Source organism: Shinella zoogloeoides, from assembly GCF_022682305.1.
Taxonomy (GTDB): Bacteria; Pseudomonadota; Alphaproteobacteria; order Rhizobiales; family Rhizobiaceae; genus Shinella; species Shinella zoogloeoides_B.
In genome coordinates this window covers 4080172-4134874 of sequence record NZ_CP093528.1, presented here as the reverse complement: position 1 = coordinate 4134874, position 54703 = coordinate 4080172, and the positions used below count along the sequence as shown (strand labels likewise).

The 54703-nt window shown below is 66.1% G+C and carries 55 protein-coding genes (2 of these 55 running past the window's edge); 24 read left to right on the top strand and 31 right to left on the bottom strand.

Annotated elements, in window-relative coordinates; all coding sequences use genetic code 11:
* From MOE34_RS20425 to MOE34_RS20415, 3 genes are all read right to left on the bottom strand, one after another.
* Positions 1 to 133: the beginning of an EamA family transporter gene (locus MOE34_RS20425; protein ID WP_242219307.1), read on the bottom strand. It extends 743 nt beyond the left edge of the window; the window shows 133 of its 876 coding nt (coding positions 1–133); its start codon is at positions 131 to 133; the stop codon falls past the left edge of the window.
* 100 nt (positions 134 to 233) lie between these two features.
* Positions 234 to 1259 (bottom strand): histone deacetylase family protein, encoded by a 1026-nt coding sequence (locus tag MOE34_RS20420; RefSeq protein ID WP_242219305.1) that lies wholly within the window; start codon positions 1257 to 1259, stop codon positions 234 to 236.
* Between the two features lie 96 nt (positions 1260 to 1355).
* Positions 1356 to 1766 carry a hypothetical protein gene (locus MOE34_RS20415; RefSeq protein WP_242219303.1) on the bottom strand — a complete coding sequence of 137 codons (411 nt, stop codon included), beginning with the start codon at positions 1764 to 1766 and terminating at the stop codon, positions 1356 to 1358.
* A 127-nt stretch (positions 1767 to 1893) separates the two neighbouring features.
* On the opposite strand from MOE34_RS20415, the gene MOE34_RS20410 reads away from it, so the two are divergent.
* Complete coding sequence (locus MOE34_RS20410; protein ID WP_242219301.1) at positions 1894 to 2694, top strand: helix-turn-helix domain-containing protein; 801 nt, start codon at positions 1894 to 1896, stop codon at positions 2692 to 2694.
* Here the strand turns inward: MOE34_RS20410 and MOE34_RS20405 are convergent.
* Together MOE34_RS20405 and MOE34_RS20400 are read right to left on the bottom strand one after the other, a co-directional pair.
* Positions 2652 to 3041, bottom strand: coding sequence for a GtrA family protein (locus MOE34_RS20405; RefSeq protein WP_242219299.1), 390 nt, complete (start codon positions 3039 to 3041; stop codon positions 2652 to 2654). The two genes, MOE34_RS20410 and MOE34_RS20405, sit on opposite strands and share 43 nt — an antisense overlap.
* The gene (locus MOE34_RS20400) at positions 3038 to 4036 is read right to left on the bottom strand and encodes a glycosyltransferase (RefSeq protein ID WP_242219297.1); all 999 of its coding nucleotides are present in this window, start codon (positions 4034 to 4036) and stop codon (positions 3038 to 3040) included. The genes MOE34_RS20405 and MOE34_RS20400 overlap by 4 nt, the downstream gene beginning before the upstream one ends.
* Before the next feature lie 115 nt (positions 4037 to 4151).
* On the opposite strand from MOE34_RS20400, the gene MOE34_RS20395 reads away from it, so the two are divergent.
* The 3 genes from MOE34_RS20395 to MOE34_RS20385 all read left to right on the top strand — a co-directional run bounded on the left by MOE34_RS20395 (position 4152) and on the right by MOE34_RS20385 (position 8230).
* The gene (locus MOE34_RS20395; RefSeq protein ID WP_242219295.1) at positions 4152 to 5984 is read left to right on the top strand and encodes a hypothetical protein; all 1833 of its coding nucleotides are present in this window, start codon (positions 4152 to 4154) and stop codon (positions 5982 to 5984) included.
* 67 nt (positions 5985 to 6051) lie between these two features.
* Positions 6052 to 7632 (top strand): exodeoxyribonuclease VII large subunit, encoded by a 1581-nt coding sequence (gene xseA, locus MOE34_RS20390; protein ID WP_242219293.1) that lies wholly within the window; start codon positions 6052 to 6054, stop codon positions 7630 to 7632.
* 7 nt (positions 7633 to 7639) lie between these two features.
* A complete protein-coding gene (locus tag MOE34_RS20385) occupies positions 7640 to 8230 on the top strand; it encodes an NAD(P)H-dependent oxidoreductase (protein WP_242219291.1) in 591 nt (196 codons plus the stop codon).
* 6 nt (positions 8231 to 8236) lie between these two features.
* Here the strand turns inward: MOE34_RS20385 and MOE34_RS20380 are convergent, their stop codons facing one another.
* The 7 genes from MOE34_RS20380 to MOE34_RS20350 form a co-directional block, all read right to left on the bottom strand.
* Complete coding sequence (locus tag MOE34_RS20380) at positions 8237 to 9475, bottom strand: aminopeptidase (RefSeq protein ID WP_242219289.1); 1239 nt, start codon at positions 9473 to 9475, stop codon at positions 8237 to 8239.
* A 61-nt stretch (positions 9476 to 9536) separates the two neighbouring features.
* Positions 9537 to 10010: a Cys-tRNA(Pro) deacylase gene (gene ybaK / locus MOE34_RS20375; protein WP_242219287.1), complete on the bottom strand. Its 474-nt coding sequence runs from the start codon at positions 10008 to 10010 to the stop codon at positions 9537 to 9539.
* A gap of 3 nt (positions 10011 to 10013) precedes the next feature.
* Positions 10014 to 10973 (bottom strand): 2-hydroxyacid dehydrogenase, encoded by a 960-nt coding sequence (locus MOE34_RS20370; protein WP_242219285.1) that lies wholly within the window; start codon positions 10971 to 10973, stop codon positions 10014 to 10016.
* Between the two features lie 11 nt (positions 10974 to 10984).
* Positions 10985 to 12619, bottom strand: coding sequence for an ABC transporter ATP-binding protein (locus MOE34_RS20365; protein WP_242219283.1), 1635 nt, complete (start codon positions 12617 to 12619; stop codon positions 10985 to 10987).
* Positions 12616 to 13755, bottom strand: coding sequence for an ABC transporter permease (locus tag MOE34_RS20360; protein ID WP_242219281.1), 1140 nt, complete (start codon positions 13753 to 13755; stop codon positions 12616 to 12618). The genes MOE34_RS20365 and MOE34_RS20360 overlap by 4 nt, the downstream gene beginning before the upstream one ends.
* Positions 13755 to 14831, bottom strand: coding sequence for a microcin C ABC transporter permease YejB (locus MOE34_RS20355; protein ID WP_242219279.1), 1077 nt, complete (start codon positions 14829 to 14831; stop codon positions 13755 to 13757). Before MOE34_RS20355 ends, MOE34_RS20360 begins: the two co-directional genes overlap by 1 nt.
* A 149-nt stretch (positions 14832 to 14980) precedes the next feature.
* On the bottom strand, positions 14981 to 16831 hold the full coding sequence (locus MOE34_RS20350) for an extracellular solute-binding protein (protein ID WP_242219277.1): 1851 nt from the start codon (positions 16829 to 16831) through the stop codon (positions 14981 to 14983).
* A gap of 195 nt (positions 16832 to 17026) precedes the next feature.
* Between MOE34_RS20350 and mepA the strand changes: the two genes are divergently transcribed.
* The 6 genes from mepA to MOE34_RS20320 all read left to right on the top strand — a co-directional run bounded on the left by mepA (position 17027) and on the right by MOE34_RS20320 (position 23048).
* A complete protein-coding gene (gene mepA / locus MOE34_RS20345) occupies positions 17027 to 18091 on the top strand; it encodes a penicillin-insensitive murein endopeptidase (RefSeq protein ID WP_431522449.1) in 1065 nt (354 codons plus the stop codon).
* 83 nt (positions 18092 to 18174) lie between these two features.
* Positions 18175 to 18555, top strand: coding sequence for a methylglyoxal synthase (locus tag MOE34_RS20340; RefSeq protein WP_160786768.1), 381 nt, complete (start codon positions 18175 to 18177; stop codon positions 18553 to 18555).
* A 53-nt stretch (positions 18556 to 18608) separates the two neighbouring features.
* Positions 18609 to 19634 (top strand): glucokinase, encoded by a 1026-nt coding sequence (locus MOE34_RS20335; RefSeq protein ID WP_242219273.1) that lies wholly within the window; start codon positions 18609 to 18611, stop codon positions 19632 to 19634.
* A gap of 120 nt (positions 19635 to 19754) precedes the next feature.
* A complete protein-coding gene (locus MOE34_RS20330) occupies positions 19755 to 21548 on the top strand; it encodes an ABC transporter ATP-binding protein (RefSeq protein ID WP_242219271.1) in 1794 nt (597 codons plus the stop codon).
* Positions 21549 to 21570: 22 nt separating this feature from the next.
* On the top strand, positions 21571 to 22389 hold the full coding sequence (gene dapB / locus MOE34_RS20325; protein ID WP_242219268.1) for a 4-hydroxy-tetrahydrodipicolinate reductase: 819 nt from the start codon (positions 21571 to 21573) through the stop codon (positions 22387 to 22389).
* 23 nt (positions 22390 to 22412) lie between these two features.
* Positions 22413 to 23048 carry a 2,3-bisphosphoglycerate-dependent phosphoglycerate mutase gene (locus tag MOE34_RS20320; protein ID WP_242219267.1) on the top strand — a complete coding sequence of 212 codons (636 nt, stop codon included), beginning with the start codon at positions 22413 to 22415 and terminating at the stop codon, positions 23046 to 23048.
* Positions 23049 to 23105: 57 nt separating this feature from the next.
* Here MOE34_RS20320 and MOE34_RS20315 read toward each other — a convergent pair whose 3' ends face one another.
* Both MOE34_RS20315 and MOE34_RS20310 read right to left on the bottom strand, forming a co-directional pair.
* Positions 23106 to 23978: a methylated-DNA--[protein]-cysteine S-methyltransferase gene (locus tag MOE34_RS20315; RefSeq protein ID WP_242219264.1), complete on the bottom strand. Its 873-nt coding sequence runs from the start codon at positions 23976 to 23978 to the stop codon at positions 23106 to 23108.
* A gap of 68 nt (positions 23979 to 24046) precedes the next feature.
* A complete protein-coding gene (locus tag MOE34_RS20310) occupies positions 24047 to 24547 on the bottom strand; it encodes a DUF2244 domain-containing protein (RefSeq protein WP_242219262.1) in 501 nt (166 codons plus the stop codon).
* A 66-nt stretch (positions 24548 to 24613) separates the two neighbouring features.
* On the opposite strand from MOE34_RS20310, the gene nth reads away from it, so the two are divergent.
* Positions 24614 to 25378, top strand: a complete 765-nt coding sequence (gene nth / locus MOE34_RS20305) for an endonuclease III (protein WP_242219261.1) — start codon at positions 24614 to 24616, stop codon at positions 25376 to 25378.
* Here nth and MOE34_RS20300 read toward each other — a convergent pair.
* Positions 25368 to 25940 carry a TetR family transcriptional regulator gene (locus MOE34_RS20300; protein ID WP_242219259.1) on the bottom strand — a complete coding sequence of 191 codons (573 nt, stop codon included), beginning with the start codon at positions 25938 to 25940 and terminating at the stop codon, positions 25368 to 25370. The two genes, nth and MOE34_RS20300, sit on opposite strands and share 11 nt — an antisense overlap.
* A gap of 138 nt (positions 25941 to 26078) precedes the next feature.
* On the opposite strand from MOE34_RS20300, the gene MOE34_RS20295 reads away from it, so the two are divergent.
* Positions 26079 to 26507 carry a VOC family protein gene (locus MOE34_RS20295; RefSeq protein ID WP_242219257.1) on the top strand — a complete coding sequence of 143 codons (429 nt, stop codon included), beginning with the start codon at positions 26079 to 26081 and terminating at the stop codon, positions 26505 to 26507.
* Here MOE34_RS20295 and MOE34_RS20290 read toward each other — a convergent pair.
* The gene (locus MOE34_RS20290; RefSeq protein WP_242219255.1) at positions 26490 to 27215 is read right to left on the bottom strand and encodes a sulfate transporter family protein; all 726 of its coding nucleotides are present in this window, start codon (positions 27213 to 27215) and stop codon (positions 26490 to 26492) included. The genes MOE34_RS20295 and MOE34_RS20290 overlap by 18 nt on opposite strands.
* 148 nt (positions 27216 to 27363) lie before the next feature.
* On the opposite strand from MOE34_RS20290, the gene MOE34_RS20285 reads away from it, so the two are divergent.
* Entirely contained in the window at positions 27364 to 28917 is a 1554-nt protein-coding gene (locus MOE34_RS20285; protein ID WP_347342743.1) for a methyl-accepting chemotaxis protein, read from the top strand.
* Positions 28918 to 28932: 15 nt separating this feature from the next.
* On the opposite strand, the gene MOE34_RS20280 is transcribed toward MOE34_RS20285, so the two are convergent.
* Together MOE34_RS20280 and epmA are read right to left on the bottom strand one after the other, a co-directional pair.
* On the bottom strand, positions 28933 to 29970 hold the full coding sequence (locus MOE34_RS20280) for a lysine-2,3-aminomutase-like protein (RefSeq protein ID WP_431522448.1): 1038 nt from the start codon (positions 29968 to 29970) through the stop codon (positions 28933 to 28935).
* Between the two features lie 8 nt (positions 29971 to 29978).
* Positions 29979 to 31043 carry an EF-P lysine aminoacylase EpmA gene (gene epmA / locus MOE34_RS20275; RefSeq protein WP_242219254.1) on the bottom strand — a complete coding sequence of 355 codons (1065 nt, stop codon included), beginning with the start codon at positions 31041 to 31043 and terminating at the stop codon, positions 29979 to 29981.
* A gap of 151 nt (positions 31044 to 31194) precedes the next feature.
* Between epmA and efp the strand changes: the two genes are divergently transcribed.
* The gene (efp, locus tag MOE34_RS20270) at positions 31195 to 31764 is read left to right on the top strand and encodes an elongation factor P (protein ID WP_242219252.1); all 570 of its coding nucleotides are present in this window, start codon (positions 31195 to 31197) and stop codon (positions 31762 to 31764) included.
* 124 nt (positions 31765 to 31888) lie between these two features.
* The gene (locus MOE34_RS20265; protein WP_242219250.1) at positions 31889 to 32881 is read left to right on the top strand and encodes an adenosine kinase; all 993 of its coding nucleotides are present in this window, start codon (positions 31889 to 31891) and stop codon (positions 32879 to 32881) included.
* Here the strand turns inward: MOE34_RS20265 and MOE34_RS20260 are convergent.
* On the bottom strand, positions 32874 to 33413 hold the full coding sequence (locus MOE34_RS20260; RefSeq protein ID WP_242219248.1) for an SH3 domain-containing protein: 540 nt from the start codon (positions 33411 to 33413) through the stop codon (positions 32874 to 32876). The genes MOE34_RS20265 and MOE34_RS20260 overlap by 8 nt on opposite strands.
* Before the next feature lie 181 nt (positions 33414 to 33594).
* On the opposite strand from MOE34_RS20260, the gene MOE34_RS20255 reads away from it, so the two are divergent.
* On the top strand, positions 33595 to 34599 hold the full coding sequence (locus MOE34_RS20255; protein WP_242219246.1) for a 2-hydroxyacid dehydrogenase: 1005 nt from the start codon (positions 33595 to 33597) through the stop codon (positions 34597 to 34599).
* 15 nt (positions 34600 to 34614) lie between these two features.
* On the opposite strand, the gene moeB is transcribed toward MOE34_RS20255, so the two are convergent.
* The gene (moeB, locus tag MOE34_RS20250; RefSeq protein ID WP_242219244.1) at positions 34615 to 35379 is read right to left on the bottom strand and encodes a molybdopterin-synthase adenylyltransferase MoeB; all 765 of its coding nucleotides are present in this window, start codon (positions 35377 to 35379) and stop codon (positions 34615 to 34617) included.
* Entirely contained in the window at positions 35376 to 36500 is a 1125-nt protein-coding gene (recF, locus tag MOE34_RS20245; RefSeq protein WP_242219241.1) for a DNA replication/repair protein RecF, read from the bottom strand. Before recF ends, moeB begins: the two co-directional genes overlap by 4 nt.
* Positions 36501 to 36745: 245 nt before the next feature.
* Here recF and MOE34_RS20240 point away from each other — a divergent pair, with 245 nt between their 5' ends.
* Positions 36746 to 37366, top strand: coding sequence for an HAD-IA family hydrolase (locus tag MOE34_RS20240; protein ID WP_242224158.1), 621 nt, complete (start codon positions 36746 to 36748; stop codon positions 37364 to 37366).
* Between the two features lie 4 nt (positions 37367 to 37370).
* Here MOE34_RS20240 and MOE34_RS20235 read toward each other — a convergent pair whose 3' ends face one another.
* Positions 37371 to 37979, bottom strand: coding sequence for a TetR/AcrR family transcriptional regulator (locus tag MOE34_RS20235; RefSeq protein ID WP_242219239.1), 609 nt, complete (start codon positions 37977 to 37979; stop codon positions 37371 to 37373).
* Positions 37980 to 38077: 98 nt separating this feature from the next.
* Here MOE34_RS20235 and MOE34_RS20230 point away from each other — a divergent pair, with 98 nt between their 5' ends.
* A complete protein-coding gene (locus MOE34_RS20230; RefSeq protein ID WP_242219237.1) occupies positions 38078 to 38314 on the top strand; it encodes a hypothetical protein in 237 nt (78 codons plus the stop codon).
* 50 nt (positions 38315 to 38364) lie between these two features.
* Here the strand turns inward: MOE34_RS20230 and MOE34_RS20225 are convergent, their stop codons facing one another.
* Together MOE34_RS20225 and MOE34_RS20220 are read right to left on the bottom strand one after the other, a co-directional pair.
* Positions 38365 to 39024 (bottom strand): peroxiredoxin, encoded by a 660-nt coding sequence (locus tag MOE34_RS20225; RefSeq protein ID WP_242219235.1) that lies wholly within the window; start codon positions 39022 to 39024, stop codon positions 38365 to 38367.
* Positions 39025 to 39272: 248 nt separating this feature from the next.
* Entirely contained in the window at positions 39273 to 39854 is a 582-nt protein-coding gene (locus MOE34_RS20220; RefSeq protein ID WP_242219233.1) for an IMPACT family protein, read from the bottom strand.
* A 161-nt stretch (positions 39855 to 40015) separates the two neighbouring features.
* On the opposite strand from MOE34_RS20220, the gene MOE34_RS20215 reads away from it, so the two are divergent.
* A complete protein-coding gene (locus tag MOE34_RS20215) occupies positions 40016 to 40204 on the top strand; it encodes a hypothetical protein (protein WP_242219231.1) in 189 nt (62 codons plus the stop codon).
* 20 nt (positions 40205 to 40224) lie between these two features.
* Here the strand turns inward: MOE34_RS20215 and MOE34_RS20210 are convergent, their stop codons facing one another.
* The 7 genes from MOE34_RS20210 to polA form a co-directional block, all read right to left on the bottom strand.
* Positions 40225 to 42723 carry a glycosyl hydrolase 2 galactose-binding domain-containing protein gene (locus MOE34_RS20210; RefSeq protein ID WP_431522395.1) on the bottom strand — a complete coding sequence of 833 codons (2499 nt, stop codon included), beginning with the start codon at positions 42721 to 42723 and terminating at the stop codon, positions 40225 to 40227.
* The gene (locus MOE34_RS20205) at positions 42681 to 43649 is read right to left on the bottom strand and encodes a DUF1839 family protein (RefSeq protein ID WP_242219230.1); all 969 of its coding nucleotides are present in this window, start codon (positions 43647 to 43649) and stop codon (positions 42681 to 42683) included. Before MOE34_RS20205 ends, MOE34_RS20210 begins: the two co-directional genes overlap by 43 nt.
* A gap of 1 nt (position 43650) precedes the next feature.
* Positions 43651 to 44565 carry an amino acid--[acyl-carrier-protein] ligase gene (locus MOE34_RS20200; protein WP_242219229.1) on the bottom strand — a complete coding sequence of 305 codons (915 nt, stop codon included), beginning with the start codon at positions 44563 to 44565 and terminating at the stop codon, positions 43651 to 43653.
* A 4-nt stretch (positions 44566 to 44569) separates the two neighbouring features.
* Positions 44570 to 45742: an acyl-CoA dehydrogenase family protein gene (locus MOE34_RS20195; RefSeq protein WP_242219228.1), complete on the bottom strand. Its 1173-nt coding sequence runs from the start codon at positions 45740 to 45742 to the stop codon at positions 44570 to 44572.
* Positions 45739 to 45993 carry an acyl carrier protein gene (locus MOE34_RS20190; RefSeq protein WP_242219227.1) on the bottom strand — a complete coding sequence of 85 codons (255 nt, stop codon included), beginning with the start codon at positions 45991 to 45993 and terminating at the stop codon, positions 45739 to 45741. Before MOE34_RS20190 ends, MOE34_RS20195 begins: the two co-directional genes overlap by 4 nt.
* 332 nt (positions 45994 to 46325) lie before the next feature.
* The gene (locus MOE34_RS20185; protein ID WP_242219226.1) at positions 46326 to 47354 is read right to left on the bottom strand and encodes a glycoside hydrolase family 5 protein; all 1029 of its coding nucleotides are present in this window, start codon (positions 47352 to 47354) and stop codon (positions 46326 to 46328) included.
* Between the two features lie 27 nt (positions 47355 to 47381).
* Positions 47382 to 50360 carry a DNA polymerase I gene (gene polA, locus MOE34_RS20180; RefSeq protein ID WP_242219225.1) on the bottom strand — a complete coding sequence of 993 codons (2979 nt, stop codon included), beginning with the start codon at positions 50358 to 50360 and terminating at the stop codon, positions 47382 to 47384.
* A 402-nt stretch (positions 50361 to 50762) separates the two neighbouring features.
* Between polA and MOE34_RS20175 the strand changes: the two genes are divergently transcribed.
* From MOE34_RS20175 to MOE34_RS20155, 5 genes are all read left to right on the top strand, one after another.
* A complete protein-coding gene (locus MOE34_RS20175) occupies positions 50763 to 51203 on the top strand; it encodes a MarR family winged helix-turn-helix transcriptional regulator (RefSeq protein WP_160786799.1) in 441 nt (146 codons plus the stop codon).
* 81 nt (positions 51204 to 51284) lie between these two features.
* Positions 51285 to 52676 carry a M20/M25/M40 family metallo-hydrolase gene (locus MOE34_RS20170; RefSeq protein ID WP_242219223.1) on the top strand — a complete coding sequence of 464 codons (1392 nt, stop codon included), beginning with the start codon at positions 51285 to 51287 and terminating at the stop codon, positions 52674 to 52676.
* Positions 52677 to 52871: 195 nt separating this feature from the next.
* Positions 52872 to 53819: a lysylphosphatidylglycerol synthase transmembrane domain-containing protein gene (locus tag MOE34_RS20165; RefSeq protein WP_242219221.1), complete on the top strand. Its 948-nt coding sequence runs from the start codon at positions 52872 to 52874 to the stop codon at positions 53817 to 53819.
* A 102-nt stretch (positions 53820 to 53921) separates the two neighbouring features.
* The gene (locus MOE34_RS20160) at positions 53922 to 54365 is read left to right on the top strand and encodes a BA14K family protein (RefSeq protein WP_242219219.1); all 444 of its coding nucleotides are present in this window, start codon (positions 53922 to 53924) and stop codon (positions 54363 to 54365) included.
* Positions 54366 to 54503: 138 nt separating this feature from the next.
* A protein-coding gene (locus MOE34_RS20155; protein ID WP_242219217.1) for a transglycosylase domain-containing protein crosses the window boundary here: on the top strand, positions 54504 to 54703 show its 5' portion. Its footprint extends 2041 nt past the window's final position; only the first 200 of its 2241 coding nucleotides appear in the window; its start codon is at positions 54504 to 54506; the stop codon falls past the right edge of the window.

The following is a 54703-nucleotide window of genomic DNA, read 5'->3' as shown; positions in this document are numbered from 1 at the left end:
GCCCGTAGGCATCGATCGCCGTCGCGGAGAAAGCCGCGCCGAACTGGATGCACGACATGGAGGCGAAACAGAGCAGGATGCCGGAGGCGAGGCCCGCATTGTTCTGCTGCGATAAAACCTGTTGCTCTGCCATTGGACCCTCCTCCGGCGCCCAGTCCTAGAGGAGGGTCAGCCACCCGGCAAATGGATAATCGTGACGCCTTGCTTCAATGAAATTGATGCTGGGAGCCGGGTCAGCCCGCAACGCCCTTCAGCGTGTTGGCGACGTTGAGGCCGATTTCCGGCACACCGTAGCCGCCTTCCATGACGACGAGCACGGGAAGGCCGCTCGCCGCGACCGCCCGGCCCATGGTGACGTAGTCCGGCGAGGTCAGCTTGAAGAAGGAGATCGGGTCCTGCTCGAACGTATCGACGCCGAGCGAGAGCACGATGACCTCCGCGCCGAAGGCGGAGATGCGCTTCAGCGCGTCGAGCAGCGCCGCCTCCCAGACGGGATAGGGCGTTCCGGGCGACATGGGATAGTTCTGCGTGGTGCCCGCGCCCGCCCCCTTGCCGGTCTCCTCCGCATAGCCGAGGAAATGCGGGAAGGCTTCGGCCGGGTCCCCGTGCAGCGAGGCGAAATAGACATCGCCGCGCTCGTAGAAGATATCCTGCGTGCCGTTGCCGTGATGGAAATCGACGTCGAGGATCGCGACCTTCTTCGCGCCCTTGTCGAGGAGGCGCTGGGCAGCGACGGCGGCGTTGTTGATGAAGCAGTAGCCGCCGAAGCTGTCGATGCCGGCATGGTGTCCCGGCGGGCGGCAGAGCGCGAAAGAGGCCTTCGCGCCGCCTGCCACGATATCGGCGGCCGTAAGCGCCGTGCGCATGGAGGACAGCGCCGCCTCCCAGGTGCCGGGCGAGATCGCCGTTTCGGCGGCGTTGCAATAGTAACCGAGGAGACCATCGATCTGGGTGGGGATGCGCGGCGAGGTGCGGCGCACGGGGAAGGACGTGGCGATGGCCTCGCCGTTGTAGCCGGCGGCCTTCCACTGGTCCCAGGCCGTTTCGAGGAAGGCGAGATAGCCGGCGTCGTGTACCTTCAGCGCGGTTTCGAGGCCATAGTGATCGGGCGCGGCGACATCGCTGAAACCGGCGTCCTTGACCGCCGCCAGGATCCATTCCGCCCGGAACGGCGCTTCGAAGGGCGGCACCAGCTCGCCGCCGTAAAGCTCGCTGCGGGCGTTCCTGAGCTTGTGGTCCTCGGAAAAGATAACGCGCATGAAAGGCTCCCCATTTCTCGTTCGGCGCGACGGTAGTGCATTTTTGCCGGAAGGGGAATCTCCCCTGCGGGGTAGGAGACAGCCATTCGCGACCGCTCAGGCGATGGCGGCGCGCTGCTGGCGGCCGAGGCCGATCTGCTTGAGGAGCAGTATGTCGGCGACCGCGACGGCGGCGAGCGCGATGAGACCCATGCCCGCCAGCGTCAGCCCGCCGCGGGCAAGGAGGAGAACGGCGACGCTGCCGAGCACCCAGAGCCCATCCCCCGCGATCGCGAAGCGCACCGCGGCTTGCGAGGGCCGCTCCTGCCGGCCGACGGCGAGGTGGAACGCGCCCCAGAGGAGGAAGAAGACGGCGAAGCCGGTAAGAATGGCAGGCGTCGCATGGGGGCCGACAAGATCGCTTAGCGGACCGGCGAAGGCGAAGAGGGCGATGCCCGCGACGAGGGAGAAGACGCCGTCGGCGAGCATGACGGATTTCAGGAGATTGCGGTTGAGGGCTGCGAACATGGTTGGTTCCTTTCGTTGTCGATGGGACCAACCTGCCTCGGCGAAGGAGGCAAACCAATTACCTTGGAGGTAATGGAAATTCCGCCGCCTCTCCTGTCTATTGCGGCGGACACGCAGGGAGGCACGCATGGAATTCGGCGAACATCTCAAGGAATGGCGCAGCCACCGGCGTCTCAGCCAGTTGGAGCTGGCGAGCGAGGCGGGCATTTCCGCCCGGCACCTCTCCTTCCTGGAGACGGGCCGCGCGCGCCCGTCCGAGGGCATGATCCTGCGGCTCTCCGCCGTGCTCGACATTCCCGCGCGCGACCAGGGCCTGCTCTTTTCCGCCGCCGGCTTCCGGCCGCGTTTCGCGACCGCGCCGGCCGCCAGCCTTTCGGCCTTTCCGCCGGCAGTGGCCGAGGCCATCGGCCTGATCCTCGCCCGCCACGATCCCTATCCAGGCGTCGTCTTCGACCACGAATACAACGTGCTGACGGCCAACCAGGCCTTTCTCGGCCTTGCCGGCATGGCAGGCATCGCGGTTGCGCCGGGCGACAATTTCCTCGACGCCTATCTCGGCCCGACGCCCTTGCGCTCCATCGTGGTCAACTGGGCGCAATCGGCCGCCGACCTCGTGCGCCGCATCCGCGCCGAGGCCTGGCTTCAGGGGCCGCGCAGCCCGCTCGTGAAGCGTATCGAGCGGCTGGCGGCAACGGAGGATATCAAGGCCGCGCTCGAGGCTTTCCCGGAAAGCGACCGGCTGCCGATCCTGCCCATCGAGATGAAGATCGGCGCGAAGCGCTTCAACTGGATCACCACGCTCACCTCCTTCGGCTCGGCACAGGATGCGTTGGTGCAGGGCGTGCTGATCGAGAGCTTCTTCCCGGCCGATGCCGGAACGCGTTCTCACTTCGAGGAAGCAGACGCGCCGAAGACGAAGCGGGAATAGCCGAGGAAGGACCAGACCATCGCCACAACGGAGGCGACGGCGACGGCGAGAACCGGCCAGACGGCCGGGAAAACCAGCAGGATGACTGCGTAGACCGCATAGTTGAGGAGCGCGGCGCTGATGCCGACGCCGCCGTAGCGCGTGCCCTCAACCGCAAGGCTCCGGTCGCTGCGGCCGAAGGTGAAGGTACGGTTCAGCCAGAAGGTGACGAGCATGGCCGCCGCGATGGCGACAATCCGCGCGCTGAAGGGGCCGAGCGGCGAGGCATGAAGCAGCAGCGCCAGGACGCCGGCATCGACGAGGAAGCCGGCGCCGCCAACGAGCGCGAAGAGGAGGATGCGCCTCATGCCGCGCGCGAGCGCGCCGGCGTCTCCTCGGCGGCGCGCGCGGGGCGGCGGTGGCCGGCGTGGCCGGCAGGCAGGCTCATATAGTGGATGCGCAATTGCTCGGCCCGGGCGCGGGCGAGCGAATCGAGGATCATGCCGGCGGAGAAGACGAGGAAGGAGATCATCATCAGCACCAGCGAGAAGATCCAGGTCGGCATCCGGTCGACGAGGCCGGTCTGGAAATAGGCCAGGAGGACGGGCGCCATGAAGACGAGGCTCACTCCCATGAAACCGCCGCTGATCGCGCCAAAGAAGGTGAAGGGACGCGTCTCCTTCATCAGCATGGCGAACATCCAGAGGATCTTTCCACCGTCGCGGAAGGTGGAGAGCTTGGAATGCGAGCCTTCCGGGCGGCGGCCGTAGTCGAGTTCGAGTTCGGCGACCGGCAGGCGCAGCCGCGAGGCATGCACCGACATCTCCGTCTCGATCTCGAAGCCGCCGGAGACGGCCGGGAAGCTTTTCGCGAACCGGCGCGAGAAGGCGCGGTAGCCGGAGAAGATATCGGAAAAGTCGTTGCCGAAGAGCGAGCGGTAGAGCGTGTTGAAGAGGCGGTTGCCGAAGGCGTGGCCCTGGCGGCCGGCATCGGCATGCACGCCCCGGCGCGTGCCGACGACCATGTCGGCGCCTTCCGTGACAAGCGTGCGGACCAGTTCCGGCGCATCGGTAGGGGCATAGGTGCCGTCGCCGTCGGCCATGATATAGATATCCGCCTCGATATCGGAGAACATGCGGCGCACCACGTTGCCCTTGCCCTGGCGGCGCTCGCGCACGACGGTCGCGCCGGCAAGCGCGGCGCGTAGCGCCGTGGTGTCGGTGGAATTGTTGTCGTAGACATAGATGCGGGCCGTCGGCAGCGCGGCGCGGAACCCGGTCACGACGTCGCCTATCGTCTGCGCCTCGTTATAGCAGGGCAGCAGCACGGCGATATCCAGGTCTTCCAGCAAGGCTTGCGTCATGACGGCGCGCTCTCCGAGGGGCAGGCCGCCTTATGCGACCCCGGATTTTACTATTTCTTGAGAAGGTTAAGGCTAGGTTTCGGCTGGCTTCCAACGGCGGACGAAAGGGCTGTTCGTGTCGAAATCCACGCCTGCGGCGCTCTCTGATGCCCCCTCGAAGGCCCCGGCGCGCCGCCAGGGGCTGACACCCGGCGTGCTCGCCCTCTACAGCCTCGTCGCCATCGCACTGGTACTCGCCATCTCGCTGCCATTCGCCACCGACTATGTCGGGGCGGACAACGACGATGCGATGCGGCTCGTCGTGGTGCGCGACCTTCTCGCCGGACAGAGCTGGTTCGACACGACGCAATACCGCCTCGGCCTCGACGGCGGCACGCTGATGCACTGGTCGCGCCTGGTCGATCTGCCCATCGCCAATCTCATCAGCTTCTTCTTACTGTTTACCGATCAGGCGCACGCCGAGGCGATCGCGCTCGCGGTCTGGCCGGCGCTGCTCGTCGTGCCTGTGCTGGCCGGCATGGGGCTTGCCGCCTACCGGCTCGGCGGCGCCATGGCGATGCATGCGACGCTGGTGCTGACCGCGGTCTTCGTCGTGGCGCTCAACCGCTTCCAGCCCGGCTCCATCGACCATCACAATGTCCAGCTCGCACTCGTCGCCGGCATCGCCGCCATGCTGCTCGACCCCGGGATGCGGGCGCGCGACCATGCGGTGGCCGGCCTGCTTTCGGGCCTTGCCATCGCCATCGGCGCGGAAACGACACCGCTGACCGGCGCGGTCTGCCTCGTCGTCGCGCTGCGCTGGGTCTGGCATGGGCCGGCCTTCCGCGAGGCGGCGGCCGCCTTCGGCCTTTCGCTGGCGCTGACGATCACGCTTGCCTTCTTCGCCACCGTCGCACCGTCGCGCTATACACAGGTGACCTGCGACAGCCTTTCCTACGGCTTCTACGCACTGGCGACGCTCGGCGGCGGCGCGCTGTTCCTGACGGCCTCGCTGGCGAGCGGCCGGTCTCTCCGCGGCCGGCTCACCGCCCTTGCCGGCGCGGGTGTCGTCATCGCCGCCGCGGTGCTGGTCATCGCACCCGGCTGCCTTGCCAATCCGCTCGACACGCTCGACCCGCTGCTGAAGACCTTCTGGCTTTCGGGCGTCATCGAGGCGCAGTCGGCGGTGGCGCAGTTCAGGCTCGAGCCGGGATCGATCGGCAGCTTCTACGCGCCCGGCCTTCTCGCCATGCTGGTCTGCCTGTGGCGCGTCCGGCGCGGGGAGAAAGCCGAAGCGCATCTCCTTGTGTTCGCCCTCCTTGCCGTCGCCTTCGCCGTCTCGCTCATCCAGATCCGCGGCGCGATCTTCTCCAACATGCTCTCCGCCCTGCCGCTCGGCCTTGCCATCGCGGATATGCGGAAGGCCTCCAACGCCGACCCGAAGAACCTCAAGCTGGGGCTGGCCTTCATCGCCCTGACGCTCGCCTCCGTGCCCGCGAGCTGGGCGCTGGCCGGTGCAATGCTGCCCGGCCGCTCGCAACAGAAACTGTCCGCCGGCCTGTCGACCGCCCCGGCGCCGCGCCTTTCCTGCATCGCCGAAGCCTCCATCGCACCGCTTGCCGCCGAGCCTGTCGGCGTTGTCGCCGGGGCCTCCAATCTCGGGGCGCCGATCCTGCGCTATACGGGCCATCGCGTGCTGTCCGCGCCTTACCACCGGAACCAGGGCGGCATGCTGACGGAGTTGCATATCGGCCTTTCCAATCCGCGGCAGGCGGAAGCCTTCCTGCGCGGGGCGCATGTGACGCTGCTCGCCTTCTGCCCGGATGACACGCAGACCCGCGACCTTGCGAAGGCGGAACCGGGCGGCCTCTATGCCGATCTTCTCAAAGGCAGGGTGCCGGACTATCTGGGGCCGGTCGCCGGAACGGAGAACGCATCGCTGCGGCTCTACCGGGTAAGGCCGGAATAGGCGCGCAGGCTGGGGATGCCGCGCGCGCCGCCCTGTCATCGCGGGCGAAACGCACTACACTTGCCCCATGAGCTTCTTTTCCGAAAACGATTCGCCGTCGAACCTTGCCGAATATTCGGTGTCGGAGCTGTCCGGCTCCATCAAGCGCACCGTCGAGCAGGCGTTCGACCAGGTGCGGGTGCGCGGCGAGATTTCCGGCTATCGCGGCCCGCATTCCTCGGGACATGCCTATTTCTCGCTGAAGGACGACAAGGCCCGCATCGACGCGGTGATCTGGAAGGGCAGCTTCTCGCGCCTGCGCTTCAAGCCGGAAGAAGGCATGGAGGTGATCGCCACGGGCAAGATCACCACCTTCCCCGGTTCCTCGAAATACCAGATCGTCATCGAGACGCTGGAGCCGGCCGGCGCGGGCGCTTTGATGGCGCTGCTGGAAGAGCGCCGCCGCAAGCTTGCCGCCGAGGGACTGTTCGATGCGGACCGCAAGAAGCCGCTGCCCTTCCTGCCGAGGGTGATCGGCGTCGTCACCTCGCCGACCGGCGCGGTCATCCGCGATATCCTCCACCGCATCGCCGACCGTTTCCCGGTCCATGTCGTCGTCTGGCCCGTGAAGGTGCAGGGCGAGGGGTCCGGCCAGGAGGTCGCGGCGGCCATCGAGGGCTTCAACACGCTGGACCCGCTCGGGCCGATCCCGCGGCCGGACGTGCTGATCGTCGCGCGCGGCGGTGGCAGCCTCGAGGACCTCTGGAGCTTCAACGACGAGATCGTGGTGCGCGCCGCCGCCGCCTCGCACATCCCGCTGATCTCCGCCGTGGGCCACGAGACGGACTGGACGCTGATCGATCACGCCGCCGACCGCCGCGCGCCGACGCCGACGGGCGCGGCCGAAATGGCCGTTCCGGTGAAGGCCGATCTCGATGCGGAGATCGCCTCGCTCGCCGCGCGGCTGCGCGGGGCGACGGCCCGCCAGATGGACAACCGCCGGCAGGGCGTGCGCGCGCTCGCCCGGGCGCTCCCCTCGCTCGACCAGCTTCTCGCCCTGCCGCGCCGCCGCTTCGACGAGGCATCGGCCGGTCTCGGGCGCGGCCTCCAGATGAACACGGCGAACAAGCGCCGCGCCTTCGAGCGGACGGCGGCGCATCTGCGGCCCGACATGCTCATCACCCGCATCGCCGAGCGCCGCCAGCGCGTCGCCGACCGGCTGCTCAGGGCCGAGCGTATCGTCGAACGCCGGCTCGATCATTTTCGCGCCCGGCTTTCGGCTTTCGACGTATCGCTGCGCGCCACACCCGCCCGGATCAAGACACAGACGGAACGCGCCCGCGACCGGCTGAGCGGCCTTGCGCTCAGGGCCGAAAGCGCGCTTTCCGGCGATCTTTCCCGGCGGCGCGCCCTGCTTCTGGCACAGGACCGCGTGTTGCAGTCGCTCTCCTACCGCAACGTGCTGAAGCGCGGCTATGCGCTGGTGCGCGACGAGGATGGCGCGCCGGTCAAGGGCGCGGCGGAACTCGGCCCCGGCCGCGCCATCGCCATCGAATTCGCCGACGGCGCGGTGGATGCCGTTACCGGATCGGGCGGCGGCGCGCCGAGGAAGAAGCCGGCGAAGGCGGAGGCGGTAAAGCCCGCGTCGCGCCAGGGTTCGCTGTTCTGAGGCCGCCATGCGCATCCTTGTCGTGCTCGCCCACCCGCTGGAGGAAAGCTTTGCCGCAAGCGTCGCCGAGACGGTGCGCCGGAAGCTGACGGCGAACGGCCATACGGTCGACCTGCTCGACCTCTACCGCGAAGGCTTCGACCCACGGCTCAGCCATTGCGAGCGCGCGCGCTATTTCGAGCCGGCCTACGATCCATCCGAGGCGGAACCCTATGTCTCCCGGCTGAAACAGGCGGACGGGCTGGTGCTGGTGTTTCCGCAATGGTGGTTCAATTTCCCGGCCATCCTGAAGGGCTTCTTCGACCGGGTCTTCGCACCGGGCGTCGCCTTCGAGAACGATCCGGACGGCGGACGCATCCAGCCGCGGCTCGGCAATATCCACCTCTTCTGGGCCTTCACCACGACGGGATCGCCCTGGTGGGTGGTCAACCTCTACATGGGCAATCCGGTAAAACGCCTCTTGAAGCGCGGCATCGCCGCCTTCTGCGCCAAGGGGCTGGATTTCCGGATGGTCACGCTCCACGACATGGACCGCATCGATGCGGCGAGGCGCAAGGCGCACCTCGCCAGGGTCGAAAAGCTCATCGACCGGATTTGACGGGGTTCAGGCCCACTCGCCGGCGCGCATGACCGGGGCGCGGCTTCCGTCCGCGCGGATGCCGTCGATATCCACCTTGTCGGAGCCGATCATCCAGTCGATATGGATGAGGCTTTCATTGCCGCCCTGCGCGCGAATCTCATCCGGCGAAAGGCCCGCGCCGTCGAGGAAGCACTTGGAATAGCACTGGCCGAGCGCGATGTGGCAGGAGGCATTCTCATCGAACAGCGTGTTGTAGAAGAGGATGCCGCTCGCCGAGATCGGCGAGGAATGCGGGACCAGCGCCACTTCGCCGAGCCGGCGCGCGCCCTCGTCCGTGTCCAGCACCTTGTTCAGCACCGCCTCGCCCTTCGACGCTTTCGCCTCGACGATGCGGCCACCCTCGAAGCGGACCTGGATATCGTCGATCAGCGTGCCCTGGTGGGAGAGCGGCTTGGTGGAGGAGACATGGCCTTCCACCCGCAGCGCATGGGGCGTCGTGAAGACCTCTTCCGTCGGGATGTTCGGGTTGCAGGTGATGCCGTTCTTCGCCGTGGAGGCGCCGCCGTGCCATTCGTGCCCGTCGGCGAGGCCGACCGTCAGGTCCGTACCCGGTCCCTTGAAATGCAGGGCCGAGAAACGCTGGCCGTTCAGCCAGGCCGAGCGCTTGGCAAGGTTGGCATTGTGCTCCGCCCAGGCGGCGACCGGATCGGCGACATCGACGCGCGAGGCGGCGAAGATGGCATTGGCGAGCTTTTCGACAGCAACGTTCTCAGGATCGTTCGGGAAGACCTGCCTGGCCCAGGACGGGTTCGGGTAGGAGACGATATTCCAGTTGATGTCGAAATTGGCGATCTTCTCCAGCGCCGGCTTGTAGGCGGTCGAATTGGCCTTGTTGGCGCGAGCGACCTTGGCCGGGTCCTCGGCCGAAAGCAGCATCGGGTTGTCGCCGGCAATCGCAAGGCGCGCCGCGCCGTTGGCGTAAGCCTTGGCCATACCCTCGTAGAGCCAGTCCGTCGCGCGGTCGAAGCTTTCGTCCGGGGCATGGCGGTAGCGGGCGAGCGTCGCCTCCTCATCGGCATAGAAGGTGCTGACGAGGCCCGCGCCGGCCATATAGGCGTGCTTGGTGATGAGGCGGACGAGCGGCAGCGCGGCGATCGGCGCGGTCATCACGAGGTCCTGCCCCTTGCGGAGCTGGAGGCCGACGCGCACGGCGACTTCGGCGAGTTTTTCGAGCTTTTGCGGATCGATGGAGGGATTGGTCATGGCAGCCTGCTTTCTGGAATCGATGCGGGAAACGTAGTGCGCCGAAGCGGCAATGAGAAGATCAGGCGATGACGGACGCGGTTATCGCCTTCAGCGCCGTCACCACATCGCGCGGGGCAAGGCGCACCTGAAGGCCACGCTGGCCGCCGTTCATGTAGACGGCCTCGTGCGCCAGCGCCGCCTCCTCGATGGCGGTCGGCACCTGCTTCTTCTGGCCGAAGGGGCTGATGCCGCCGACAACGAAGCCGGTCAGCCGCTCGGCATCGGCCGGCTTCATCATGTTGGCGGACTTGCCCTTGAAGGCGCTTGCCAGCCTCTTCATGCTGACCTCGCGATCCGAGGGCACGATGACGCAGACCGGCTTGCCGTCCACCTCCGCCATCAGCGTCTTGAGGACGCGCGCGGGATCCTCCCCCAGCGCCTCGGCAGCCTGGATGCCGACACGGTCGGCACCCGGATCGTAGTCGTAGGTGTGGACGGTGAAGACGACGCCGGCTTTCGTCAGGGCCTGTGTCGCGCGGGTGGTCTTCGACATGGCTCAGTAGCCCGCGCCACGATCCACCAGATATTCCAGCGGCTTGCCGCTTTCCAGCCGCCCGATCTGCTGGGCGACATGGCGGAAGAGGGCGGCAACGTCGGAGGCGGCGGAGGCATGCGGGGTCATGAGGACCTTATCCATCGACCAGAAGGGGCTTTCAAGCGGCAGCGGCTCCTGCTGGAACACGTCGAGCGAGGCCCCGTGCAGCGTGCCGTCGTTGACGGAGGCGACGATATCCGCCTCGACCTGGCTGCCGCCGCGGCCGGCATTGATGAAGACCGGCGCGCCGAAGGGACCCTTGCGGCTGAGGCGGGTGAAGAGGCCGGTATTGTAGATGTTCCGTGTATCTGGTGTCAGCGGCAGCAGGCCGACGAGGAAATCCGTCCTGCCGAGGAAGGCGTCGAGACCCTTTTCGTCATAGGTCTCGAAGCCCTCGACCTTGCGGCCGCTCTTCGACCAGCCGATGACGTTGAAGCCGAGCGTCTTCAGCTTGCGCGCCGAATCCTGCCCGAGCACGCCGAAGCCCATGATGCCGACGGTGATCTCCTTCGCCTCCGGTTGGTTGAGTTCACGCCAGATGCGCTTCTGGCGCTGCGCCTCATAGGCCCCGTGCTGGCGAAGGTGCAGGAGGCACTGCATGACCACCCATTCGCTCATGCGCGTCGTCAGCGTCTCGTCGACGAAGCGCACCAGCGGCACGTCCGGCAGGCCGGGCAGCGTAAGGACATGATCGACGCCCGCGCCACCCGAGAAGACGACCTTGAGGTCCTTCGCCCGGGAGAAGAGGTCGGCACCCGGCTTCCAGACGACGGCGTAGTCGATGCCCGAGAGGTCGCGGTTGCGGTTTGCCGGGTGCAGCAGGTTGATCACCTCGCGATCGGGGAAAGCACCCTTGAGCGCGGCGGCGACCTGCTCCTGATCGAATTTCAGATCGATGATGACGGGGCTTTTCGTCGACATGCTGGTTCCTGCTATTGGCTGATGGTCTCGCTGCGCACGGCTTCGAGGTTGAAGGCGGCGGCCATGAGGGCCTTGGTATAGGCCTCGCCCGGCCGCTCGATGATATCCTTCGCCCTGCCCTTTTCCACCACGCGCCCGCCGCGCATGACGATGATGTCGTTGGCGAGCGCCCGCACGACCTTAAGGTCGTGGCTGATGAAGAGATAGGCGAGATTGTGCCTGGCCTGCAGGTCGCGCAGCAGCTCGACCACCTGCGCCTGCACGCTCATGTCGAGCGCCGAGGTCGGCTCGTCCAGCATGACGAATTCGGGCTTCAGCACCATGGCGCGGGCAATGGCGACGCGCTGGCGCTGGCCGCCGGAGAATTCGTGCGGGTAGCGCCAGCGGGTCGAAGGATCGAGGCCGGTTTCCTCAAGCGCGGCGGCGACACGGCGGTCGCGCTCGGCCTCGGAGAGCGACGGTTCGTGGACCTTCAGCCCCTCCGCGACGATATCGGCGACCGACATGCGCGGCGAGAGCGAGCCGAAGGGATCCTGGAAGACGATCTGCATGCGCCGGCGCAGCGGCCGCATCTCGGCGAAGGTGCGGCCGGCGATATCCTGACCGACGAAGGCGATGCGGCCCTTGGACGAGATGAGGCGCGTCAGCGCGAGGCCGAGCGTCGTCTTGCCGGAGCCGGATTCGCCGACGACGCCGAGCGTGTGGCCGGCGCGCAGTTTCAGGTCGATGCCGTCCACGGCCTTCACATGATCGACGACGCGGCGCATGAAGCCGGCCTTGATCGGGAACCAGACTTTCACGTCCTCCGCCTCCACGACGACGGGCTGGCTGTCGTCGGCAGGGCGCGGCTCACCCCTCGGCTCGGAGGCGAGCAGGTGGCGTGTATAGGCGTGCTGCGGATTGGAGAAGATTTCTTCGACCGGGCCGGTCTCGACGATCTTCCCCTTCGTCATCACGCAGACGCGGTCGGCGAATTTTCGCACGATGCCGAGGTCGTGGGTGATGAAGAGCATGGACATGCCGTGCTCTTCCTTGAGGTTTTTCAGGAGTTCGAGGATCTGCGCCTGCACGGTGACGTCGAGCGCGGTGGTCGGCTCGTCGGCGATCAGGAGTTCCGGGCGGTTGGCGAGCGCCATGGCGATCATGACGCGCTGGCGCTGGCCGCCGGACAACTCGTGCGGATAGGCGGCAAGGCGCTTTTCCGGCTCGCGGATACCGACCTGGTTGAGAAGTTCCAGAATGCGGATACGGGCCGCCGCGCCCTCGATGCCCTGGTGCAGCTTCAGGATCTCGCCGATCTGCCGCTCGATGGAATGCAGCGGATTGAGCGAGGTCATCGGCTCCTGGAAGATCATGGTGATGTCGTTGCCGCGCACCTCGCGCAGCGCCGCATCCGAGGCCTTCAGGAGGTCCTTGCCCTTGAAGAGGATCTCGCCGGAGGGATGGCTTGCGGCGGGATAGGGCAGCAGCTTCAGGATCGAGTTCGCCGTTACCGACTTGCCGGAGCCGGATTCGCCGACGAGGGCGACGACCTCGCCGCGATGGATCTCGAAGGAGACGCGGTCGACGGCGAGCGAGGTGTTGCCGCCCTGATGGAAGGCCACCGACAGGTCGCGGACGGAAAGGATAGTTTCGGGAGCGCTCACCGGAAGGTCTTCCTCGGATCGAAGGCGTCGCGCGTCGCTTCGCCGACGAAGATCAAGAGCGACAGCATGACGGACATGACGACGAAGGCAGTGAGGCCGAGCCACGGCGCCTGAAGGTTCTCCTTGCCCTGCGCGATCAGCTCGCCGAGCGAGGGCGAGCCGGGCGGCATGCCGAAGCCGAGGAAGTCGAGCGAGGTGAGCGTGGTGATCGAGCCGGAGAGGATGAAGGGCAGGAAGGTGAGCGTGGCGACCATCGCGTTCGGCAGGAGATGCCTGTACATGATCGTCGCATTGCCGACGCCCAGCGCCCGCGCGGCCCGGACATATTCGAAATTGCGCGCGCGCAGGAACTCGGCGCGCACCACGCCGACGAAGCCGACCCAGGAGAAGAGCAGCATGATGCCGAGCAGGATCCAGAAGCCAGGCGGCAGGATCGCGGCGATGATGAGCAGGATGTAGAGCACCGGCATCGAGGACCAGATCTCGATGAAGCGCTGCATCAGGAGGTCCGTCCAGCCGCCGAAATAGCCCTGCACGGCACCGGCCGTAACGCCGACCACGGCCGAGCAGATCGTCAGCGCGAGGCCGAAGAGCACGGAGATGCGGAAACCGTAGATGACGCGGGCGAGCACGTCGCGCGCCTGGTCGTCCGTGCCGAGCCAGTTGAGGTTGCTGAGATTGCAGTTCGGATCGTCTGCCCCGGCCGGATAGCCGGCGCAGCGCTCCTCCTTCGACATCAACCAGAACGGTGCGGTCGGCGCGGAATGCGGGATGTTGGAATTGGTCGAACTGTAGGAATAGCGGATCGGCGGCCAGATCATCCAGCCATTCGCCTCGATCTCCTCGGTGATGAAGTCGGAGCGGTAGTCCGTCTCGGCGAGGAAGCCACCGAATTTTTCTTCCGGGTAATCGATGACGACGGGGAAGAGCAATTCGCCCCGGTAGGAGGCGAGGATCGGCCGGTCGTTGGCGATGAATTCGGCAAAGAGGCTGAGCACGAAGATGACGAGGAAGATCCAGAGCGACCAGTAGCCGCGCCGGTTCGCCTTGAAGTTCTCCCAGCGCCGCTTGTTGGTCGGCGAGAGCAGGCCCTTTCGTGGCGGGGCGATGGGGGTCGTATGCGTGACGGTGCTCATCAGACGTCCCTCCGCTCGAAATCGATGCGCGGATCGACCCAGGTATAGATGAGGTCGGAGACGAGGCTGACGACGAGGCCCATCAGCGAGAAGATGAAGAGCGTGGCGAAGACGATAGGATAGTCGCGCCGGACGATGGAATCGTAGCCGAGGCGGCCGAGACCGTCGAGCGAGAAGATATATTCGATCAGCAGCGAGCCCGTGAAGAAGGCCGAGATGAAGGCGCCGGGAAAGCCGGCGATGATGATCAGCATGGCATTGCGGAAGACGTGGCCGTAGAGCACCTGGCCCTCGGTCAGGCCCTTGGCGCGGGCGGTGGTGACATACTGCTTCTTGATCTCGTCGATGAAGGAGTTCTTCGTCAGAAGCGTCGTCGTGGCGAAGGCGGAAAGCAGCAAGGTGATCAGCGGCAACGTCATGTGCCACATGTAATCGAGCGGCTTCTGCCACCAGGCGAGGCTGTCAAAATTGTCGGAGACGATGCCGCGCAGCGGGAACCAGTCGAGGAACGAACCGCCGGCGAAGACGACGATGAGCAGGATGCCGAAAAGGAAGCTCGGCACCGCATAGCCGACGATGATGATGCCCGAGGTCCAGACGTCGAAGGCCGAGCCATCCTTGACTGCCTTGTGGATGCCGAGCGGGATGGAGATGGCATAGGAGAAGAGGAGGATCCAGACGCCGAGCGAGATGGAGACCGGCATCTTCTGCGCGATGAGGTCGAGCACCGCCGTGTTGCGGAAGAAGCTCTCGCCGAAATCGAAGCGCATATAGTCCCACATCATCGAGAAGAAGCGTTCGAGCGGGGGCTTGTCGAAGCCGAACTGCTTTTCCAGCTTGGCGATGAATTCGGGATCGAGGCCGCGCGCGCCGCGATAGGCGCTGTCCTGCCCGACCTCCTGCAGCATGTCGCCGCCGCCGGACAGGCGATCGCCGCCGCCCTGGCTCGTCAGGTCGGCGATGACCTGCTCGACCGGACCGCCCGGCGCGAACTGCACGATCGCAAAGGAAATCGCCATGATGCCGAAGATCGTCGGGATCATCAGCAGGATGCGGCGCAGGATATAGGCGCCCATCAGCGAGCACCCGCCCTGATAGCTTGCATGGATGTCCAGCCGGTCAAGCCCAACCCTTCCGTTCTGCCGCCTGCCGCGACGGTGATTCGTTCCCGCTATATGGAGCCGAGGACGCCGGGCGGCGCAAGCCCCGGCTCATTTCCACCAATTCACTTGGCCGCGTTCTTCGACCACCAGACCTCCGGGAAGCCAAGACCGTAATACGGCAGCTCCTGCGGATGGGCGAGGTGGTTCCAGTAGGCGGTCTGCACCGACTTGGAATAGAACATCGGCACCACGTAATGATGGGCGAGAAGAACGCGATCCAGCGCCTTGACGGTCGCCACCAGCTCGGCGCGGTCGGGAGCGAAGATGATCCGGCGGATCAGCTCGTCGACGGCGGGATCGGCGATGCCGGCATAGTTGCGCGAACCCTGCTGGTCGACCGAGGAGGAGCCCCAGTAGTCGACCTGCTCGTTGCCTGGCACGAGCGTCTGCGCCCAGATGCCGTAGATCATGTCGTAGTCGAAGCTGCGGACGCGGTTGGTATATTGCGAGGCGTCGACCGTGCGGATGCGGGCGTCGATGCCGATATCGGTGAGGCTCTTCACATAGGGCAGGACGGTGCGCTCCTGCGAGGGGTTGGACAGCAGTATCTCGATGGCGAAAGGCTCGCCGGTCTTCACGTTCACCAGCTTGCGGTTCTTCAGCTCATAGCCCGCCTCCTTGAAGAGCGTCATGGCCTTGCGAAGGTTCTCACGCGTCTTCTTCGGGTCGCCGGAGACGGGATTGACATAGGGCGTGGTGAAGACGGCGGGCGGAACCTTGTCCTTCAGTTCCTCCAGGATTTCCTTCTCGCGGCCTTCCGGCAGACCGGAAGACGCAAGCTCGGTGCCCCAGAAATAGCTGTCGATGCGGTTGAGCCGGCCAAAGGAGAGATTGCGGTTCAGGCTCTCGAAGTCGTAGGCGTAGTTCAACGCCTCGCGCACCCGCTGGTCCTTGAACTTCTCCCGGCGCATGTTCGGCACGAAGGCCTGCATGATGCCGGTGGCGCGCAGCGGATTGGCGATTTCCTCGCGGATGATGCGACCGTCCTTTGCAGCAGGGAAATCATAGGCCGTTACCCAGTGGCTGGACGAGTTGTCGCGGTAGAAATCGACATTGGCGGCGCGGAAGGCCTCGAACTCCACGTTCCGGTCGCCGAAGAACGTGTAGGTGATCGCGTCGAAATTGTTCTGGCCGACATTCACGTTGAGGTCCTTGCCCCAATAGTCGTCGCGCCGCTCGAAGCGGATGGAGCCACCCGGCTGGAAGGCCGCGATCCTGTAGGGGCCGGATCCCATGACCGGCTCCAGCGTCGTGCGGCCGATATCGCGCTTGTTGCCCTTGGCGTCGGTTCCCTCCCACCAGTGCTTCGGCACGATCTGGAACTGGCCGAGGATGCTCGGAAGCTCGCGGTTGTTCTTCTCGTCGAAGCGGAAGGTGACGTCGCGCTCGCCGGTCTTCTCTGCCGAGACGACATGCTTGTAGTAATTGGCGAGCAGCGGATTGTGCTCCTTCGATTTTTCGAAGGAGAAGATCACGTCCTCGGGCGTCACCGGCTGGCCGTCCGCCCATTTCGCCTCGACCCGAAGACGGAAGGTCGCGGAGGAGATGTCGTCGGGATAGGAAACGCCCTCGGCCAGCAGGCCGTAGGCGGTGGTGATCTCGTCCTCGGCGGATTTCAGCAACGTGTCGAAGACGAGGGACGAGACGCCGGACGCCGCCTCGCCCTTGGAGAGGATCGGGTTGAACGTGTCGTAGGTGCCGGTTTCGGAGAGCTTCAGCTCGCCGCCCTTGGGCGCGTCGGGATTGACGTAGTCGAAATGCGCAAAACCATCCGGGTGCTTCAATTCGCCGATGGTGGAAAGGCCGCCGTGCCAGACCGGCTCCGCGGTCCCCTCAGCCTTCGCACCGGCCGCAAGCGCCAGCGACAAGGCCAGCGCCGTGGTGAACACCATTTTCCCGAAGGCTGCCCGCATTCCGTTTCCCTTTCGTATCTTCTGCCGAAGCATGGGCGAGAGAATAGGCAAAATCCGGGCAAATGACAGGCCCGCCATCAAAGCGGCGGTTTTTGCCGCGCCTATTGCCCTCAGGGATTCACCTTGACGAAAGGATGATCCTTTAATCTTTCGCAACCATTGCGACTTCGAGACCGGATAATGCCAGCCCATTCCATGCTTTCCCGCCTGACCCCCCGCCTGATTTCCGGCCTTCTCGCCGCCGGCCTTGCGCTGACCGCGCTCGCCTCGCCGCTTGCGGCCGAGGAACGGCCGGCCAAGGAACTGTTTGGCGCCAAGCGCCTGCCGGCCAAGATGGTGTCGGCGCCGTACGGCTCTTATGCCAAGGGCTGCATCGCCGGCGCGGTGGCGATCCCGACGGACGGCCCGGCCTGGCAGGCAATGCGCCTGTCACGCAACCGGCGCTGGGGTCATCCCAACATGATCGCGCTGCTGGAGCAGTTCTCGCAGGATGCGCAGCAACTCGGCTGGCCGGGCCTCCTTCTCGGCGACATATCGCAGCCGCGCGGCGGGCCGATGCTCTCGGGCCACGCCTCCCACCAGGTCGGCCTCGACGCGGACATCTGGTTCACACCCATGCCGGACCATCGTATGTCCGCCGAGGAGCGGGAAAAGCTGCCCTTCACCTCCATGCTCGACAAGAGCAGGTTCCTGACGGTCGATTCGCGCCGCTGGACCGCCACCCATGCCCGCCTCGTCATGAAGGCGGCGAGCTATCCGCAGGTCGACCGCGTCTTCGTCAATCCGGCGATCAAGAAGAAACTCTGCGAGACCTGGCAGGGCGACCGCTCGCTGCTCGGCAAGGTGCGGCCGATCTACGGCCACGACGAGCATTTCCACATCCGCATCAAGTGCCCGGAAGGCGCGGCGGGCTGCAAGCCGCAGGCGCGGGTGCCGGCCGGCGACGGCTGCGATAAATCGCTCGCCTGGTGGTTCACCAAGGAGCCGTGGGAAAAGCCGAAGCCGAAGAAGGACGCCAAGCCGGTAAAGCCCTGGTACGTCAAGATGTCGGACCTGCCGAAAGCCTGCGGTACGGTTCTCGCCAGCGCCTCGCCCTCTTCCGAGATGGAAGTGACCTATCAGGGCAATGGCGGCACTTCCACCGCGCTCGCCTTCTCCGGCAATGGCGGGGATGCGGGCAGCAGCATCGAAGCGGTGATCGCCGCCGACACGGCGCTGCCGGCCATCGTGCCGATCCCCCTTCCGCGACCGTTCCGATAGCCGATCCGGCGGCGGGGCTTTTCAAGGCTCCGCCGCTTTTGTATAAGGCGTTCAAATCGATTTAAAATCATCGAGGAACGCCCATGTCGCGCCGGAAATGCATTGCGCTCATCGCGCATGACGAGAAGAAGGACGACATGGCGGCCTTTGCCGCACAGCACGAAAAGGTGCTGTCGCAGGCGAAGATCGTGGCAACCGGCACGACCGGCGGCCGGGTGCTGGAGGCCTGCCCCGGCCTCGACGTGACGCGCCTGAAGAGCGGCCCCCTCGGCGGCGACCAGCAGATCGGCGCGCTGATCGCGACCGGCGAGGTCGATCTCCTCATCTTCTTCGTCGATCCGCTGACCCCCATGCCGCATGACGTGGACGTGAAGGCGCTGATGCGGCTCGCCATCGTCTACGACATTCCGATGGCGCTGAACCGGGCGACGGCCGAACAGCTCCTCGACTTCGCGGCCGATTGACGGCAATTTACGGCGACAACGGATCACCCACCTACAACGAACGGGACAGCTTGATGGCACGGCCGGGCGACAACGACACGAACCTCCCCTTCCCCATCCTCGTCGGCGATATCGGCGGCACCAATGCACGCTTCGCGCTGCTCATCGACGCCTTCGCCGAGCCGAAGCAGTTCCCCATCGTCCAGACGGCGGATTTCCCGAATATCGACGATGCGCTGCAGCGCTGCATCCTCGATACGACCTCGGTGCAGCCGCGCTCGGCGATCCTGGCGCTCGCCGGTCCCATCGAGGGCGACGAGGTGCCGCTGACCAATTGCCCCTGGGTGGTGCGCCCGCGCGACATGATCGCCAATCTCGGCTTCGAGGACGTGGTGCTCGTCAACGATTTCGAGGCGCAGGCGCTCGCCGTCGCCTCGCTCGGCGACGAGGACCGGGAGAAGATCGGCCCCGGCATCGAGCGCCATTCGGCCTCGCGCGCCGTGCTCGGCCCCGGCACCGGCCTCGGCGTCGCCGGTCTCGTCCACGCGCGCCAGAGCTGGATTCCGGTTCCCGGCGAGGGCGGCCATGTCGATGTCGGCCCGCGCAGCGAGCGCGACTACCGGATCTGGCCCTTCCTCGAACCCATCGAGGGGCGCATCTCCGCCGAGCAGCTCCTGTGCGGGCGCGGCATCATGAACATCTACCACGCCATCGCCGCCGCCGACGGCGTCGACGCGACGCTTGAAACGCCCGCCGACGTCACCGCCAAGGCGCTGGCGCAGGAAGACCGCATGGCCATCGAGACCGTCTCGCTGTTCTCGACCTATCTCGGCCGTGTCGCCGGCGACATGGCGATGATCTTCATGGCCAAGGGCGGCGTGTTCCTGGCCGGCGGCATCTCGCAGAAGATCCTTCCCGCGCTGCGCGGGCCGGAATTCCGCGCGGCCTTCGAGGACAAGGCGCCGCACAGCGCGCTCCTCGCCTCGATCCCGACCTATGTCGTCACCCATCCGGTCGCCGCGCTCGCCGGCCTTGCCGCCTTCGCCCGCATGCCGGACCGATTCGGTGTTGCAACCGAGGGACGCCACTGGAAAAGGTGACGGCCGCGGCGCAGCTTCACCGCCGCGCGGACTCGCCAAAGGCGGACCGACCCCCTATAGAGCGGCCAAGGGGCCGGTTTCAGCCGGCCGCCGTCGAGACAGTGCAGGAAAGTCAAGCCATTGGCCGATAAGAGTCGCTCCGAGCGCCATCCCGTCAGCGCCGACACCGTCGCCACCGTGCTCAAGCGCGTCATCGCCGAAAACGGCCGTGAACATGTACGCGGCTACGCCGTGGCCATCGCCTGCCTCATGGTCGTGGCGCTGACGACGGCCTTCACCGCCTGGATCATGGAATCGGTCGTCAACGAGGCTTTCGCCAACAAGCGCGCCGACCTCGTCATGATCATCTGCGGCGCGATCTTCGCCGCCTTCGTGCTGCGCGGCATCGCGACCTATTACGAAGCCGTCATCCTCTCCAAGATCGGCAACAACATCGTCGCGCGCTACCAGCGCCGGCTCTATTCGCATCTCATGGCGCTCAGCGTCAGCTATTACAACGAGTCGCGCTCGGCCTATCTCGCCGCCCAGATCAGCCAGAACGTCACCGGCATCCGCGACGTGCTGAACATGACGGTGACGTCCCTTGCCCGCGACGTGCTGACCCTCGTCGCGCTGATCGGCGTGATGATCTCCAAGGACTGGCTGCTGACGCTGCTTGTCTTCCTGGTCGCGCCGCCGCTGCTGCTGGGCCTGCGCTACGTCTCCAAGCGCCTGCGCAACGCGACGCGCGAGGCGGTGGAGCTGAACAGCCACGTTCTGGGCGCCATGCAGGAGACGATCCAGGGCATCACCATCGTCAAGGCCTTCACCATGGAGGCCGAGCTTAAGAACAAGGTGGAAGCCATCATCGGCGAGGCCGAAAGCCGCTCCAACCGCATCGCGCGGCTGACCGAGCGCACCGCGCCGATGACCGAGACTTTCGCGGGCTTCGCCATCTCGGGCGTGCTCGCCTATGCCGCCTATCGCTCGATCTATGCCGGCGTTATGCCCGGCGCCTTCTTCGCCTTCGTGGCCGCGCTGCTGATGGCCTACGACCCGGCCCGCCGCCTCGCCCGCCTGCAGGTCTCGCTGGAGCGCGCCGCCGTCAACGCCCGCATGATCTACGAGATCCTCGACCTGAAGCCGCGCCAGGCCGACCGGGCCGACGCCGGATCGCTCGCCATTTCCGACGCGACGATCCGCTTCGACAACGTGCGCTTCGGCTATTCGGAAAACGAGACGATCCTCAAGGGCGTTTCCTTCACCGCCGAGGGCGGCAGGACGACGGCGCTCGTCGGCCCGTCCGGCGCGGGCAAGTCCACCGTGATCAGCCTCATCCCGCGCTTCTACGATCCCACGGAAGGCGCGATCCTGATCGACGGGCAGGATATCGCCCATGTGACCAAGCAGTCGCTCCGCAACGGCATCGCCTATGTCTCGCAGCAGCCCTATCTCTTCGAGGGCACGATTCGCGACAACATCCGCTACGGCCGTCCGGATGCGACGGACGCCGAAATCGAGGAAGCCGCGCGCCATGCCTATGCGCATGATTTCATCCTCGCCCAGCCGCTCGGCTACGACACACCCGTCGGCGAGAACGGCGTGACGCTTTCCGGCGGCCAGCGGCAGCGGCTCTCGATTGCCCGCGCACTGGTGCGCAACGCGCCGATCCTCCTGCTCGACGAGGCGACCTCCGCGCTCGACACCGAATCGGAACAGGCCGTGCAGAAGGCGCTGGACGAGGCGATGAGCGGGCGCACCGTCGTCGTCATCGCCCATCGCCTTTCGACCGTCGTGCGCGCCGACAAGATCATCGTCATGCAGGACGGCATGGTCGCCGAGGAGGGCACGCATGCCGCGCTTGCGGCCCGCGAGAACGGCCTTTACGCTCGCCTCAACAACCTTCAGGCGCCCGCCGGCAGCACGGGCACGTAATCACAGGACAGGACGGAAAGACATGAGCGGCAACGCAATGAAGCTGGTCGTCGTAGGCGCCGCGGGCCGCATGGGCCAGACGCTCATCCGCACCATCCACGCCATCGAGGGCGCGGAGGTCTTTGCCGCCATCGAGCGTGAGGGCTCGCCCTTCGTCGGCCGCGACGCCGGGGAACTCGCCGGCCTCGGCCCGATCGGCGTTCCCGTCACCGACAAGCCGCTGGAAGTCTTCGTAGCGGCCGAGGGCGTGCTCGACTTCACGGCCCCCGCCGCCACCATCGAATTCGCCGGCCTTGCCGCGCAGGCGCGCATCGTGCACGTCATCGGCACCACCGGCTGCTCGGCGGCGGACGGCGAGAAGATCAAGGCCGCCGCCCGTCATGCGCGCATCGTGAAGTCAGGAAACATGAGCCTCGGCGTCAATCTGCTCGGCGTGCTGTCCGAGACGGCCGCACGCGCGCTCGACGCCGCCGAATGGGACATCGAGGTGCTGGAAATGCACCACAGGCACAAGGTCGACGCCCCCTCGGGCACCGCGCTGCTGCTCGGCAACGCCGCCGCCAAGGGGCGCGGCATTTCGCTGGCGGAAAATTCGGTACGCGTGCGCGACGGCCATACTGGCCCGCGCCCCGCCGGCACGATCGGCTTCGCCACGCTGCGCGGCGGCTCCGTCATCGGCGAACATTCGGTGCTGCTTGCCGGCGAGGGCGAGACGGTAACGCTGTCGCACAGCGCGACGGATCGCTCGATCTTCGCCCGCGGCGCCGTCAAGGCGGCGCTCTGGGCGCGTGAGAAGAAGCCCGGCCTCTATTCCATGCTCGACGTGCTCGGGCTCAACTAAATCAGCATCAGGAGACAGACCATATGAGCGGAACCCTCGTCCTCGTTCGCCACGGCCAGAGCGAATGGAACCTGAAAAACCTCTTCACCGGCTGGCGCGACCCTGATCTCACCGACCTCGGTGTCGAAGAGGCCAAGACCGGTGGCAAGGCGCTCGCCGACACGGGTATCAAGTTCGACATCGCGTTCACCTCCGACCTCACCCGCGCGCAGAAGACGCTGAAGCTCATCCTCGACCAGATCGGCCAGCCGGGCCTCGAGACGATCCGCGACCAGGCCCTCAACGAGCGCGACTACGGCGACCTCTCCGGTCTCAACAAGGACGATGCCCGTGCCAAGTGGGGCGAGGAGCAGGTCCATATCTGGCGCCGCTCCTACGACATCCCGCCGCCGGGCGGCGAAAGCCTGCGCGACACCGGCGCACGCGTCTGGCCCTACTACCTCACGGAAATCCTGCCCCGCGTGCTGCGCGGCGAAAAGGTGCTGGTCGCCGCCCACGGCAACTCGCTGCGCTCGCTCGTCATGGTGCTCGACAAGCTGACGAAGGACGAGATCCTGAAGCTGAATCTCGCGACCGGCGTGCCGATGGTCTACACGCTGAACGCCGATTCGACGGTGAAGTCGAAGAACGTGCTCGGGGACATGTCGGGCGCGCATTGAGCGCTCTGCCCACCGCCTCCAACGGAAAAGGCCGGCTCTCGCCGGCCTTTTTGCGTTTCAGGCCTTGCCCGATTCCCAGCCCAGCATGGCCCGCTTGCGTGTGAGGCCCCAATGATAGCCGGTCAGCGCGCCGCTCTTGCCCAGCGCACGGTGGCAGGGGACCACGAAGGAAATGGGGTTGCGGCCGACCGCCGCGCCGACGGCACGTGAAGCCGTCGGCTGGCCGAGGCCTTCGGCGATGGAGGAATAGGTGACGGCACATCCCATGGGGATGCGCAGCAGCGCCTGCCAGACGCGGACCTGGAAATCCGAGCCGATCAGCACCACGCGCAGCGGCTCCTTCGGATCCCAGCGCTTCGGATCGAAGACACGCGCGGCATAGGCGGCCGTCGCACCGCTATCCTCGACATAATGGGCATTCGGCCAACGGGAGGACATGTCCTCGAAGGCATCCATGCCGCCCGGCTCGTCGGTGAAGGCGAGGCCGGCAAGGCCCCGGTCGGTGATCATGACCAATGCCCGGCCGAAGGGCGAGGGATGCAGACCGTAGCGGATCGTCAGGCCCGCGCCGCGCGCCTTCCACTCACCCGGCGACATGGCCTCATGCGTGACAAAGAGATCGTGCAGCCGGCCGGGACCGGAAAGGCCCACCTCGAAGCTCGTTTCGAGCAGCGGCAGTTCCTCCTGGCGCAAGAGGCGCTTGGCATGGTCGAGCGTCACGGCCTGCAGGAAGGCTTTCGGCGAAAGCCCGGCCCAGCGGGTGAAGGTCTTCTGCAACTGCGTCGGCGACTGGCCGAGCCGGCTTGCAATGTCTTCAAGGCCCGGCTGGGCGCGATAATCCTCGGTGATCATCTCGATGACCCGGCGGACGGTCGCGTAGTCGTCGCCCTCAGGCGTGATGTCGGTTTGCAAAGTCGCGGCAATGTTCATCGCTTTTCTCCTGTGCCGCCAGAAAAGCACGCCCTTGGCGCGCCCGCCACCCGTTTCCTGCAAGCCTCTCAATAGCCGCGCTTCACCCGCGCCAGCGCGCCGGAGAAGGCGGAAGCGAAGCGCTCGCGGTCGTCGAGCGGCAGGAAGGCGCCGATATCGGTCTCACGGCCATTGCCCCTCAGATGCATGGCGGTGATGCCGATCTTCGGCTTGCGCGAGACGAGGAAGCGCGCCCAGAACGGGTTGAAGGCATATTCCGTCTCCTTGCCGGACGGGGTGACCTTGCGGATCGAGATATTGGTGCGCGAGAGCGAGACGACTTCCTTAGCCCTTGCCGCCCGGTTGTTGAGCCAGAAGGCGCCGAAGAGGATGAGGAAATCCGCGCCGAAGAACATGACCACCGGCCAGGCGCCCGAAATCATGAAGACGGCCATATGAGCGACGCTGAGCGCGCCCGCGATGAGGAAGAAGACGCGATGCCCGTTCCGCCCCAGCGAGCGATAGGGATGCAGCTCGGCGGAGAAGACCGGCCGGTCGTTCATCGTTGTGTCGGCGTTGCCTTGGGTCATGACGCTTGATTATAAGCAAGCCGCGCGGGACTGTGTAGCGGTTTTGCGGCCCGCATCGGAGGCATCATGGATAGCGTGAAGACCCGGAAGAAAACGCCCTCGGCGCCACCGCGCCGCAAGGCGCCCGCAAGGGTAAAAAGCCTCTATTCGCAGGACGAGCTGAAGGAAATCTTCCGGCGTTTCTCCATCCAGCGGCCCGAGCCGAAGGGCGAGTTGGAGCATGTGAACCCGTTCACGCTCGTCGTTGCCGTCGCGCTTTCCGCACAGGCGACGGATGCCGGCGTCAACAAGGCGACGCGCGCCCTCTTCAAGATCGCAGATACGCCGGAGAAGATGCTCGCTCTCGGCGAGGAGAAGGTCCGCGAATATATCAAGACCATCGGTCTCTACCGCAACAAGGCCAAGAACGTCATCGCGCTCAGCCGGATGCTGGTCGAGCGCTTCGGCAGCGAGGTGCCGCGCACCCGGGAGGAACTGGTGATGCTGCCCGGCGTCGGCCGCAAGACGGCCAATGTCGTGCTCTCCATGGCCTTCGGGCACGCGACGATGGCGGTCGACACGCATATCTTCCGCATCGCCAACCGGCTGCTCCTCGCTCCCGGCAAGACGCCGGACGAGGTGGAGGAAAAGCTGATGCGCATCGTCCCCGACGAATATCTCTACCACGCGCATCACTGGCTGATCCTGCACGGGCGGTACTGTTGCAAGGCGCGCAAGCCGGAATGCGAGCGCTGCGTCATCGCCGATCTCTGCAAGTCGCCGGAAAAGACCTGCGACGTGCCCGCCCCGCTGGTAGAGCTTCCGGCGCAAATGTTCGGCCCTACGCCCTAAGTCCGTCCAGCAGGTCGGCAATCGCGGCCTCATAGACCTTTCGGTCGGCACCGGCCTCGATGGCGATGGCCGCACGGTCGAAGGCGGCGGAGAGGAGGCCGGTCAGCGCCGCCAGTTTTTTCGCGCCGACATCCGGCTCCAAAAAAGCAGACAGCCCCGTTTCGAGCGTGCTCTCGGCATTGTCCCGGTCGATTGCCCCTGCCCCCTCGAAGCCGAGTACGGCGGGGGCTTCGAGAAGCAGGAGACGCGTGCGGCCGGGCGCGGCCATGGCGTCGAAATAGGCCGCTGCACCGAGAAGCAGCGCTTCGCGCGGCGAGCCGGCCGGCAGCGATACCGCCTCGATCCGCTCTGCGACGGCTTCCGCCTCGCGCTCCGCCACGGCGCGGAACAGCGCCTTCTTGTCCTCGAAATGATGGTAGAGCGCGCCGCGCGTTACCCCGGCTTCTGCCACGATGTCGGGTGTCGCGGTTTCCGCATACCCCTTCTCCACGAAGAGCCGCCGGGCGGCTTCGATCAGGGCGAGGCGCGTCGCCTCGGTGCGTTCCTTGTTGCTGCGTGCCATCTCGCCTCTTTACATACAAACTGCATGTATGTTATTTGATAGAAACATGCAGACTGTATGTTTTTTCTGACAGCAATTCCAGCAAAAGCGTGCAGCGGGCCTCACGTCCCGGGCTGCACCAGACCGAAAGGGAAAGAGATGAAAACGACCAGCTACTATCCCGTCATCATGACCGACGACGTCGCCGGCACCGCCGCCTTCTACACGGCGCATTTCCGCTTCGAGGCGCTCTTTACCAGCGACTGGTACATCCATCTCCAGTCCCGAGAGGACGAGAAGGTGACGCTCGCCGTGCTCAACCACAACCATGAGACCATTCCGGCCGCCGGCCGGGGTAAAAAGGTCTCCGGCCTGCTCCTCAACTTCGAGGTCGAGGATGTCGACGCCGTCCATGACGCCGCGTGCGCCGCCGGCCTGCCGATCCTCCTTGCCATCCGTGATGAGGATTTCGGCCAGCGCCACTTCATCACCGCAGATCCGAACGGCGTGATGATCGACGTGATCAAGCCGATCCCGCCGAGCGCCGACTATGCGGCCCTCTACGACGCGTCAGTTCTGCCGCAGTGAGAAGCCCGGATCCCTGCGGCTCAGCGCCTTGTGGAGATGCACCATGAGGCCGGCCGCAAAGAGCGGCGTCATCAGGTTGACGATGGGGACCGCCAGGAATGCCGCGATGACGAAGCCGGCAAGGAGGACTGTGGAGGCGTGCTTGGCGCGGAACAGGCGCGCCTCGGCGGGCGTGCGGTAGCGCATGGCGGCAAATTCGAAGAATTCCCGGCCGAGCAGGTAACCGTTGACGAGGAAGAAGGCGACGAGATTCACGCCGGGAATGAACAGCAGGAAGAGGGCGACGAGGTTGCCGAGGATGACCACGCCGAGGAATTTCAGCGACCCCGCGATGGCCTGGCCGAGCGGCAGCGCCGTGCCCGCCGCCTCGCCCGGATAGTCGCGCGTCTCGATCACCTCGGCGATGTCGTCGAGGAAGAAGCCGGCGATGATCGCCGTCACCGGCGCCAGCAGCAAGGCGAGGCCGAGCGCGAGGCCGAGGCTGGCGACGATGCCGAAGACGAAGGTGAGCCAACCCGCCCAATCCGGCAGGTTCGGCATCATCGCGCCTTCGAGCCAGGGCCAGGCGAAGGCGATGAAGCTTTCCCGCAACCCGAACCAGATGCCGATGAGGGCCAGGAGCGTCAGCCCCAGGACCTTCCAGAAGACGCTGCGCGTCTCGGGCGCGAAGAGATTGGCGAGCGAAAGCCGGACGGCGTGGACGATCATCGGAAGCTCCTGTTCGCCCCGCATGTAGGGTGTGGAAAAGCCCCCGGCAAGACGGGCGGCGCCCCCTCCGTTAAGACCTCGTTAAAGGACCGCTCCTAGACTCCCGCGCACCCGCACGGAGCTGTGCGCGCCATATCAGGAAACCGTCATGCGTCATGTCCCGATCAGCAGGCTCCTGCCCGCGCTCTTCGTCCTCGTGGCCGTTCCGGCCGGATTGCAGGGTCTCTTCGGCGGCGCTGCCTTCCCGTCGGGCTGGGCCTTGTCCGCCGCTGCCATCGGCCTCGCGCTTGCCGCCGCCATCCTTGCCAAGCGCCGCGTCGCTACACCGCTCGACGAGCTTGCCGGCGCCGTACGGCGTCTGGCCGCGGGCGATACGGCGGTCGCCATTCCCCATGCCGACCGGGGCGACGAGATCGGCGCTCTGGCGCTTGCCGTGACGGCCCTTCGCGACGATGCCGCCGAGCGCCAGCGCCGCGACCGCCTCAACGAGGATGAGCGCCACCGCGCCGATGGCGAGCGGCAGGCGCGCGAGGCCGAGCACACCCGCGAGAGCGGTCGCGTGCAGGAGGCTGTCGCCGGCCTTGCCGACGCGCTCGGCAGGCTTGCCGGCGGCGACATGTCCTGCCGCATCGAAAAGCCCTTCTCCGGCGATCTCGACCGGCTGCGCGAGGATTTCAACGCTGCCGTCGCGCGGCTCGGCGATGCGCTGCGCGACGTCGGCGAGAACGCGCGCGCCATCGATGCCGGCGCCGGCCAGATCCGCACGGCCGCCGACGACCTGTCGCGCCGCACCGGGCAGCAGGCCGCCTCCATCGAAGAGACCGCCGCCGCGCTGAAGGAGATCACCACCACCGTGAAGGATTCCACCCGCCGGGCGGAAGAGGCAGGCTCCCTCGTCGCCCGTACCCGCACGGGCGCGGAGAAATCCGGCGAGATCGTGCGCCGCGCCGTCGCCGCCATGCAGGAAATCGAGAAATCCTCCAGCGCGATCAACAGCATCATCGGGGTCATCGACGAGATCGCCTTCCAGACGAACCTGCTTGCGCTCAATGCCGGCGTCGAGGCCGCGCGGGCCGGCGAGGCCGGCAAGGGTTTCGCGGTCGTCGCCCAGGAGGTGCGCGAACTTGCCCAGCGCTCGGCCAAGGCCGCCAAGGAGATCAAATCGCTGATCACCACCTCGGGCGAACAGGTGCGCACGGGCGTCGCCCTGGTCGGCGACACCGGCCGCTCGCTCCAGACCATCGTCACCGAGGTCGAGGAGATCAACGGCCACGTGCAGGCGATCGTCGGGTCCGCCCGCGAACAGTCGAACGGCCTTCAGGAGATCAACACCGCCGTCCACGCCATGGACCAGGGCATACAGAAGAACGCCGCCATGGTGGCTGAGACGACCGCGGCCAGCCACGGCCTTTCCTCGGACGTGCAGGCGCTGAACACGCTGCTCGGCCGCTTCGGCATCGGCGGCTCCACAGCCGCCGGCCGCACCGTACGCGCGCCGCACCTGCATGTGGTTCCCTCCACGCCGCCGCCCGCGCCTGAGCCGAAGGTCGCCCGCAAATCGCCCGGCCAGTGGAACATCAAGGCCGTCACGGACAAATCCCGCCCCGTCACCTCCCCCGCCCTCGCGCTCAGCGACAAGCTCGCCGGCGCGCTTGGGGTGCGGCAGGACAAGGGGGATGAGGGAGACTGGGAAGAGTTCTGAGGCGCGCCTTTAAATCTAGCCTTCTTCCGGCGGATAGGCGTGCGTCCGTCCCCGGAAATCGCGCAGGCGGAAACAGCCGTCGTCCGCCTCCTCTACCGCCACCGAATCCGCCCGCACCTTGCCGTGGCCGCCGGGGATGTCGAGGATATAGGCCGGCTGGCAGAGACCGGAAACGCGGCCGCGCAGGCTTTCCACCAGCGCCCGACCTTCGGCGAGCGACAGGCGGAAATGAGCCGTGCCGGGGGCAAGGTCCGGGTGGTGCAGGTAGTAGGGTTTCACGCGGTTCTCGACGAAGGTGCGCATGAGGGCGGCCAGCACCCCGGCATCGTCGTTGACGCCCTTGAGAAGTACCGTCTGGCTGATCATCACGATCCCGGCATCGACGATGCGGGCGACGGCGGCTGAGGCTTCCGTCGTGAATTCGCGCGGATGGTTGGCGTGAAGCGCCACATAGGTCGTCTTGCCGGAGGCCTTCAGCGCCTCGATGAGCGCGGCGTCGATCCGGTCGGGATCGACAACGGGAACGCGCGTATGGAAGCGCACGATCTTCACATGGTCGATGGCGGCAAGCCGCTCCATGATCGCCTGCAGGCGGCGCGGGGAGAGGACGAGCGGATCGCCGCCCGTCAGGATGACCTCCCAGATTTCGGGCCGCTCCGCGATATAGGCGATGGCCGTGTCGAGCGCCTTGGCGGAGAGCGTGCCCAGTCCTTCCGGCCCGACCATTTCACGGCGGAAACAGAAACGGCAATAGACCGGGCAGACATGCACGGCCTTGAGCAGCACCCGATCCGGATAACGATGCACGATGCCCTCGACGGGACTGTGCGCGAGATCGCCGATGGGATCGGCGCGTTCTTCCGGCAGGGTGACAAGCTCAGCAGCATCGGGGATGAACTGGCGGGCGATGGGATCGAGCGGATCGTCCGCATCGATCAGCGCGGCGAGCGCGGGGGTGACGGCGACGGCGTAGCGCTCCGCGACGGCGGCGGCGCCCGCCCGCTTCGCTTCCGACAGGAGACCGGTGGCGGCAAGTTCGGCGACCGTGGTCAGGGTGGCGGTCACGGCGCGGTCTCCGCGACGGGCGCCCAGAGCACCTGGTCGATGCGCGATGCGCCCGTTGCCAGCATGACAAGCCGGTCAAAGCCGAGCGCGATGCCGCTCGCTTCCGGCATCAGGGCGAGCGCGGCTAGGAAATCCTCGTCGAGCGGATAGGTCTCGCCATAGACGCGGGCCTTTTCCGCCATTTCCAGCTCGAAGCGGCGGCGCTGCTCCGCGACATCCGTCAGTTCGCCAAAGGCATTGGCAAGTTCCACCCCGCAGGCATAAAGCTCGAAGCGTTCTGCGACACGCGGATCGTGCGGGGCGGGGCGCGCCAGCGCGGCCTCGGCGCTCGGGTACTCGCACAGGATGGTGGCGCGGCCGAAGCCGAGTTCCGGCTCGATCTTCTCCACCAGCACGCGGCTGAAGAGATCGGCCCAGGTGTCGTCGTCAGCGACGCGCAGCCCCCTGGCCCGCATGGCGGCGGCAAGGGCCTCGCGGTCCGTCGTACCATCGAGGCGGATTGTCGCGAGGAGGTCGATGCCTGCATGGCGCGTGAAGGCATCCGCCACGCTCAGCCGTTCGGGCGATAGCGCGGGATCGCACGTCGCGCCGCGATAAGCGAGTTGGGAGACGCCGGCCACTTCGGCCGCCAAAGCAAGCATCTCGCCACAATCGGCCATCAGCACGTCATAGGTCTCGCCGGCGCGATACCATTCCAGCATGGTGAATTCGGGATGGTGCAGCGGGCCGCGCTCGCGGTTGCGGTAGACATGGGCGAAGCAGGCGATGCGCCGCTCGCCCGCCGCCAGCAGCTTCTTGCAGGCGAATTCCGGCGAGGTGTGCAGGTAGAGCGGCGTCTTTGTGCCTGCATGGCCGATGGCGGCGGTTTCGAAGGCGTGCAGATGCGCCTCGTTGCCGGGCGAGACCTGCAAGGTCGCCGTATCCACCTCGATGAAATCGCGCGCGGAAAACCAGCCGCGTAGCGCTGCCTGGATGCGGTTTCGCGCCATCAGGAACGGCCGGCGGTCGGCATGGACGTCGGGCGTCCACCAGGGCGAGGGCTTCAGGCTTGTGGCGCTCATGTGACAGGTTTCTTCGGCGATGCCGGCGGCAAGACTGGTCTTTTGCCGGAATATAGGGTAGTTGCGGCCCCGAAAACGTATTTTCAGCGTTCGCGGAAGCGTCTTGTGGCGGTCCTCTACGACGCGATCCATCCAGTTACAAGGAAGACTTATGGTAAAGATCATCGCCTCTTCCGTCCGCAAGGGCAATGTCCTCGAGGTCGAAGGCAAGCTCTATGTCGTGCTGACGGCGCAGAACTTCCACCCGGGCAAGGGCACGCCGGTCACGCAGGTCGACATGCGCCGCATCTCCGACGGCGTGAAGGTTTCCGAGCGCTACCGCACGACCGAGCAGGTCGAGCGCGCCTTCGTGGAAGACCGCGAGCACAACTTCCTTTATGACGATGCCGACGGCTTCCACTTCATGAACCCGGAAAGCTACGACCAGCTGACCATGTCGCAGGAAGACATCGGCGACCTCAAGGCCTACCTCCAGGAAGGCATGACGGTCATCCTGTCGGTACACGAAGGCGTCGCCATCGCCATCGACCTGCCGCGCCACGTCACGCTCGAGATCACCGAGACCGAGCCGGTCGTGAAGGGCCAGACGGCTTCCTCCTCCTACAAGCCGGCGATCCTTTCGAACGGCGTCCGCACGCTGGTTCCGCCGCACATCACGGCCGGCACGCGCGTCGTCATCGCGACGGAAGACGGCTCCTACGTCGAGCGCGCCAAGGACTGATCGGTCTTGCACCGATGCATCAAGCCGCCCGCCGGAAACGGCGCGGCGGCTTTTTTCTTTCAACTTGCGCAAAATCCGTTATGAGCAAATCCCGGCTCTTACGAAACCGAGACGGGAATCCCGCATGACCAAATTCGACGTGCTGACGGTCGGCAACGCCATCGTCGACATCATCGCGCGCTGCGACGAGGCCTTCATCACCGACAACGGCATCATCAAGGGTGCGATGAACCTCATCGACGCCGAGCGCGCCGAACTGCTCTATTCCCGCATGGGTCCCGCGCTCGAAGCCTCCGGCGGCAGCGCCGGCAACACCGCCGCGGGCGTCGCCAGTTTCGGCGGCAAGGCCGCCTATTTTGGCAAGGTGGCGAACGACCAGCTCGGCGATATCTTCATCCACGACATCCGCGCCCAAGGCGTGCATTTCGAGACGAAGCCGCTCAAGGGCACGCCGCCGACCGCCCGCTCGATGATCTTCGTGACGCCCGACGGTGAACGCTCGATGAATACCTATCTCGGCGCCTGCGTGGAACTCGGCCCCGAGGACGTGGAAGAAGAGGTCGTGGCGGAAGCCAAGGTCACCTATTTCGAGGGTTATCTGTGGGATCCGCCGCGCGCCAAGGATGCGATCCGCGAATGCGCCCGTATCGCCCACGCGCACGGCCGCGAAGTCTCGATGACGCTGTCGGACAGTTTCTGCGTCCACCGCTACCGCAGCGAATTCCTCGACCTGATGCGCTCCGGCACGATCGACATCGTCTTCGCCAACAAGGCCGAGACGCTGGCGCTGTACGAGACCGAGGATTTCGAGGAGGCATTGAGGCGCATCGCCGAGGATTGCCGGATGGCGGCGGTGACGATGAGCGAGGAAGGCTCCGTCATCCTGACGAAGGGCGAGCGCACGAAGGTGGACGCGATCAGCATTCCGAGCGTGGTCGATACGACGGGCGCGGGCGATCTCTACGCCGCTGGTTTCCTCTACGGCTATACGACCGGACGGTCGCTGGCCGATTGCGGCCGGCTCGGCAGCCTTGCCGCCGGGCTGGTCATCCAGCAGATCGGTCCCCGCCCGCTGCTGTCGCTGGCGGAAGAGGGCCGCAAAGCCGGCCTTATTTGAAGGCTTCGCCCGGATAGGCGCCCCAGATCTCGTTCTGCGAGACCCAACCCGCCGTGCCGTCCACTTCGGCACGGCACCAGTCACCGTTGCATTCGCCGACCTTGACGACGACGCCGGGCTGGATCTTGGCGACGAGCGTGGCGTTGGGCAGCGCCTCGCGGCGCATGTTGACGAAGATGCCGTCGCCCTTGCCGCGCATCCACGGGGCGGTCACGGCCGTGCGTTCGCCGGAGAGCAGCGCCTGGTTGACCCAGCCCTCCGTACCGTCCGCATCGCGGATGCGGCGCCAGTTATCGTATTCCTGGATGATCTCGACCGGCACGCCGGACTTCATGTAGCGCCAGGAAACGGCGTAGTCGACGCTCGGGCCGACGCGCAGGTTCACGCTCTTGGCCTTGAGGCTGACGAAGCGGGGCAGCGGCAGACCGCTCGGCCCCTTGCCCGCCTGGGCATGGGCGAACTGGATGCCCGCGACGGAGACGAGGAGGCCCGCAAGGGCGGCGAGGCTGAAACGCACGACAAGGTTACGCATGGGTGATCCGCACAATTTTTTGAAGGACATCGGGCTGCCGGACCGGTACTGGCAGGCAAATCGCGGGAACGGCCCCTTGGGCGGATTGTCTTCGCGACCGGGTCTGGTAGAAAATGCCCCTGATGAAGCAATCCTTGCCCAACTTGGTTAAGGACCCGTCAACAGGACGCCGGAACACCCCATGACGCAGAAGAAAAAACCGAAGGTCTATATCACCCGCCGCCTGCCCGAGGTGGTGGAGACCCGGATGCGCGAACTGTTCGACGCCGAACTCAACATCGACGACACACCGCGCAGCCAGCCCGAACTCGTCGCCGCCGTGAAGAGCGCGGACGTTCTTGTGCCGACGCTGACGGACCGGATCGACGCCGCGCTGATCGAGCAGGCCGGGCCGCAGCTCAAGCTGATCGCCTGCTTTTCCAACGGCGTCGACAATGTCGACGTGGAAGCGGCCGCGCGAAAGGGCATCACCGTCACCAACACGCCGAACGTGCTTACAGAGGACACAGCGGACATGACAATGGCGCTGATCCTCGCCGCACCCCGTCGCCTTGCGGAAGGCGCGCGCATCCTGACGGACCGCCGGGGCGAGTGGTCGGGCTGGTCGCCGACCTGGATGCTCGGCCGGCGCATCTGGGGCAAGCGCCTCGGTATCGTCGGCATGGGCCGCATCGGCACCGCCGTCGCCAAGCGCGCCCGCGCCTTCGGTCTCTCCATCCACTATCACAACCGCAACCGCGTGCATCCGGACACCGAAGACGCGCTGGAGGCGACCTACTGGGACAGCCTCGACCAGATGCTCGCCCGCGTGGATATCGTCTCGGTCAACTGCCCCTCGACGCCCGCCACCTTCCATCTGCTTTCGGCCCGCCGGCTCGAGCTGATGCAGCCGACGAGCTACATCGTCAACACGGCGCGCGGCGGCATCATCGACGAGACGGCACTGATCAAGTGCCTGCGGGAAGGCAAGATCGCCGGCGCCGGCCTCGACGTCTTCGAGAACGAACCGTCGGTCAATCCGAAGCTCCTGAAGCTTGCCGCCGACGGCAAGGTCGTGCTGCTGCCGCATATGAGTTCGGCCACCATCGAGGGCCGTGTGGACATGGGCGAGAAGGTGGTGATCAACATCCGCACCTTCTTCGACGGCCACCGGCCGCCGGACCGGGTGCTGCCGAGCCGGGTTTAGGTCCAGCCGGGGATATCAGGAGCCGCTCTTGCGCCGCCGGTACTTCAGCGTCTCGAATCGCGCCGCCAGTCCATCGTAGAGCAGCAGGCGGCCGACCAGCGGCTCGCCCGCCCCCGTCACCAGCTTGATCGCCTCCATCGCCATCAGCGTGCCGATGACACCCGTCAGCGCGCCGACGATGCCGGCTTCCGCACAGGCGGGCACGACGCCGGGCGGAGGGGCGGAGGGGAAGAGGTCGCGGTAGGCGGGATTGAGCGCGCCGTCCGGTCCGGCCTCATAGGGCTTCAGTACCGTCACCGAACCATCGAAGCGGCCGACGGCGCCGGTGACGAGCGGAATTTGCGCGGCTTCCGCCGCATCCGCCGAGGCATAGCGGGTGCCGAAATTGTCCGAGCCGTCGATCAGAAGGTCGTAGCCGGAGAGGAGGCGAGCGGCATTGTCCGGCATCAGCCGCTCGGCAATGCCGGTGAAGCGGACATGCGGGTTGAGGCGGGAAACCGCCGCCTCGGCGCTGGCGATCTTCGTCGTACCGAGGCCCGCCGTGTCGTGGATCACCTGGCGCTGGAGATTGGATAGCGAGACCGTGTCGTCGTCGAGGACGCCGATATGGCCAATGCCGGCGGCGGCGAGGTACTGGATGACCGGCGCGCCGAGGCCGCCCGCCCCGACGATCAGCACATTGGCCGCCTTGAGTTTCTGCTGGCCCGCGCCGCCGATCTCGGCAAGCACGATATGGCGGCGGTAGCGGTCGATTTCTTCCGAGGTCAGCGGATCGGTCATGGCAGGATGCCTCCGTTCGAGACGGTGAGGAACTGGGCGCGCTCGCCGAGCGCGTCGAACATGGCCCGGTCCGTGCCGGTCATGAAGGCCTGCCCGCCGAGCGCGTCGACCCGGTCGAACAGCGCGGCGCGGCGCCCCTCGTCGAGATGGGCGGCGATCTCGTCGAGCAACAGCACCGGCGCATGGCCGGTCATGCCCGCGACCAGCCCGGCATGGGCGAGGATGAGGCCGACCAGCAGCGCCTTCTGCTCGCCCGTCGAGCAGCGCTCGGCCTCCATATCCTTCTCGCGGTGGCGGATGAGGAGATCGGCGCGGTGCGGGCCATCCAGCGTGCGGCCGGCGGCGGCGTCGCGGTAGCGGCCTTCCTGCAGCATGCCGAGGTAGATGTCCTCGATCTCGTAGGCCGGGCGCTGCCATTCCCCGTCGAGGAAGCCGGAGAGCCGCATGCTGGCGGAAGGGAACGGCCCGTCATCGCGGGCCGCCTCGACGAGGCCGGAAATGAGGCCGACGAGTTCGTGGCGGGCATGGGCCATGGCGATGCCGAGTTCGGCCATCTGCTTTTCCAGCGCCGTCAGCCAGGCGGGATCGGGCCGGTGCTCGGAGAGCAGGCGGTTGCGGCCGCGCATCGCCTTTTCGAAATCCGCCGCGCGGCGGCCGTGCTCGGGATCGAGCGACAGCACCAGCCGGTCGAGGAAGCGGCGGCGATCGGCGGAGGGACCGGTGAACAGTCCGTCCATGGCGGGGGTCAGCCAGACGACGCGCAGGTGATCGAGAAGCTCGTCCACGGTACGGGCGGGCGTGCCGTTGAGCCGGAGTTTTCGCGACTGCCCGTCCTCACCGCCTTCCGTGCCGGTGCCGATATCCACCTCGCCCTGCATGCCCTCCAGCGTCGCGAAGACGGAGAAGCCGCCATCGCTGCCAGCGCGCGGCACGTCGCCATAGGCGGCGCGGCGCAGGCCGCGGCCGGGCGACAGGAAGGAGACCGCTTCCATGAGATTGGTCTTGCCCGCCCCGTTCTGCCCCGTCAGCACGACATGCCGGCCGTCGAGCGGCAGCGACAGACCCGCATAATTGCGGAAATCCGTGAGCTTGAGGCGGGAAAAGGAAACCTTGTGCGGCATGGCGTGAGAGCTAGAGCATTTTTCGCTTCAGTGGAATCACCCCGCGGCACATTCGTGGGTGAGCAACAGAAAGATGGGGCGTCACGACGCGCGACACAAGCGCGTGAGCGTGGTTGCCTGCGCGGCCGGCAACGGCTAATCCAGAGGCCCGCCCGCACCTTGCATCCTCCCCTCCCAAGCAAGCAGGTTCTTCCTTGTCCGCACGCCCCGTTTTCGACCGCAGCTTCTCCGCCTTCCTGTTCGACATGGACGGCACACTCCTCAATTCCATCCTGGCCACCGAGCGCGTCTGGACGCGCTGGGCGCTCAAGCACGGCCTCGATGTCGCGACCTTCCTGCCGACCATGCACGGCAGGCGCGGCATCGACACGATCACCCAACTCGGACTGCCGGGCGTCGATCCAGCCGCCGAGGTGAAGGAAGTGGAACAGGGCGAGATGGAGGATGTCGACGGCGTCGTGCCGATTGCCGGCGCTATCGCCTTCCTTTCCGCGCTGCCCGCCGACCGCTGGGGCATCGTGACCTCCGCGCCGGCGGCGCTCGCCCGTCGCCGCCTTGCGGCCGCCGGCATTCCGCTGCCGAAAGTCATCGTGACGGCGGAAGACGTGACAAAGGGCAAGCCCGCCCCCGACGGCTACAGGCTCGGAGCCGCGCGCCTCGGCTTCGACCCGGCCGATTGCCTCGTCTTCGAGGACGTACCGGCCGGTATCCTTGCCGGCGAGGGCGCGGGCGCGCATGTGGCCGTGATAACGGCGACGCATCACCATCCCATCGAGACCGGCCATCCGAAACTGGAGAATTACGAGGGCGTCGCCTCCGTGGTGGACGGCGACGGCCGGCTGCGGCTCATACGGACCGCAGGCTGAGCGATCAGCCGGCCGGCTCCGGCATGATGCCGGCCAGAACCGTGTCGATCACGGCGTCGATATCCGCATCGGAAATATCCAGCCGTCCCGTCAGCAGCCGGCCCCAGGCAAAGCTGGAGAGCATTTCCGTGACCAGCTCGGGGCGCACGTCCGCCCGCACCTCGCCGCGCTCCTGCGCCTTTTCGACCAGCCGGCGGCTCTGGACGCGGCGATCGGTCATGTAGGCCGAAAGGGCGGCGAAGGCCTCCGGCTCGCCCTGGGCCTTGGCCACCACGCAGCGGAATATCTCACCGCTCGATCCCTGCCAGGTCGCGAGCAGCCCCTTGAGATAGGCGCGCAGGTCATCGCGAATATTCCCCGTATCGGGATAGTTGAAATCGACCTTCTTGCGGCAATGGTAGACGTCGAGCAGGAGCGCCGCCTGCGAGGGCCACCAGCGATAGATCGTCGGTTTTCCCGCCCGCGCGCGTCGCGCCACCGCCTCGATGGAAAAGCCGGAAAGGCCGTTTTCCAATAGCACCGCCTCCGCCGCCTGGAGGATCGCCTCCTGGCTGGCCGGATTGCGCGTGGCGCCAATCGAGCGACGGGCGGGCTTCGTTTCTGCCTCGGTCATGCCTGTTTCCTTTTTTTCCGCTGTAGCACGAAAGCCACTTGAACGGAACGTTTCGTTTCTATATAAACGAAACGTTCCGTTCTATAAAGGTTTCTCCCATGACCGCTTCCTCCCCCGTCCGCACGCTTTCCAAGCCGCATCTGGCGCTTGCCATGCTCCTGCCCGTCTATCCGCTGATCACCACGATCCTCTACATCGTGCTGCCGCTGACGGAGGGCTGGACGATCTGGCAGCGCACCGCCGTCATCACGCCGATCATGGTTTCCGCCATGGTCTTCGTCGTCTCGCCCTTCGTGCAGAAGCGCTTCGCCGGCTTCATCCTGCGCGCAAAATGAAAAAGCCGGGGTCTTGCGACCCCGGCTTTCCCTTGTCCGATACCACTCGCTCAGGCGGCCGGCTGGCGGGTCTTGCGCAGATAGGGCAGGACCGTGTCGAAGGAGCCGAAGCGCGTGATGGCATCTTCGTTGGAGACGGCAGCGGTGATGATGACGTCGTCGCCCTGCTGCCAGTTGGCCGGCGTCGCGACCTGATGCCTGCTGGTGAGCTGGATCGAGTCGATGGCGCGCAGGATCTCCGCGAAATTGCGGCCCGTCGTCATCGGGTAGGTGAGGATCAGCTTGATCTTCTTGTCCGGGCCGATGACGAAGACCGAGCGCACCGTGGCGTTGTCGGCGGGCGTGCGGCCTTCCGAGCTGTCGCCGGCGGCGGCGGGCAGCATGTCATAGAGCTTTGCGACCTTGAGGTCCTTGTCGCCGATCAGCGGGTACTCGACGTCGAAGCCGGTGGCAGTGCGGATGTCGGCCTTCCACTTGGTATGGCTGTCGACCGGGTCGACGGAGATGCCGATGATCTTGACGCCGCGCTTGCGGAATTCGCCCTCGATGCCGGCCATGGCGCCAAGCTCGGTGGTGCAGACCGGGGTGAAGTTCTTCGGGTGCGAGAAGAGCACGGCCCAGCCGTCACCGATCCATTCGTGGAAACCGATCTCGCCAGCGGTGGTGTCGGCGGTGAAGTCCGGCGCGATGTCGTTGATGCGAAGGCTCATGGGGTCGTCCTTTCTTCCATGCGGGGAGCGCGGGACACGACCCGCGAAAATACATCCGGGCGGTAGATAGAACGAAAAAACCGGCTTGCCTATAGCGGCAGGCTGCCGCGCGACGCCGCAAGGGAGCGCAACTTTGCGCCGAACACGCGCGCCGCAAGAAGGCTTTCGGCGTCCCGCCCGCCCGACGCCAAACCGTTCCCCGGAGAGGCCGCGCCGGGAAAAGTCGATTTTATTTTCAGATTCCGCCGTCAGGCATCGATTTCGGCGCGCCCGCTCGTCAGGTCGACGATCATCCGACCGACCTCCTCCGCCCTTTCCGCCGGCACACGGAAGGCAAGGCGCGCGCCGGTATCGTGATAGGTCTCGTCGTCCATCACAAGCCCCGCGAAGGACCCGAGCCGCGCCTTGACCAGCGCCAGATCGGAGAAGCCGAGCGACACGCCGAGCGTGACGCGCTCGACATATTCCGTCTTGGCGGCGGCGCGCAGGCACAGGGCCGCCGTGCCGCCATAGGCGCGGATCAGCCCGCCGCTGCCCAGCAGGATACCACCGAACCAGCGCGTGACGACGACCAGCGTGCGGTCGAGCGCCTGGCCGTCCATGGCCTGCAGGATGGGTTTTCCCGCCGTGCCGCTCGGCTCGCCGTCATCGCTGAAACGATAGGTCTGGCCGATACGGTAGGCCCAGCAATTATGGCTGGCGGAAAGATCGGAAACCTCCACCAGATACTGCTTCGCCTCCGCCTCGCTCTCGACCGGGCAGGCGATCGCAAGGAAGCGGCTCTTGCGGATTTCCTGCTCGAAGCGTTCGACGCGATCCAACGTATACAAGGCCGGTTCCCGGGTGGTTGCGTTGCGGTTGAACCCGTCTCCTACCCTTCCGGCGGCCGCCGTTTCAAGCGTCGAATAGAACACTAATTCTATAGACTATTGACAGCCGCCACGATTTTGCCATGATGTCGGCAGGATCGTACAAGGACGGAGACGATGGCATGATGTATCTCGGTGGCGTGACGCTCGGTTACTTCAATCTCTATCCGGTCGGCTTCCAGCCGAAGACCGAGACGGCCGGCAGCGACGCCAAGGCCGCCCCGGCAACCGGGGAAAGGCTCCCGCTGGAAGGCAGCCGGCTTTCAGCCTCCCGCCGCCCGGTACAGTGGCCGATCCACGTCTTCTACTGAAATTTCCGGCACCTCGCCTCTCAGAACGAGAGGACGGCCTCCGCGCCGAGGCCGCGAACCATGCCGGCCGGCCTTGCAGCCGGATCGATGCCCGCGCGGGGCACGAGGCGCACGCTCCTCACGCCGCCCGGCGCAAGATGGAACCAGCTATCGGACGGCAGGAAACCTTCGGCCTCGATCGCCACGGACTGCACGACGCGATCCGCCGAAAGATCCAGCAGCCACTCCCCCCCATCCTGCCGCAGCGCCGCGGAAAGCACGGCGGAATGGATGGCCTTCGCCCGCCCCTGCGGGAAATGGAAGGCTTCCGCGATCACCACTCCCTCCGCATCGAGCAGCCGGCAGACGGTCACGTCATGGGAAGGCGGACCGAAGCGGAAGGCATAGGTCGTATCGAAGAACGCGCCGAAGAGATCGGTCGCCGGTAGCGTCCCGGCCGAATGGGGCGCAAGGATCATGTCCTTGCGGCCGGAGACGACCGGCTGGCGGCCGTGGCGCAGGCAGGCGAGTTCCAGTGTCAGCCGCCGTTCGTGCGCACTGTCGTTGACGGCGTGGATATCCAGCCCGTTGGTGCCCTCGTCGGACAGGATGACCTGTACCGGACGGAAAGCGCGGCGCAGCGCGTGCCAGGCGGATTTCGGCAGGCCCGTCGCATCGACCACGCCCCAGCCGGGGCCGGGCAAAAGGTCCTGGAAAGTCCAGACCAGCGCGCCGTTGCAGGTGGATTGCGGCCGCCGCCATTCCGCGAAGGTCGCCTCCATCACCTCGCCGACCGCGGCGCGGGAAAGATCGAGATAGCGGGCCGGGTCCTCGCGGCGCAGGCGGACCGGGTCCTCACCGTAGAGGAGGGCGAGATAGTGCTCGCGCACATCCTCGAAATCCCAGGACGCCCCGCGGTCGCGCGGCACGCGGGCCTTCCAGCGTGGATCATGCACCGCCGGCACCGGCAGATGCGCCTCGAGGGTCTGCTGCTCCGGCACGTTGGCGAAGGCGAGGCTCTCGGCGGCAAAGCGAACCTCTGCCCTGCGCGCATCCTCCAGCGGCCGGCAATAGGCCCCGACGCCGTAATAGTGCGTCACGCCGGCGTTTGGCGAGAAAGGCATCGCCCCGCCGCTCGGCGAATTCTCCACATAGGGCGCGTCCGGCCGGTGCGCGGCGGCGATTTCCGGCAGGATCTCGCGGGTAAGCGGGCCGGCCCGAGCGGCTTCCGGCAGGCCGAGCATCGCCGCCTGCTGGTCGATTTCGCTGCCGCCGCACAGGATAGCCAGCGACGGCGAGGCAATCGTCGCATCGAGAAACTGGCTCGCCTCGCGACGCACATTATCGACAAAAGCCGGATCATTAGCCGGATAATCGAAATTGGCGAATTGGAAATCCTGCCAGACCATCAAGCCCAGTTCGTCGCACAACGCGAAAAAATCCGGCGTCTCGTAGGCCATGGTGCCGCCGATGCGCAGCATGTTCATGTTGGCGTCCGCCACCAGCCGCAACAGCGGCTCATAATGCGCGCGGCTGCCGGGAAGATCGACGATGTCCGCACTGGTCCAGACCGCGCCACGGCAGAAGACCGTCACGCCATTGACGCGAAGGGCGAAATCCCGGCCATCCGCGCCACGGTCGATCCCGATGCGGCGGAAGCCGGTGCGGCCGATCCTCCGGCGCTCGCCATTCAGGGTCAGGAAAACATCGTGCAGGGCGGGATTGCCATGCGTTCGCGGCCACCATGCCTCGACATCCGGGATGGAAAGGCGCGCACTGAACCGGCCCTCTCCCTCGGGCACGGCCACGGCGGTCACACCGGCGCATTCCACGGTCGGCGCTTCACCTTCGAAACCGAAGCGGACATCGAGACGGCCCGCACCGTCTTCTTCCAGTCGGGCAGCGATGCGGATATCGGCGGGCCATGCCGACCCGCACCGCGAAAGACGGACAGGCCGCCAGGGACCGGCAGCGTGAACCTCCGGGCACCAGCCCGGCATGCGGCCGAGCAGCGTGGTGCGCACGAGGCGCAGGCCCTGCGGCGTGATCATCTGCGGCCGCCAGCGGGCGCGCGGGCCACGCTTTTCCAGATGCGGTTTCAGCGCGCGGAAGCAGAGAGCAAGCCGGTCTTCGCCCGTGAGCGTGACGGGCAGATCGTGGCGGACGAACATGCTGTCGGAGGAAAGCAGCAGCGCACCGTTCCACCAGACCTCCGCGACGGTCGCAAGCCCGTCGAAATGCAGGACGGCCTCGCCGGGCCTCTCGCCCTCCAGGTCCAGCACATACCAGGCATCGAGATGATCGAGCGGCTCGGGCGCCGTCCGGTCGAAGCGGCCGGCGCGCTCCAGCGCCCCGGCGACCGTGCCGGGTACGGGAGCGTCGACAGAATCGGAAAAGGTTTCAAGCCCTGCCGGCCCGGTGACGGCACCGGCCGGCGTCAGGATCATGCGCCAGCCGTCCGAGAGCGCTTTTCCGGTCGAAGACACCCCCACCTCCTTCAGCCGAGGCGCGCGGCGAGCGTCGCCATCAGCCTGTCCCATGCCTCGGCGGCCGGATCGAGCGCCGTGGCCAGCGGATCGAACCTGCGGCGCGTCACCGCGCGGGCAAGCTGGAACTGCACGGACTTCGCCGTCTCGGAAATTTTTCGCGCGGCGTCGGCGGCCTCGGAGAGGCTTCCGTCCGGCGCGAGCCAGTCGAGATGGCTGCCGGCCAGCTCGAAATTGGCCCCGAGCTGGCGCAGCGTGTTGAAGGCGTATTTGTGGAAGAAGCCGAAGGGACGGTCCGCCACGGCCTCGACCTGCTTCGGGAAGACCGCGGCAAAGGCCGCAACCGGGTTTTCAGCCGGGCGACGGGCGAAATGGAAAGCGGCGAGGCGGCTCGCCTCACGGCGCAGATGCGCCTCGTCCGGCCGGCTTGCCGGGAATTTGGCGAATTCCGTATAGGGTAGGAAGGGCAGATCCCCCGGGCCGTCGTTCAGGTGGAACAAGCCGTCGAAATCCTCGCCTTCCAGCCGAAAGAAACCGGCATTGTGGAAATAGTCGAGCCGCTTGTTCGCAAGATCGAGCCGGTTGATGGCGATGGTCGTCTTGCCATGCTCCTGGCCGTAGGCGACGCCGCGGGTGTCGGGCATGTAGAAGCTGTCCATCTCGAGAAGGCACAGGCGGCCGCGCGCGATCTGGGTCGCGACGTGGTCCTCCACCCGGTCGAAGATGGCAAGCTCGGTGCAGCGGATGCCATAGAGCGTTTCGAGGTCTTCCAGCGGCACCTTGAAGAAGGTGAACTGGTCGCCCTCGAAATCCTGCGTCAGCGAGAAGCCGAGCATCGCCTCGGGGGCGGCGCCGAAGGCGTTCAGCACCTCGATCCAGAGATCGACATAGCAGTTCGTCTCCGGCCACATGCGTTCGGGATCGTGAAGCGCGTGCGGCCGGTAGCTCTCGGGAACGGCCCCGGCGAAGACGGCGGCCATGTCAGTCCTGGTATCCCAGCACCTTGCGGACATCCGCCGGCCAGGCCGCGATATCGAGGCCATGGCGGGCGAAGAGCGCCAGCGCGATGCGCTCCAGGCCGAAGCCGACGCAGGCGGTGTGCGCGACGTCGCCGTTTTCGAGGTTCAGACCCCATTTCGCGCCGAAGGCATCCTGATGGTAGTTGAAGCTCATGCAGGCCGTCGGCTTGGCGGCGGACGTCACCGGAATGAGCAGCTCGAACTTCAGGTTCTGGTCGCGCTGGTTGTTGGCGAGCATGCGGCCGGCGCGGCCGAAGAACGGGTCGTTCGCCACATCCATCGTCACGTCGAGGCCGACCTTGGCCATCATTTCAAGGCCACGATCCATCCAGGTCTGGCGGAAGGTCGTGACGTGCTCCTGCGTGCCCATGCAGACATATTCGCGCATGCGGAAGAGCTGCTGGCGCGCCGGGTCGTTGGAGGGCTCGTGGCGGAAGCAGTAGGACTGGAGATCGTAGAGACCGCCCTTCATCGGCAGGCGGCCGCGCCTGGCGATGGTCGGATAGAGCGGATAGCAGGCCGCCGGCGTCAGCACGATCTCCGTCGCCTTCTGGTCCTTCGTCCAGTCGCCACCGACCTCCATGCACTGCAGAAGGCTCATATGATCCAGCTCGCCGCCGCAGAAACTGTGCACGGTGCCGGCAAGCTGCGGGAAGCTCTTCATGTAGCCGGAGGATTCGAAATGCGCGCGGTTCATGCCCGGCGGGAAACGCATGGCTTCTGCGCCATCGTCGCCGCCATAGGCGTCGATCAGCCGCTCGAAGCGGGCGATGACGTCCTCGAAGGCGCCGCTGCGGCCGTAAAGGCCCTCGACGCCCGTATCGATGAGGAGGCCCGTATCGAAGAGCCGGTCGAGAAGGGAGGTCTGCATGTCCATAGTGTCACCCGATCAGGCTGGTGTCCTGCTTGTGAACGAGCAGGAGGTTCGAGGTGTTGCCGAGGATACGGTCGTTTGAAATCATGAGCTGGGCGGAATGCGCATCGCGCAGGTGCCGGCCGAGGCTGTAGGGCGTGCCGTTCTTGTAGCCCATGATGCCGCAGATCAGCATGGCCTGGTTGATGATGACCAGGATCGTCTCGGAGGAGGCGATCTTCACGTTGTTCATCGCAACCGCAAAGCCCATGGAGGAGAGCCGGTCCGGATCGGCCTTGGCCACCTCGTATTCCCGCAGGCCCGCGATCGTGTTCGATTTCAGGAGCTGGAGGAGGTTCGAGGCTTCGGCGAGGCGCAGCGCACCGGGCGGCGTGACGCCCGGGCTTTTGCGGGCCGCGGCGCGCACGAAGGCCTGCGCGCGGGAAACCGCGTTGACCGCGATACCGTACCACACCGCGCTCCAAAGCAGATGCGAGGTGGCGAGCATCGACTGGGCGGCGATCTCGGCGAAGGGCTTCGGGAAGATCTGCGCCTTCGGCGCCTCGCCCTTGAAGAGCCAGCCGTCCGAGCAGGTGCCGCGCATGCCGAGCGTGTCCCACACATGGGTGCGCTCCAGCGTGTACTGGTCCTTGGTGAAGACCGTCATGACCTGGTCGGTCGAGGCTGCGTCCGCATGGGCTCTCGAGGTGATGAGGATCGCGTCGGCCTCGGCCCCGTAGGAGATGACCGTCGCATCCTTGGTCAGGCGGCAGGTGTCGCCCTCGACCTCGATGGCGCAGATGCTGTTGCGCAGGTTGCCGCCGATGCCGCCCTCGGTCGTCGCCGAGCCGAGCAGGAGCTGTCCGTCCGCGACGCGGCGCATGAAAGCGGCGTGCCAGGCGCTCTCCTGCCCGTGCGTGACGAGGCTGGACAGCTTGATATGGTGCATGGCGAAGATCATGGCCGCGGCCGAGCAGCCCTGGCCGAGTAGCGAACAGACCTCGGCGATCTCGGAAAGGGAACAACCTTCGCCGCCGAGGGCAGCGGGAATCTGGATCGACAGCAGTCGCTCGGCGATCATCGCATCGACCGCTTCCCGCGGGAAGCGGCCCTTGACGTCCACGTCGTCGGCATGCGCAGCAGCCACGGCGGAAACGCGCTCGGCACGCTCGACGAGGCTGGAACCGACGGTGAGGGTCATTCGGCGGCCTCCGCATTGCCGACGAGGCTTGCGACCGCCCGTGCAATGGCATCGACGCTCTGGAACGACTTGCGATTGAGCAGGCTGTCCGGGAATTCGACGTCGAAGGCCTCCTCGATGCCGAGCATCACCTGCACGGAAGCAAAGGAGGAAAGACCGGCCGCATAGAGATCGGCATCGTCCGAAAGCGTGTCGACCGGCACCGGGAGACCGCCGTGCTTGCCCAGAATGTCACGGATCTTCTGCTTCATGTTCTTCTCCATCGCTTTCTTTGCAGCCGGAAAGCTGGCCTGTTCATCATTCCCGACAGGCATAGCCCTCGCTGTATAAGATCACCTGAAGGGACATGGATAAGATTTCGTGAAGCCGCCGGGAAAACTGCATCGCCCTGAAACGCGCGCGTCCGGCCCTTCATGAAGGAAAGTTGAGCACGTCCGGTTTTCCCGGGGATTGCACGCTACGGTCGCCGTTCCATAACGATACGGACCCGGAGGATTCAGGCTTCGTTATCCATAGAATGAAAGCGCAGTGGAAAAGCGGTCCGGCGCGCAAAAACACCTCTTCGGGCCGGGCCGGGGGAGGCTTACGGCTTGGCGGAAAGCCCGCCGCCGGCGACAAGCGCGGCCAGTTGCGGCCGGTCGCCATCGGCGGTCGGCTGGATATTGAGCGGTTCGTCCGCCGGCCACCAGTCGCCCGCTGCCCAGTAGGTCCAGCCGGTCCAGACCGCGTTCTCCCTGTCGACGAGCGCCGTCATGCGGGCAAGTCCGTCGAGGCAGGCCGGATCTGACGAACCGCCGAATTCGCCGAGGAAGCCGCGCTGGCCGTTGCGCTTCAGCCAGTCGGTGAACCGCTCCAGCGCTTTCACCGCATCGTCCGCGCGCTCACAGGTCCTGGCCGTGCCGGAGAAGTCCGCGTCAAGATACTGATGCACTTCATAGGCATGGTTGTTCGCCGGGTCCTCGATGCCGAGCATGACAGTGGCGTTGGCGCCGCCTTCCCGCTCCTCTTCCCAGCTATGCGCACCCGTCCAGAGCGTGCCCGGCACGAGGACGAGGTTCTTCGCGCCCGTCTTGCGGATCACCGCGATGGCGGCATTGGCGGAGGCGAGCCATTGCTCCGCCGGCACATCGTGCGGCTCGTTCATCAGGCCGAACTGCACGCCGGCGTCACCCTTGTAGTCCTCGGCGAGCCGCCGCCAGAAATCGGCAAAGGCGCTATCCGGCACCCCGCCCTCGGCTCCAAGCTGCTTCTTGTCGTAATAGGCGTAATTGTGCGGATCGAGGATGACGGTCATGCCGGCCCGGCGCAGCGCCTTGACCGTTTCGGCAAGGCGCGTGCGCTCGGCCTTGTCGAAGCCGCGGTTCAGCCGCGGCTGCAGCCGCTCCCACTTGAAGGGAAGGCGCACGGCATTGAAGCCCTTGCCGGCGAAATAGCCGATCGTTTCGGCCGAGGGATAAATGTAATCCTTGCCGTAGACACCGCGCCCCTCGCCGAATTCAGCCCCGGCCAGGTTGACGCCCTTGAGGCCGGCCGCACCGGCTTCAAGGGGAAGCGCGATCGCTGCCACGGCCGCCGCCAGCCGGAAAAGCCCCGTCCCGGATAGGAACCGCATGTCTTGCCTCCGTTCCGGTTCGCCCGCTCAATGCGCCTCGTCCCAATTGGTTGCAGCGCGCGCATCCACCTTCAGCGGGACCTTCATCGAAAGCGCCGGCATGGAGGCGTTCTCCATCACGTCGACGATGACGGGGATGGTCTTGTCGACCTCACCGTCCTCGACCTCGAAGATCAGTTCGTCATGCACCTGCAGCAGCATGCGGGCCGAAAGACCGGCGGCGGCAAGCGCCGGCTCCATCTTCACCATGGCGCGGCGGATGACGTCGGCAGCAGAGCCCTGGATCGGCGCGTTGATCGCGGCGCGCTCGTTGAAGGCGCGCACCGACGGGTTGGACGACTTGATCTCCGGGTAATGGGCGCGGCGGCCGAAGATCGTCTCGACATAGCCGTTCTCGCGGGCGAAGGCCTTGGTGCTGTCCATGTAGTCCTTGATGCCCGGGAAGCGCTCGAAATACTTCTTGATGTAGTCGCTCGCCTCGGAGCGCTCGATGGAGAGCTGGTTGGCGAGGCCAAAGGCCGAGATGCCGTAGATAATGCCGAAATTGATCGCCTTGGCGCGGCGGCGCACTTCCGGGGGCATGCCCGCGACCGGCACGCCGAACATTTCGGAGGCCGTCATGGCATGGATGTCGACGCCATCGGCGAAAGCCTGCTTGAGCTGCGGGATGTCGGCGACATGGGCGAGCACGCGCAGCTCGATCTGGCTGTAGTCGGCCGAGACCAGCTTGTGGCCCGGCGTCGAGATGAAGGCCGTGCGGATCTTGCGGCCTTCGGCCGTGCGCACGGGAATGTTCTGGAGGTTCGGATCCGAGGACGAGAGACGGCCGGTCGTCGTCGCGGCAAGCGCATAGGATGTGTGCACGCGCTTCGTATCGGGATGCACGAAGCCGGGCAGCGCGTCGGTATAGGTGGATTTCAGCTTAGTGAGCTGGCGCCAGTCGACGATCTTGCGCGGCAGCGGAATGCCCTGGGCGGCAAGGTCCTCCAGCACCTGCGCGGAGGTGGACCACTGGCCGGTCTTCGTCTTGGAGGCGCCGGGAAGGCCCATCTTGCCGAAGAGGATATCGCCGAGCTGCTTGGGCGAGCCGATATTGAAGCGCTCGCCGGCAAGCTCGTAGATCTCTTCCTCGAAACCGGCCGCACCCTGCGCCAGTTCGCCGGAAAGGCGCGAGAGCACCTGCCGGTCGATGGTGATGCCGCGCTCTTCCATGCGGGCAAGCACGGGCACCAGCGGGCGCTCCAGCCGCTCGTAGACCGTCGTCATGCGCTCGGCCGCAAGCCGCGGCTTCAGCACATGCCAGAGGCGCAGCGTCACGTCGGCATCCTCCGCCGCATAGGCGGTAGCGCGGGAGATATCGACCATGTCGAAGGTCTGCGCGCCCTTGCCGGAGCCGGCGACGTCCTTGTAGGCGATCGGCTTGTGGCCGAGCCAGCGCTCGGAGAGCGCGTCCATGCCATGCGTCGTGACGCCCGCATCCAGCGCGTAGGACATCAGCATCGTATCGTCGAAACCCTGGACGGTGATGCCGTGGCGGCGCATGACGAGGTAATCGTATTTGAGGTTCTGCGCGACCTTGAGGATGGACGGGTCCTCCAGCAGCGCCTTCAGCCGCTCCAGCGCGGTGCGGATCGGGATCTGCCCTTCGGCAAGCCCGCCGCCCAGAAGGTCGCCGACGCCCGTCTTGTGGTTCAGCGGTACGTAGCAGGCGCGGATGGCGGTTCCCGTCGGGTCCTTGGCATTGTCGGCAATGGCGAGCGAGAAGCCGCAAAGCTCGGCCTGCATGGCGTCGAGCGAGGTGGTTTCGGTGTCGAAGGCGACGAGGCCGGCTTCGCGCGCGGCGGCGATCCAGCGGTCGAGCGCTGCGAGATCGCGCACCGTCTCATAGGAAGAATGGTCGATGGGCGCTGCTGAAAAACGCTCCGCGCGCGCCCTGGCAAGCGCCGCCGGCGTGGCCTCGCCGGGATTCGCGGCCGGAAGCGCGGCGGCGGCGGCCACAGCCGCCTTGCCCTCGGCGGCAGGCGCTGCAGCGGCCTCGCCCTTGTCGAGATCGGGGCCGCGCGCCTCGGTGCCCCATTCGACCGGGACGTCGGCAGCGTCGATGGCGCCCGCATCGCAGTCACAGGCTTCCGCGACGCGGCGCGTCAGCGTGGTGAATTCCATGGCCTTGAGGAAGGCGATGAGCTTCGGCCCGTCCTGCGGATGCAGGCTCAGGTCGTCGAGCGGCACGTCGAGCGGCGTGTCCGTCTTCAGCGTGACAAGCTGGCGGGAGAGGAGCACCAGTTCACGGTTGGCGACGATGTTCTCGCGGCGCTTGACCTGCTTGATCTCCTCGGCGCGGGCAAGCAGCGTATCGAGGTCGCCATATTCCTCGAGAAGCTGGGCGGCGGTCTTCGGGCCGATACCGGGCACGCCCGGCACGTTGTCGGTCGAGTCACCGGTCAGCGACTGGAGATCGATCATCTTCTCCGGCGGCACGCCCCATTTCTCGATGACCTCGGGAATGGAGATCTGCTTGTCCTTCATGCCGTCATACATCGAGACATTCTGCGTCACGAGCTGCATGAGGTCCTTGTCGGAGGAAACGATGGTGACGTCCGCGCCGTCTGCCTCGGCAAGGCGGGCATAGGTGGCGATCAGGTCGTCCGCCTCGAACCCTTCCTTCTCGATGCAGGGCAGGTTGAAGGCGCGCGTGGCTTGGCGGATCAGGCCGAATTGCGGGATCAGGTCTTCCGGCGGCGCGGTGCGGTTGGCCTTGTACTGGTCGTACAGCGCATTGCGGAAGGTCTTCGAGGAATAATCGAAGATGACGGCGAAATGGGTCGGCGTCACGCCCACGTCGGTATTGCGCGCATCCTTCAGCAGCTTCCACAGCATGTTGCAGAAACCCGAGACGGCATTGACCGGCAGCCCGTCCGACTTGCGGTTGAGCGGCGGGATGGCGTGGAAGGCGCGGAAGATGAAGCCCGAGCCGTCGACGAGGAAGAGATGATCACCTTTTTTCATGGGGGGAATGGATAGCGCGGGCCGCTTTCCGCGTCCATCTTTCATTGCGGCTCGAGGCCCCTTTCGAAGGGGTGGAAAGCCTCACACGAACGTTACCAATTTGTAATTTTCGCGGCCCCTCGAAACCCTTGAAAAGCCACATTCGGACCCACAAATATTCCTCATCGGCACCTGATCAAGCCGCTGTCTGGCATCCCGGCCTGTCCCCCGCCGCGCCAGACGAGGACAAAGGCCTTATCCCCCTCTCCGGGCCTTTGTCCATAATTCGGGAGAAGCCGCCGCGACAAGCCTCCTGTCGACGGCGGCTTCTTTCATTTGGGGCTTGCATAGCCTGCGATCCACCCCCGAAACCGCCACCGATAGCGCATTGTCTTCGCCTGCGAAGCAGCTTAGCTTCCGCTCATGGACTTTGATCGGAAGGAGTCGGCTGCTTACCTCGCCAATCTCCTGGCGAAGGCGGCGTCCCGCGCGCTTCAGGCGCGGGCGGACGGGTCCGGCTTTGCGCCCGGCCAGTTCCCGGTCCTGCTCGAATTGTGGAGCGGCGACGGCCTGACCCAGCGCGAGCTTCTCGACCGCCTCGATATCGAGCAGGCGACCATGGCCAACACGCTCTCGCGCATGGAGCGGGACGGCCTCGTTTCCCGCCGCCGCCATCCCAAGGACAAGCGGGCGCAACTCGTCTTCCTCACTGCACGCGGCAAGGCCCTGCAGGAGACGGCGCTCGCGGCGGCCTCGGCCACGGAGGATGCGCTGTTCCAGGGATTCCGTCGTTTCGAACGCGAACTGCTTCTCGAATATATGCGTATGGTGCTCGCCAATCTCGGGCGCGATCCGCGTGTCTGACCATCGCAAAGCCGTCATACGATTTGCCCTCCCCGACATGATCGGTCTAATGTCGCCGCGCAATTCGCAAGGGATTCGACCATGACCAACATTCTGCCCGTCCTCGACCGCGCCAGCGCCGGCATTCCGGTCAGCCTCGAACGCCTGTTCGAGCTTGTGCGCATCAAGTCCATCTCCACCGATCCGTCCTTCAAGCCGGAGTGCCGCCGGGCGGCCGAGTGGCTGGTCGCGGAACTGCGCTCGCTCGGCTTCGACGCGACGGTGCGCGACACGCCCGGTCATCCCATGGTCGTCGCCCATCATGACGGCGCAAAACCCGACGCGCCGCATGTGCTGTTCTACGGCCATTACGACGTCCAGCCCGTCGATCCGCTGAACCTGTGGGACAACGATCCCTTCGAGCCGGCCGTGCGCGAGGTCGAGGGTGGCCGCCGCGTCATCACCGGTCGCGGCACCTCCGACGACAAGGGCCAGCTCCTGACCTTCGTGGAAGCCTGCCGCGCCTACAAGGAAACCGTGGGCGCCCTGCCCTGCCGCGTCACCATCCTCTTCGAAGGCGAGGAAGAATCCGGCTCGCCGTCGCTGAAGCCCTTCCTCGAGGCCAATGCCGCGGAACTGACGGCCGATTTCGCACTCGTCTGCGACACCAGCATGTGGGACGCCGATACGCCGGCCATCTCGGCGGGCCTGCGCGGCCTCGTCGGCGAGGAAGTCATCATCAAGGCGGCCGACCGGGACCTGCATTCCGGCCATTTCGGCGGCGCGGCGGCAAACCCGATCCACATCCTCACGGACATCCTCGCGGGCCTGCACGACGAGACCGGCCGCGTGACGCTCGACGGCTTCTATGAAGGCGTCGAGGAGACCCCGTCGCAGATCAAGGCCGCCTGGGAGAAGCTCGGCACCTCGGCGGAAAAATTCCTCGGCGCTATCGGCCTGTCGATCCCCTCGGGCGAGAAGGGTCGTTCCGTTCTGGAACTGACCTGGGCGCGCCCGACGGCGGAAGTCAACGGCATCACCGGCGGCTATACCGGCGAGGGCTTCAAGACGGTGATCGCGGCGGAAGCATCGGCCAAGGTCTCCTTCCGCCTCGTCGGCAAGCAGGACCCGGCGAAGATCCGTGACGCCTTCCGCGCCTATGTGCGCTCGAGGGTTCCGGCCGACTGCTCGGTTTCCTTCCACACCCATGGCGGCTCGCCTGCAATCCAGCTTCCCTACGATTCAGCGCTGCTCGAAAAGGCAAAATCGGCCCTTTCCGACGAATGGCCGAAGCCGGCCGTCGTCATCGGCATGGGCGGCTCGATCCCGATCGTCGGCGATTTCCAGAAAATGCTCGGCATGGAGTCCCTGCTCGTCGGCTTCGCCCTTTCGGACGACCGCATCCATTCGCCGAACGAGAAATACGAACTGCGCTCCTTCGAGAAGGGTATCCGCTCCTGGGTGCGCATTCTCTCCGCGCTCGCGGCGCGCTGACGCAGATGTGATGACTGGGCTGGCCGGCGTTCGGGGTAGGGAACAGCCGGTCGGCTGAACGACGACAAGGGCCGCGCGCCGCAAGGCGATGACAGGTCCGGGCGATGGGAAAAGGGCAAGGATGGCATCGGGACGGATTGCAAGGGGGCTTTGCCGCCCGGGCGGCGATACGCCGGGTACCGGGGGCAAGGCAGGATGAAGCGGCTCAGGAAATTCTTCTGGCCGCTCGTCAGCACCGCCGCGATCGCCCTGTCGGTCTATATCCTCTACAAGGACCTCCGGGGCCTGTCGCTCGACGAATTCATGGCGAGCATCCACGCCATTCCGGCCTCCGGCTGGCTCCTTGCCTCCCTCGCCACGCTCGTCGCCTATGCCGCGCTCGCGGCCTACGATCATCTGGCGCTGGAGCATCTCGGCCACCGCATCTCGCTGTGGTTCATCACCATCACCTCCTTCACCACCTATGCGCTGTCGCACAATATCGGCGCCTCGGTGTTTTCAGGGGCGCTGGTGCGCTACCGGGCCTATACGTCGAAGGGCTTGAGCGGCTCCGAGGTGGGAATGCTCGTCGCCTTCTGCTCCTTCACCTTCGCGCTCGGCACCGTCATGCTGTTCGGCCTCGTGCTGGTGCTGGAGCCGGAGATCGTCGGGCGGTTCGCCGATTTCCTGCCGATCGAGGCGGCGTTCTCGACGGGCATCTTCCTGCTCGCCCTCGTCGCGCTCTACGTGGTGGGCAGCCTCGTCGGCTTCCGGCCGGTCGACACGCGCTGGCTGAAGCTGGAATATCCCAAGCCCTCGCTCGTCTTCCGCCAGCTCATCATCGCGCCCATCGAGCTGATCGGGGCGGCGGCGATCATCTATTTCGCGCTGCCGGCGACCGGCAATCCCGGCTTCTTCGTCGTGCTCGGCATCTTCCTCGCCTCCTTCTCGGTCGCGCTGCTCTCGCATGCGCCGGGTGGCATCGGCGTGCTGGAACTCGTCTTCATCGCCGGCCTGCCGGACATGGACCCGGCCTCGGTCCTCGCCGCGCTTGCCGTCTTCCGGCTCTTCTATCTCATCGTTCCGTTCATCATGGCGCTGGTGGTCATCCTGATCTACGAACGCTCGCGTTTTCTCGCCAGAGCGAAGGACGGAGAGGGTTGAAAGCGGGAACAGTCAGGGTTCATCTGGCGTTCAGCCGAATTGTTTCATGCTATCATCCGTCCTAGATCATTGTAGAACAGTGACAATCCAAGGGAGACCGACATGAAGACAACGATCAAAACCGGCCTTTCCACCGTCATGGCCGTCGCCATGTTCGCCACGTCCTTCGTCACGGCACCGGCCTCCGCCATGCCGCTGCCGAAGGCTGGCGTTTCTCAGACCTCCGATGTCGAGCCGGTGCAATACCGTCGCAGGCATCATGGCGGTCGCGGCTGGCATAACGGCCATCGCGGCTCCCGCTACCATCGCCACGGCTATCGCCGCCACTCGGACGGCTGGTGGTATCCGCTGGCGGCCTTCGGCGCAGGCGCGATCATCGGCGGCGCGATCGTCAACAACAACCATAACAACCGGCCGCGCGATGCGGGCATCAATCCGCGCCATTTCGACTGGTGCTATGCACGCTACCGTTCCTACCGGTCGTTCGACAACACGTTCCAGCCCAATCACGGGCCGCGACGCCAGTGCCTCTCGCCCTATTTCTGAGATGATTTTCCGGGCGGCCTTCGAGCCGCCCGGTCCCCTAAAGTGACGGACGCCGTTCACCGCTTCTTAACCACCCCTTAAATCGCCGCATTTAGAGTCCACCGGACGCCAACGTTCCGAGGGCATATCCGACCGCTTATGGCAGGCAACCGCAAATCCCAGCGCATCGAACCGTCCTTCCGGGGATCGGGAGGCCGTGACGACGACGACGATTTCCACGTCGGCGCAGGCGATCGCGTTGCCGGTGGCGGCGGCGGTGGCCGCAAGGGCGGGCGCGGCAAGCCGGCGAAACCCGAGCGGCCGCGGCGCACCTCATCCCGGCGACGCAGCTCTTCCGG

Bases quoted from the DNA above. Each gene is read 5' to 3' on its own strand.
- dapB (WP_242219268.1), top strand. From the start codon at position 21,571: ATGAGCGGCAACGCAATGAAGCTGGTCGTCGTAGGCGCCGCGGGCCGC.
- MOE34_RS20350 (WP_242219277.1), bottom strand. From the start codon at position 16,831: ATGCGGGCAGCCTTCGGGAAAATGGTGTTCACCACGGCGCTGGCCTTG.
- MOE34_RS20200 (WP_242219229.1), bottom strand. From the start codon at position 44,565: ATGGACATGCAGACCTCCCTTCTCGACCGGCTCTTCGATACGGGCCTC.
- MOE34_RS20160 (WP_242219219.1), top strand. From the start codon at position 53,922: ATGAAGACAACGATCAAAACCGGCCTTTCCACCGTCATGGCCGTCGCC.
- MOE34_RS20185 (WP_242219226.1), bottom strand. From the start codon at position 47,354: ATGCGGTTCCTATCCGGGACGGGGCTTTTCCGGCTGGCGGCGGCCGTG.
- MOE34_RS20225 (WP_242219235.1), bottom strand. From the start codon at position 39,024: ATGAGCCTTCGCATCAACGACATCGCGCCGGACTTCACCGCCGACACC.
- MOE34_RS20320 (WP_242219267.1), top strand. From the start codon at position 22,413: ATGAGCGGAACCCTCGTCCTCGTTCGCCACGGCCAGAGCGAATGGAAC.
- MOE34_RS20385 (WP_242219291.1), top strand. From the start codon at position 7,640: ATGCGCATCCTTGTCGTGCTCGCCCACCCGCTGGAGGAAAGCTTTGCC.
- ybaK (WP_242219287.1), bottom strand. From the start codon at position 10,010: ATGTCGAAGACCACCCGCGCGACACAGGCCCTGACGAAAGCCGGCGTC.
- MOE34_RS20170 (WP_242219223.1), top strand. From the start codon at position 51,285: ATGACCAACATTCTGCCCGTCCTCGACCGCGCCAGCGCCGGCATTCCG.
- MOE34_RS20410 (WP_242219301.1), top strand. From the start codon at position 1,894: ATGGAATTCGGCGAACATCTCAAGGAATGGCGCAGCCACCGGCGTCTC.
- MOE34_RS20415 (WP_242219303.1), bottom strand. From the start codon at position 1,766: ATGTTCGCAGCCCTCAACCGCAATCTCCTGAAATCCGTCATGCTCGCC.
- MOE34_RS20300 (WP_242219259.1), bottom strand. From the start codon at position 25,940: ATGGCACGCAGCAACAAGGAACGCACCGAGGCGACGCGCCTCGCCCTG.
- MOE34_RS20260 (WP_242219248.1), bottom strand. From the start codon at position 33,413: ATGCGTAACCTTGTCGTGCGTTTCAGCCTCGCCGCCCTTGCGGGCCTC.
- MOE34_RS20360 (WP_242219281.1), bottom strand. From the start codon at position 13,755: ATGAGCACCGTCACGCATACGACCCCCATCGCCCCGCCACGAAAGGGC.
- MOE34_RS20195 (WP_242219228.1), bottom strand. From the start codon at position 45,742: ATGACCCTCACCGTCGGTTCCAGCCTCGTCGAGCGTGCCGAGCGCGTT.
- MOE34_RS20340 (WP_160786768.1), top strand. From the start codon at position 18,175: ATGTCGCGCCGGAAATGCATTGCGCTCATCGCGCATGACGAGAAGAAG.
- MOE34_RS20210 (WP_431522395.1), bottom strand. From the start codon at position 42,723: ATGGGACAGGCTGATGGCGACGCTCGCCGCGCGCCTCGGCTGAAGGAG.
- MOE34_RS20235 (WP_242219239.1), bottom strand. From the start codon at position 37,979: ATGACCGAGGCAGAAACGAAGCCCGCCCGTCGCTCGATTGGCGCCACG.
- MOE34_RS20420 (WP_242219305.1), bottom strand. From the start codon at position 1,259: ATGCGCGTTATCTTTTCCGAGGACCACAAGCTCAGGAACGCCCGCAGC.
- MOE34_RS20295 (WP_242219257.1), top strand. From the start codon at position 26,079: ATGAAAACGACCAGCTACTATCCCGTCATCATGACCGACGACGTCGCC.
- MOE34_RS20315 (WP_242219264.1), bottom strand. From the start codon at position 23,978: ATGAACATTGCCGCGACTTTGCAAACCGACATCACGCCTGAGGGCGAC.
- MOE34_RS20165 (WP_242219221.1), top strand. From the start codon at position 52,872: ATGAAGCGGCTCAGGAAATTCTTCTGGCCGCTCGTCAGCACCGCCGCG.
- MOE34_RS20255 (WP_242219246.1), top strand. From the start codon at position 33,595: ATGACGCAGAAGAAAAAACCGAAGGTCTATATCACCCGCCGCCTGCCC.
- MOE34_RS20380 (WP_242219289.1), bottom strand. From the start codon at position 9,475: ATGACCAATCCCTCCATCGATCCGCAAAAGCTCGAAAAACTCGCCGAA.
- MOE34_RS20215 (WP_242219231.1), top strand. From the start codon at position 40,016: ATGATGTATCTCGGTGGCGTGACGCTCGGTTACTTCAATCTCTATCCG.
- MOE34_RS20370 (WP_242219285.1), bottom strand. From the start codon at position 10,973: ATGTCGACGAAAAGCCCCGTCATCATCGATCTGAAATTCGATCAGGAG.
- MOE34_RS20400 (WP_242219297.1), bottom strand. From the start codon at position 4,036: ATGACGCAAGCCTTGCTGGAAGACCTGGATATCGCCGTGCTGCTGCCC.
- nth (WP_242219261.1), top strand. From the start codon at position 24,614: ATGGATAGCGTGAAGACCCGGAAGAAAACGCCCTCGGCGCCACCGCGC.
- polA (WP_242219225.1), bottom strand. From the start codon at position 50,360: ATGAAAAAAGGTGATCATCTCTTCCTCGTCGACGGCTCGGGCTTCATC.
- MOE34_RS20205 (WP_242219230.1), bottom strand. From the start codon at position 43,649: ATGGCCGCCGTCTTCGCCGGGGCCGTTCCCGAGAGCTACCGGCCGCAC.
- MOE34_RS20355 (WP_242219279.1), bottom strand. From the start codon at position 14,831: ATGGGCGCCTATATCCTGCGCCGCATCCTGCTGATGATCCCGACGATC.
- xseA (WP_242219293.1), top strand. From the start codon at position 6,052: ATGAGCTTCTTTTCCGAAAACGATTCGCCGTCGAACCTTGCCGAATAT.
- MOE34_RS20285 (WP_347342743.1), top strand. From the start codon at position 27,364: ATGCGTCATGTCCCGATCAGCAGGCTCCTGCCCGCGCTCTTCGTCCTC.
- mepA (WP_431522449.1), top strand. From the start codon at position 17,027: ATGCTTTCCCGCCTGACCCCCCGCCTGATTTCCGGCCTTCTCGCCGCC.
- MOE34_RS20335 (WP_242219273.1), top strand. From the start codon at position 18,609: ATGGCACGGCCGGGCGACAACGACACGAACCTCCCCTTCCCCATCCTC.
- MOE34_RS20405 (WP_242219299.1), bottom strand. From the start codon at position 3,041: ATGAGGCGCATCCTCCTCTTCGCGCTCGTTGGCGGCGCCGGCTTCCTC.
- MOE34_RS20230 (WP_242219237.1), top strand. From the start codon at position 38,078: ATGACCGCTTCCTCCCCCGTCCGCACGCTTTCCAAGCCGCATCTGGCG.
- MOE34_RS20290 (WP_242219255.1), bottom strand. From the start codon at position 27,215: ATGATCGTCCACGCCGTCCGGCTTTCGCTCGCCAATCTCTTCGCGCCC.
- moeB (WP_242219244.1), bottom strand. From the start codon at position 35,379: ATGACCGATCCGCTGACCTCGGAAGAAATCGACCGCTACCGCCGCCAT.
- MOE34_RS20265 (WP_242219250.1), top strand. From the start codon at position 31,889: ATGACCAAATTCGACGTGCTGACGGTCGGCAACGCCATCGTCGACATC.
- MOE34_RS20240 (WP_242224158.1), top strand. From the start codon at position 36,746: ATGGACGGCACACTCCTCAATTCCATCCTGGCCACCGAGCGCGTCTGG.
- recF (WP_242219241.1), bottom strand. From the start codon at position 36,500: ATGCCGCACAAGGTTTCCTTTTCCCGCCTCAAGCTCACGGATTTCCGC.
- MOE34_RS20175 (WP_160786799.1), top strand. From the start codon at position 50,763: ATGGACTTTGATCGGAAGGAGTCGGCTGCTTACCTCGCCAATCTCCTG.
- MOE34_RS20310 (WP_242219262.1), bottom strand. From the start codon at position 24,547: ATGACCCAAGGCAACGCCGACACAACGATGAACGACCGGCCGGTCTTC.
- MOE34_RS20190 (WP_242219227.1), bottom strand. From the start codon at position 45,993: ATGAAGCAGAAGATCCGTGACATTCTGGGCAAGCACGGCGGTCTCCCG.
- efp (WP_242219252.1), top strand. From the start codon at position 31,195: ATGGTAAAGATCATCGCCTCTTCCGTCCGCAAGGGCAATGTCCTCGAG.
- epmA (WP_242219254.1), bottom strand. From the start codon at position 31,043: ATGAGCGCCACAAGCCTGAAGCCCTCGCCCTGGTGGACGCCCGACGTC.